Consider the following 57671-nt stretch of genomic DNA (forward strand, 5'->3'; position numbering starts at 1 on the left):
GACACCGGCGCCGCGACCGGGCCGGATGCCCCCCTCGGCTTCCGCATCGACCCGGTGCTCGCGCGCAGTTGGCTGCTCGTCAACGGCGCCCAGGCCGGCCGATTCCAGACCGCCTCGCACTCCCGCGCCGACATCATCGTCCTCGACATCGAGGATGCCGTCGCACCGAAGGACAAACTGTCCGCCCGCGACAACGTGGTCACCTGGCTCGCCGACGGCCACTCCGACTGGGTCCGGGTCAACGGTTTCGGAACACCCTGGTGGGCCGACGATCTCGCGGCCCTGGCGGAAACCTCCGTCGGCGGGGTGATGCTGGCGATGGTCGAATCGGTCGACCATGTGACCGAGACCGCCAAGCGGCTGCCCGGCGTCCCGATCGTCGCACTCGTCGAAACCGCTCGGGGACTCGAGAGGATCAGCGAGATCGCTTCGGCGAAGGGCACATTCCGGCTGGCGTTCGGTATCGGCGACTTCCGCCGCGACACCGGATTCGGCGACGATCCCGCCACCCTCGCCTACGCGAGATCGCGATTCACCATCGCCGCCAAGGCCGCTCACCTGCCGAGCGCAATCGATGGCCCCACCGTCGGATCGAGTTCGCTGAAACTGTCCGAGGCCACCGCGGTCAGCGCCGAGTTCGGCATGACCGGCAAGATCTGCCTGACGCCCGACCAGTGCCACCCGGTCAACGAGGGACTGTCGCCCTCGCAGGACGAGATCAGCTGGGCCAAGGAATTCTTCGCGGAGTTCGAACGCGACGGAGGCGAGATCCGCAACGGCTCGGACCTGCCGCGCATCGCCCGGGCCACGAAGATCCTCGACCTGGCCCGCGCCTACGGTATCGAGGCCACCGCCTACGACGACGATCCGGTGCACTCACCGGCGCCGTCGGACACCCACCACTACTGAGCCGCTCTTGTAGTGGCTGCCGGACGTGGTGTGCTGCCTCTGCTGTTCGTCGTCAGCGCGAGCAGCAGTGCGGTCATCCTGGCGCCGCTGTTGCGCTCCGGGCATCTCCTGTACCGGGATGCGGTGTCGACCCCACGCTCGTTCGTCACCGACACGACGCTCGGGATCGGCGGTGTGGCCCCGCGTGCCGTGCCCCAGGACTGGGTGGTCGCCGGCCTCAGCCGTGTGGTCGACGGTGGTGTGGTCGTCACCGCGATCACCTTTGCCGCCCTGACCCTCGCCGGAGTCGGGTACGGACGTCTCGCCGGTCGAGTCGTCGGGGCGGCGGGCCGCACCGGCGCGGTGGCCGCGGCGGTGCTCGCGGTGTGGAATCCCTATGTGGCCGAACGTCTCCTGCAGGGCCACTGGAGCCTGCTGGTGTCCTACGCCGCCCTGGGCTGGATCGTGGTCGCCGCCGTCGACATCGTCCGCGGTGGTCCTGACGACGGGGGCCGGGCGCCATGGGCTCCGTGGGCACACCTGGTGGCGGCCTCGGGTCTCGCCGGCTTCACCCCCACCGGGTCGATGTTGTCGGCGATCGTGATGATCGCGGTGCTGGCCATCCCGTTGCTGATCGCCCGACGCCTGCGTGCGTTCGTGATCGCCTGCGGGATCTGGCTGCTCGGTGCACTGCCGTGGTTGACCGCGACGATCGTCGGGAACGCAACCGCCACCGGCGGCTCCGACGGGTTCGCGGTGTTCGGTATCCGTGCCGAGCCGGGCCTGGGCACGCTCGGCACCATCGTCGGTCTCGGCGGTATCTGGAACGCCGACGCGGTGCCGGCGAGCCGGACGATCTGGTGGGCGGCGGTGGCGACCGCGGCGCTTCTGATCGTCGTCGCGCTGGGATCTGTGTGGCTGTGGACACGCCGCGACGAGCAGAGTGGGACGGTCGTGGCACTCGCCGTCCTCGCCGCGGTCACCACGGCGGCCCTGGCGGTCGCCGCCATCGGCCCGGTCGCCGACGGCCTGTCGCAGCTCGCCGCGACGGTCCCCGGATTGGGCCTGTTCCGCGACACCCAGAAGTACTCTGCACTGCTCGTACCGTTCCTCGCCGTGGCGGTTGCCGCCGCTGTCGCAGAGGCCCGCCGCTGGGTGCCCGCCGGATTCGCGCTCGCCGCAGCGATCCTGCTGATCGCGGCGCCTCTTCCGGATCTCGCCTGGGGTGTCGGGGGCAAGATCTCGACCGTCACCTATCCGTCCGATTGGGCTGCGGTCGCGCAACTGGTCCCGGCCGACGCCGGCGCCGTCGCCGTGTGGCCCACCGGCGCGGTGCGGCAGTACTCCTTCACCACTGGACCGTCACTGAACCCGTTGCCGCGCATGGTCCGTGCACCCGTCACCGACTCCGGTGAGCTCACGGTCGATTCGGTGGTCGTCGACCCCGCATCAGGACGTGGCGCGGACGTGGACGCGGCGCTGTCGCACGGCGGATCGACGGCGAGGTTGGCAGCACTCGGGATCGGCTGGGTGGTGGTGGAGAACGACTCGCCGCCAGAGGATCTCGCGCGTGACGGGATCGTCGCGTTCCGCGGGCACGACCTCACGCTCTACCGCGTGCCGGGGCCGGTCGCCGATCTCGGCGCCTCGACGTCCGCGCGGTCGTCGGTCATCATCGCCCACGTCATCTGGTCGGCATCGATTCTCAGCGGTGTCGGCCTCGCGCTGTACGCCGCACGTCGTCGAACACCTCGACGAATCCGTCCGCGGTGACCGACCACGAGTACCCGGCCGCCTTGCGCGCGGCGTTGCCGCCGAGCCGTGCCGCCTCCTCCGGGTTGTCGATGAGTTTGCGTGCCGCACTCACCAATTCGTCGACGCCGTCGACGACGAGCCCGGTCTCGCCGTGTTCGATGGATTCCACCAGACCGACCGAGCTGCGATAGCCGATCGTCGGCACCCGGTGCTGCGCCGCCTCCATGACCGCCAGACCCCACCCCTCCTTGCGGGACGGCAGCAGATGGACATCGGCCTGCGCCAGCAGTTGATGTTTGCGGACCTCACCGACGTGCCCGTGGAAGGTGACGAATCGCTCGACGCCGAGTTGCTCTGCATGCCTGCGCAACTCATCCGACCACCAGCCGCCACCGATCACGTCGAGGCGCACATCGGGTCGCGTGTGCCGCAGCTCGGCCACCACTGCCAGCGCATCCTCGACCTGTTTGTGCGGAACCAGACGGGACAGTACGGCCAGACGCGGTCCGAGATCTTCCCCACGGGGGTCGGAGCCGAAATCGGGCAACGGGTCGACGCCGTTACGGATCACCGTGATCCGGTCGTCGCCGACTCCGAGACCGGCGAGCTCGCCCGCCGACGGACCGGACACCGTGACGTAGCGGTTGTGACGGTGCACCCACGGTGACACCCGCGACTCGAGGAACCAGCCGAGATGTCCGAGTAGCCGCCCGGCCACCGGCCACTGTTCACGATGACAGTGATGGACCAACACCACGGTCGGCGCAGGTGAGACCAGCGCAGCGAAGAACGGGATTCCGTTCTGGGTGTCGACGACGACGTCGGGCGCCGAGCGCCCGAGCCGACCGCGACCGAAGCGGGCCGCCAGGATCGTCGCGAACGCCCGTGGATACACCGACAACCGTCCGCCCGCGCGCAGGATGCGGATCCCGTCACGCATCTCCTCCGCGTGAGCGCCCTCGTAGGCCGCGGTGAGCAATGTGACCCGCAGGCCCCGTTCGACCAGTTCCGCGCCGACCCGCTCGAGGTAACGCTCGCTACCGCCGCCTTGCGGGTGCGCGGTATCACGCCAGCACAGAAGGAGCACGTGGGTGGTCTCGGTCATCGCAGAACAGCGTAGGTGATGTGGGTAAGCGAAGGATGTGTGGACGGAAATCCCAGGGTCGTACGTGGCATCCCCTCCACACCACGTCCGACCTCTGGGAGTCCTTCCGCAAAACGGGCCGTGGCCATCGTTTCGGCTACACTGTAGCCGATAATCCCACGGACGTCTACAACGATAGTTGAGACGTTTCCGCCGTTCCAGTCGTGGGAGCGAACCCACAGAATTGTCGGCCGAAGGACGAGAACACCCCGATGAGCGAACCAGCCCGAGGACGCCCGCCGCTACCGGCCGAGGCGATCCTGACCGACGCGCTCGGGTTGCTGTCTACCGGAGGCGTCGCGACCCTCGGTATGCGGGCGTTGGCCCGCAGCCTCGGCTCGTCGACGTCGACCCTGTACCGACAGTTCCCCGGCGGCAAGGACGAGCTGTGCCGGCGCCTCGCCGAACACGTGCTCACCGAGGTCGTCGCCGAGATCGGCGCTGCTGACCTCGGCGACGAGTGGGGCGCGATCGTGGAGGGATCGGCGGTGATCGCCTTCGACGTCCTGTGCCGGCACCCACACTCCGCGGAACTGTTCGCCGGCCAGCTCGAGTTCGGCCCGATGGGTCTGGTGCGCTACGAGACGTCGCTGCGCCTGCTGATGGGGGCGGGATTGTCGCCCACCGACGCCGCGGCCGCCGATCACGCGCTCGCCCGGTTGATCATCGGTTACGCCCTGCAGTTCACTCAGGACGAGATCGCCGACCGAACGGCCGCCGCGGACTACTACCGTGCGCTCGACACCGACCAGTATCCGGCGATCACGACGGTGGCGCCCGCCCTGCCGAAGGATCTCGGCACTGAGTTCGGCTTCGCACTGCAGACCTTCATGGCCGGGCTGCGTGAACTCGTCGCCACGTCACGGGGCACCCTCGACAGTGATGCGTGATCGACCGATGCCCCGACCGAACACCGCCCCATTCGCGCGGCATGCCACCCTGCGCCGCGCGGCACGGCTGCTCAACGACTTCCGCTATGAACAGTCCGATCCCGCCCGGTTCTACGGCGCGATCGCCGCCGACACCGCGCGGATGACCGCGGACTGGCACGCCGGGTCGACGGACGGGGCGGTGGTCCTCGACGTCGGCGGTGGGCCCGGATACTTCGCCGACGCTTTCGGCCGGGAAGGTGCGCACTACATCTCCGTCGAGCCCGATCCGGCCGAGATGCACGCCGGCGGCATGGACCACCATGCAACGGTCCGCGGTTCCGGCCAACACCTACCGTTCGCCGACTGCTCGATGGACGTGACGTTCTCGTCGAACGTCGTCGAGCACACCTCGCGGCCATGGCAGATGGCCGACGAGATGCTACGGGTCACGCGGCCCGGGGGCACGGTCATCATCAGCTACACACTGTGGTGGGGTCCGTTCGGCGGGCACGAGATGGGGTTGACCCATTACGTCGGCGGGCACCGGGCGGCGCGCTGGTACACGCGCCGGCATGGTCACCCGCCCAAGAATCTGTTCGGCACGTCGCTGTTCCCGGTGACCGCGGGTGAGGGCCTGCGATGGGCCGCAGCCACCCGGTCGCGGGCAGAGCTGGTCGCCGCGTTTCCGCGTTATCTCCCGCACTGGATGTGGTGGGTGATGCGGGTACCGGGACTCCGCGAGGTCGTCGGGACGAATCTCGTCCTGGTGATGCGCAAGCACTGACGACCGGTTGTTCGGCACCGGTCGTCAGCGCACGGTCGTCAGCGCGGTGTCGTCAGCGCACGGTCGTCAGCGCGGTGTCGTCAGCGCACGGTCGTCAGCGCGGTGTCGTCAGCGCACGGTCGTCAGCGCAGTGTCGTCAGCGCAGGGTCGCCGCGCAGCGCAACGGCCCCCCGTTGCTGGTCGACGACGCCAACAGATCCCGTCCGCGGAGGATGTTGCAGGTCACCGGACCGCGGATGACGATCGCGGTGATCTCCGCCGACGATCCGCCGACCGTCGCAGCCTGTGACCACGGTGTGCCCGCGGCCGCGACGACGACGGAACTGCCCTCGTTGAGGTAGCGGATGGCGACGACGTCCCCGTTGCCGGTCAACTGATAGACCACCGCGCCCGGGGCGACGGTCGGTGTGGTTGTGGTCGTGGTCTCGTCGGTGGTGGTCGTGGTGGTCGTCGTCTCGTCACTCGTCGTGGTGTCGCTCGTCGTCGATGATGCCGCCCCGGCGCTGGAACTGTCGTCGCCGCCGGAGCCACGGGCGATCAGCACCGCCACCAGCGCCACCACCACCACGCCGACCAGTGCCGCCAAGATCAATCCGACGGTTCGCCCGGTGTTCTTGGGTCGCGGCGGCTCCCCGTATCCGGGCTGGTCGTAGCCCGGGCCGTACGCGGCCTGGGTGTAGGCCTGCGGCGCGTCGTACTGACCCGGATGCCCCGCTGTGGGTGGCGGGGGCTGATGGGGCGGGGGCTGATGGGGAGGCTGCGGCTGGCCGGGCAGCTCATCGGTCGGCCCATACGCTGCCGTCTCGTCGTACGCCGCGGTGTCGTCAGACGGTTCGAAGCGTCGCGTCTCCGGGGTTTCACGATTCGGATCCCAGGGGTCGTCGGGTGGTCGGGTCATGGCACCGATTGTGTCATTTCGACCCGGTCGGCCCTTCGTGACGCTCGCAAGCCAATGTGCCCTTGGCAGGACGCTCGTTCCGGCGTGAAAATTAGTGGGCGGCTGGCTGGCAACGCCGTCGATCTTTGGCACTGTTGAGGCCGTTCGCAAGCCGGGTGCGGGTCTGTGTCGTGGGCTCTTCACTGTAACGACGCTGTTCGGCGCGAGTCGGGTGGCAGAGAGTACGAGGACTAGATTAGTTCGTGCCCTAACAGACCCCGGTCAGCCGCCCTGAAGTGGGTGCGAGTCGACCGAAGGTGGTGATGGGGTGATGCAAGTAGTTGATGAGGAACAGATCATCGAGCGGGTCGCCGCGCTCGATGTGGGCAAGGCCGAGGTGGTGTGCTGTGTGCGTCTGCCGGGTACTGGCCGTAAACGCCGCGACCAACAGGTCACCAAACATAAAGCGATGGTGCCGTCGTTGATGGCGTTGGGCCATCACTTGCGTGAGTTGGGCGTGACGCGGGTGGTGATGGAAGCGACCAGCGATTATTGGCGAGCGCCGTTCTACCTGTTCGAGGCCTATGAGCTTGATCCGTGGTTGGTCAATGCTCATGACGTCAAGCACGTCCCGGGACGGCCCAAGACCGACACTCTGGATGCGGTGTGGCTGTGCAAACTTGCCGAACGTCAGATGTTGCGTCCAAGTTTTGTTCCGCCACTAGAGCTGCGGCAGTTGCGGCGACTGACTCGCTACCGCATCAGCTTGGTCTCCGAACGCACCGCGGAGAAGAGTCGCGTGGAAAAGCTCCTCGAGGATGCGTGTATCAAACTGTCGGTGGTGGCCTCGGACATCTTCGGGGTATCCGGGCGCGAGATGATGGACGCATTGATCGCTGGTCAGGCCGATCCCGAACGATTGGCCGATCTGGCCCGCACCCGGATGCGGCGCAAGATCCCGCAGTTGACCGAAGCCTTCGCGGGTGTCACGTTGGGCAGTTTCACCGACGATCACCGCTTCCTGCTCACCCGCATGCTTGCACGGATCGATTCCACCGACGAGGAGATCGCGATGCTCGATGATCAGATCACTGAGCACATGGCCCCTTTTGTCCGCGAGGCCGAGCGCCTGTGTGAGATTCCCGGAATCTCTGATGTTTCGGCCGCGGCGTTGATCGCCGAGATCGGTGTGGACATGTCCCGCTTCCCCACACCCGCTCACCTGACGTCGTGGGCCCGATTCGCCCCCGGGGTGAAATCCAGTGCCGGCAAGAACACCGGTAACGGTGCCACCGGCAAGGGCAACAAGTACCTGGCCCGCACCCTGAGCGAGGTCGTCGCCTCGATCACCAAGTCGCGGAGCTTCCTCGGCGCCCGCTACAGACGTATCGCGCGACGCCGAGGTACGAACAAGGCCAACGTCGCCGTCGGCAGATCCATCCTCGTCATCATCTGGCAGCTGCTGTCCGATCCCGACGCCCACTTCGAGGACCTCGGCCCCGACCACTACGACAAGCACCGCAACACCACCCGCGCCACGCGCCACCACATCCAAGCCCTGCAGTCACTGGGCTGGCAGGTCTCGCTCGAACCGGCCGCGTAGCCCGAACCTCACCACACAACAACAGCGCAACGAACCCAACCACTCACCACCCGAACGTGAGCGGGGCACCCTAGCATGCCCCGTCACCTCTATTTTCGGACTAGCTCGCTCCTCAGGGACCGAGGGAGGAACGGTCGCAACCTTCCAACCGGTTACTGAGGAGCCTCGCGAGAAACCAGCCCAACCTTCCAACCGGTTCCTGAGGAGCCTCGCGAGGAACGAGCGATGCGTCACGAAGGACCGCCCTTCGTGACGCTCGCAAGCTCGCTCCTCAGGGACCGGGGAGGAACGGTCGCAACCTTTCAACCGGTTCCTAAGCCTCAGGGACCGGGGAGGAACGGTCGCAACCTTCCAACCGGTTCCTGAGGAGCCTCGCGAGGAACGAGCGATGCGTCACGAAGGACCGCCCTTCGCACGTCCGCGAGCGCTCCTCTACGCCGCCGGAGTTCATGCAGGTCGGAGCGCCGTTCTCGCCCGGATGGCCGGCGCCAGCCAGTCGGTCAGATAGGTGCGCAACTCATCCGGCCGGGCTATCTCGTCGGCGGGACGCTGGATGTAGGCGCTCGTGATGATGAGACACCACTCCAGCAGCTGATCGAACTCGTCGTCATCCAGTCCGAGACCGGTCCAGTCGATGTCGAGTCGCTCGATGATGGTTCGCGCGTGGACGCGCGCCGCCGGGCCGGTCATCGACCCACCGAGCAGACCCGATGTGGCGCCCTGACCGAGCAAGAAGACCAGCACCCGGTCGGTGGTCAGTGCTTCGATACCCGACGCCAAGAGTTCCACCACGGCACCGGGCAGGTCGGTGGTCGATCGGACACGGTCGAGGATGGCCGGCACCATCGCCTCGGCGGACTCGAGTGCAACCGCCTGCACCAGGGCCTGCAGGCTCGGGAAATACCGGTACACGGTCTGTCTGGTGACCTGCAGTTCCTTCGCGACGTGCGTGACGCTCACCCCGACGCCCTCGGATTCGATCACCCGACGCGTCGCCGCGAGGATGCGCGCGACGGCGTCGGCGTCGCTGGCGGGCAGCACGCCACCCCAGCCCGTTCGCCGCACCATGGCGCCACTCTAACCTGAACATACAGAGGTAAATGAGTGTATGGTCACCGAGATGGTGACGGATCACGAGCGGATCGGGGCGCGCGGGATCTGGCTGCTGTGCGTGGCCTGCGCCGCATTGTCGCTGGTGGCGGGCGCGATGACCGCACTGAACGTCGCCCTGCCCGACATCGGACCGTCCATCGGTGCCAGTTCCACCCAGATGACGTGGCTGATCGATGCCTACACCGTCGCGCTGGCCGCACTCCTTCTTCCGTGTGGCGCGCTCGGCGACCGCTACGGCCGCCGCGGCCTCTTGATCGCCGGATTGGCATTGTTCGCCATCGCTTCGCTGCCACCCCTCTGGCTCGACGACCCCACGGCCGTCATCGCGAGCCGTGCTCTGGCCGGGGCCGCCGCCGCGATGATCATGCCGTCCACGTTGTCCCTGTTGACCTCGGAGCTACCCGAGGCGCGACGTCCCCTCGCGGTGGCCATCTGGGCCGGCGTCGCGGGCGCAGGCAGCATCGCGGGCTTCTTCGTCAGCGGATTCCTGCTCGAGCTGTTCAACTGGCGCTCGATCTTCGTGAGCTTCTCGGTCGTGGCGGCGGCGCTGGCGCTGGCGTCATGCACGATCGCGTCGTCGCGGGACGATGAACCGAAACGGTTCGACCTGCCCGGTGCCGTCCTGTCGACATCCGCTGTGTTCCTGTTCGTCCTGGGCCTGTTGGAATCGCCGAGCCGCGGCTGGGATGACCCTCTCGTCATCGCTGCGCTGATCGTCGGGCTGACACTGGCGGCACTCTTCGTCCTCATCGAATACCGCCGCGACGCACCACTTCTCGACGTCCAGCTGTTTGCCAACCGGGCGTTCTCCGCGGGCGCGTTCACGATCCTGGTCCAGTTCTTCGCCTCCCTGGGTCTGTTCTTCGTCGTTCTGCAACGCCTGCAACTCGACTTCGGGATGTCACCGCTGATGGCCGCCACCGCACTGCTGCCGCTCATCGCGGTCATCATGGTCCTGTCGCCGGTGGGCAGTTGGCTGGCCATCCGATACTCACTGCGGACCATCCTCGTGCTGGGCGTCGGACTCACCGGCATCGCACTGATCCTGATGGGCGTGCTGAACTACACCACCTACCTCGGGCTGCTGCCGTTACTGCTGCTCGGCTCGGCGGGGCAGGGTTTCGCGACCGCCCCGCCGACCACCGCGATCATGGCCAACACCCCGTCGGCGAACCAAGGGGTGGGATCTGCCGTCAACGACACCTTCCGCGAGGTCGGCGCCGCCATCGGCATCGCATTGACCGGCAGCATCGTCGCGGCCGGCTACACCGGCAACATCGCGCCGGTCGCCAACCGCGTCGCCTCGGCATCCGGCTCGACCGAACTGGGTGAGCACATCTCCCGCTCGCTCGCCGAGGCCCTGCAGACGATCGATGCGCTCATCGCCCAGAACCCCGGGCAGGCAACCGCATTGGGTCAGATCGCCGCCGAGGCCAGACAGGCCTTCGTCGGGCCGCTGAACACGTCCTGCATCGTCATGGGTGCCATCATGCTGGTCGGGGCGACCATCCTCGTGTTCCTGAGTCCGCGCGCGATGTCGGCCGCCACCGACCCTCGGACGGTGCCGGAGACGCCCGCAGAGATCAGGTCGACGACGAGGAACTGAAGCAGAGACCCGGCGCCGACCGGTCACCTCACGCCTCCGCGATCGCCTCCAGCGGTCGGGTCCGGGCGGCCCGGACAGCCGGCCACAAAGCCGCCAGCACGCCGACCACGGCCGAGGCGATGAGTGTGACGACGATGAGATTCCACGGCACCACCGGTGTGCCGAGGCCCCACTTCGCCAGCGTCCGCACCAGCGCCACCCCGATCACGCTGCCCAGGACCACCCCGATCAGCGCTCCGAAGATCGCGATGAGCACCGACTCCAGGTAGATGCTGCGCCGGACCTGGGCGCGCAACATGCCGACCGCACGCAGCATGCCGATCTCACGCTTGCGCTCCACCACCGACAATGCCAGCGTGTTCACGATCCCGAGCACCGCGATCAGCAGCGCCAGGCCGAGCATCGCGTACAGGGTCGCCAACATCTGATCGATCTGGCTCGACACCGAACTCTTGAACTCGGTGCGGTCCATGACCTGCACGGTCAGATACGAATCGGTGGCATTCTCCAGGCTCGTGCGTAGCGTGTCCGCGCTGACCCCGGCCTTCGGCGTCACGAAGATCGTCGCGCTCACCTGGGCCGTCGCGGGGACCAGTTGGTCGTAGACGTCCGGTCCGACCATCCAGGGCTGTGCGGCCTCGTTGTCCGCATACACCCCGGACACGGTGACCGGAACCTGCTCGCCGGTCGGGCCGGTGAACGTGACCACGTCGCCGCGCTTCCACCCGTTCGCATCGCTGGTCCGTTCGCTGACCATCATGCCGTCGGCCGGCAACTGGTCGGACGCACCGTCTTTCATCGACAGGGCGACGACATCGGCCGGCTGTCCGCCCACAGTGCCGTAACCGGTGACCGTCTCGTTGCCGACCTTCGCACGGATGATCCCGAAACTCACCGCCGAGCCGACCCCGTCGGCCTTCTCCACCGCATCGGACACCGCGCCCGGCACCGGCATCTGATTCGCGCCGGCGACGATGAACTCGGCTGTCATGCCGGTGTCGACGGCATCGTCGACGGTGCCCTTGAACGACGTACCCAATGTCCCGATCACCGCGACCAGCATCAAACCCAACGTCAGCGCGAAAGCCGTCGCCGCGGTACGGCGCGGGTTGCGCACGGCGTTGGTCCGGGCGAGCCTCCCGATCCGCCCGAACGGTGCACCGATCACCGATCCGAGCGCACCGACGATCGGCCGGGACAACGCGGGCCCGGCGAGCACCACCGCCGCGATACCCCCCGCCGCACCGATCCCGACCGCGATCGCCGGACCGGTCCCCACCCCCATCGCGCCGATCACGATGGCCACCAGGGACGCGAGACCGATCACGATCCCGGCGATGGTCCGGGTCGCCAGCGGGGCGGACCCCTCGGCCATCCCCGCCCGCATCGCCTCGACCGGCGGCACCCGTGAAGCACGGACCGCAGGCACCCACGCGCTGACCATCGTGACCACCACGCCGACGAACATCGCGGCCACCACCGCCCAGACTCCCACCTGCAACGGCGCATCGGGGAGTCCCGATGAGGACGTCGTGAGTGCCTTCAGCACTGCTGCCAGGCCGACCCCGATGCCCAGACCGAGGACGCCCCCGAGCAGGCCCACGACGAACGCCTCGAACAGCACCGACCGTGACACCTGGCGCCGGCTCGCGCCGACCGCACGCAGCAGCGCCAACTCCCGGTTCCGCTGCGCGACGATCATCGAGAAGGTGTTGTAGATGATGAACGTTCCGACGATGAGCCCGATTGCCGCGAACGCCAACAGAATTGCCGTGAAGATGGTGAGGAACTGGTTGACCTGGTCTTTCTGATCCTGCCGGACCTGATCACCGGTACGCACCTTGTAGGTGTCGGCAGGCAGCGCCGCCTCCACACGCTGCTGCAACTCGGTCGGGCTGACCCCGTCCACCGCCGACATGTCCACCTGGGCGGCGTGCTGACCGTCGGAGAACAGACTTCGTGCCGTGGCCTGATCGAACTGGACGTTCACGTATCCGCCGGTGGAACCCGGCAGGTCGATCAGCCCGACGACCTTCACCTCGCGTGGCTGCGCCGACCCCTGCCCCAAGACCAGCTGTGTCGTCGATCCGACCTCCAGTCCCGCCTTCTGAGCCGCCGACGCGTTCAAGGCGATCTCACCGGCGTTCGTCGGTCCACGCCCGCCCGGCAGGAGCTTGCTCGCATCCGGCGACAGGGCGGCGTCGGGCGGCAGGTAGGCGGTGCCGATACTGGGCGCACCGCCGGTCTGCAGCGCCTTGCCCTCCGAGTTCGCGATCGTGACCGTACCCGTGTAATTCGGGACGATCCGATCGATCCCCAGCTCGGAACTGCGATTCTGCAGGTCGTCGATGACCGTCTGCGGCACGCCCGGCGACTGATTGTTGTCCGGGGTGATCTCGACCGCGACCCCCGGGGCGGCCGAGTCGAAGATGTCGTTGAACGCCTTCGAGATGGTGGTGGTGAACACGATCGAGCCCGCGACGAACGACGTGCCGAGGACGATCGAGAACACCGTCAGGAACAGACGGAGCTTGTGTGCGCGCAGATTTCGCAGCGAAACCCGGCGCATCACCGATGCGGTTGCCATGGTGTCAGCGGACCTCGTACGGATTCTCTTCCGCGGCAGGCACACCCGGCCCGCTCGCTGCACTCCCGGCGCCCGACACACCCGGCCCGCTCGCTCCGCTCCCGGCGCCCGACACACCCGGCCCGCTCGCTCCGCTCCCGGCGCCGTCGAGATTCCTCATCACCTCGAACACGTCATCGGCCGACGGGCGTGCCAACTCCCGGACGATCTGACCGTCGGCCAGGAACACCACCCGGTCGGCGTAGGAGGCGGCGCGGGGATCGTGCGTGACGATCACGACCGTCTGCCCGAACTCGTCGGTCGCCGCGCGCAGGATCTCCAACACCTCGCCCGACGAACGGGAATCCAGGTTTCCGGTGGGTTCGTCACCGAAGATGATGTCCGGTTGGCCGACCAGCGCCCGGGCGCAGGCGACACGCTGCTGCTGGCCGCCGGACAGTTCGCTCGGCAGGTGACTGAGACGGTCGGTGATGCCCAACCGGTCCACCACCGTGTCGAACCAGGCGGTGTCGACGTCACGGCCGGCGATGTCGACCGGCAACGTGATGTTCTCCCGCGCGGTCAGGGTCGGGACGAGATTGAACGACTGGAACACGAAGCCGATCCGATCGCGCCGCAACATGGTCATCGCCTTGTCCGACAGGCCCGTCAGGTCGACATCACCGATGTGCACCCGGCCGCCGGTCGCGACGTCGAGTCCGGCCAGGCAGTGCATCAAGGTGGACTTACCCGATCCCGAAGGCCCCATGATGGCGGTGAACTCGCCACTGGCGAACTCGATGGTGACACCACGTAGTGCCTCGACGACGGTGTCACCCGTCCCGTAAACCTTGGTCAGATCCGTCGCGCCGGCGGCGACCGTGGGGGTGTGCAACGAAGCGTCGTCCGTTTTAGCCGATGTCATGGCATCAACCGTGCCAAATCTCGGCCCGGTTGGCCATCAGGAATATCCCTGAGTGGCCACCGGAAATCTCAGGGTCGATCACAGGGATGACCCAGACCGACAGATCAGTGCTTCGGCAGATGGACTTCGAGCGCGTGCACGCGGGTCGGTCCGGCGAACATGTCGTTGGTCACGATGTACAGAATCCGTGACCGGTAGGTGAGCCATGGGAGGTCCGGAAGCCAATTGCCCCACGCCAATCCCGACATATTGCCGGTGTCCAGCCGGGTGAGGGGGGCGGTGGAGAAGATCTGCTTCTTCGGCATCGCGGTCTCGTTCCCCGACAGCCGCTTCTTACCCGTCACCCGCTGCGCGCCGCGGGTGGTCGCGAGATAGATGCGGGCGACCCGACCCTTGCCGCGTTCGAGAACCAGGAAGTCGGTGTTGTTCACCGCCAGCACATCCGCGGCGACCTTGTCCCGATCGGTGCGGTAGACGTACTCCGAGGTACCGCGGCCGGCCCATGTGACCAGGCGGGCCGAGTTGGTCGGGTCCTGCTTCAGCCCGCCGGCGGTGATCGCGCTGATCCGGTCGCCGGGCGACACCGCGACGCCGGTCAACCCGCGCTGGCCGTTGAGACCGGATTTCGAGCTGACGCGGTACGCGGCCGGAAGGGGCAGGTCACGAAGATGATTGCCCAGGGGGCCGACGACACGGACGAACTGGTTCGCGCCGCCGCTGGCGACCACGTAGTCGCCGCCGACCCGCCGGATGCCCTCGAACTGCGCACCGCCGGGCAGGATCGGGAGGTTGCCGGGAGCCAGGACCGTGCCGCCACCGGTGATCTGACCGGTACCGGCGAATCCGGTCACCGAGTTGAACGGGATGGATGCGGAGTACGTGCGAGCCGGACCGAATCGACCGACGTCGGTGGAGATCAGGACGTACGTGCCGTTACCGGTGCGGTCCAGACCCGAGATGGCGCCAAAGGTCGGAACACCGCTGATCACCGTGGAATCGCGGTACAGGGCCACCGCGCCCTGCGACGGACTCGGCGGCGCGGCGACGGCCCCACCCGCCGTCGTCGCGGAAAGACCTACAGCACAAGCGGACACAATCGCCGCCCCCCACAAGCGAAGTCTCATAGGGGTGCACCCTACCCGATGCCGCTGGTCTCCCCGTGGTGACGCAAGGGCCACACTGGCCCGATGGGGGCCGAGGGAACCCAAGAATTGGCCGAGAGAACCGAGATTTGCGTCGAGAGAACCCAGCCGCGATGTGGGCTGGGTTCTCTCGACCAATTCTTGGGTTCCCTCGGCTACCGTCGGGCGAGTTCGCGACGTCGGCTCCGCCGAGCCAGGTGCGGCGTCAGGCCAGGCGCTGCTTGAGGTGATCCAGTTCGTCCTGCAGCGAGGTGGGCAGCTTGTCGCCGACGAACTCGAACAGTTCCTCGATCAGCGGGATCTCCTGACGCCACTCGTCGGGGTTGACCGCCAGAGCCGCCGCGATGTCCTCGGAGGCGACATCGTCGAGCCCGTCGACGTCGATCTCCTCCGGCTTCGCGACGATGCCGATCGGGGTCGAGACACCTTCGTGCTGTCCCTCGATCCGGCCGACGATCCATTCGAGGACACGGCTGTTCTCGCCGAATCCGGGCCACAGGAAGCGGCCGTCGTCGCCACGACGGAACCAGTTGACGTAGAAGACCTTCGGCAGCTTGTTCGCGTCGGCGTTCTTGCCCAGGTCGAGCCAGTGGGCGAAGTAATCGCCGATGTGGTAGCCGAGGAACGGCAGCATCGCCATCGGGTCGCGACGCACGGTGCCGACCTTGCCCTCGGCGGCCGCGGTCTGCTCGGAGCCCACCGTGGCGCCCATGAAGACCCCGTGCTGCCAGTCGCGAGCCTCGGTGACCAGAGGAACGGTGGTCTTGCGGCGTCCACCGAACAGGATCGCCGAGATCGGCACGCCCTTGGGGTTGTCCCACTCCGGAGCCAGCGACGGGCACTGGTCCAGCGGAGTGCAGTACCGCGAATTCGGGTGTGCGGCCTTGTGGTCGGAATCGGGCGTCCAGTCGTTGCCGAGCCAGTCGGTGAGGTGCGCCGGCGTCTCGCCGCCGATGCCGTCCCACCAGATGTCGCCGTCGTCGGTGAGTGCGACGTTGGTGTAGAGCGTGTTGCCCGCCTCGATGGTCCGCATCGCGTTCGGGTTGGAGTCGTCGCTGGTCCCCGGCGCCACACCGAAGAACCCGAACTCGGGGTTGATCGCGTACAGGCGGCCGTCGTCGCCGAAGCGCATCCAGGCGATGTCGTCACCGACGGTCTCGGCACTCCAGCCCGGGATCGTCGGCTGGATCATCGCGAGGTTGGTCTTGCCACAGGCACTCGGGAAGGCGGCGGCCACGTAGTAGACCTTCTTCTCCGGGCTGGTGAGCTTGAGGATGAGCATGTGCTCGGCCAGCCAGCCCTCGTCGTGGGCCAGCACCGAGGCGATCCGGAGGGCGTAGCACTTCTTGCCGAGCAGGGCATTGCCGCCGTAACCCGAACCGAACGACCAGATCTCACGGTCCTCGGGGAAGTGCGAGATGTACTTCTCGGAGTTGCAGGGCCACGGCACGTCGGCCTGACCGGGCTCCAGCGGCGCGCCGACCGAATGCAGCGCCTTGACGAAGAAGCCGTCCTCACCGAGAAGTTCGAGAACCTGCGGACCGACCCGGGTCATGATCCGCATCGACAGCACGACGTATTCGGAGTCGGTGATCTCGACGCCGAGCTTGGGGTCGTCGGACCCGAGAGGTCCCATGCAGAAGGGGATGACGAACATCGTGCGACCGCGCATGCACCCGCGGTAGAGCCCGGTCATCGTGGCGCGCATCTCGTCCGGATCGACCCAGTTGTTCGTGGGGCCGGCATCCTCTCGGGTCTTCGAGCAGATGTAGGTCCGGGACTCCACACGGGCGACATCGGCGGGGTCGGACTGGGCGAGGAACGAGTTCGGTTTCTTGTCCTCGTTGAGCTTGATGAGGGTGCCCGACTCGACCAGCTGCTCGGTGAAGCGGTTCCACTCCTCGTCGCTGCCGTCGGACCACACGACCCGCTCCGGCTGCGTCAACTCGGCGACCTCCGCGACCCAGGCCAGGAGGCCGGCGTGTTTCGTCGGGGCGGTGTTCGGGTCCAGGCCGGGAATGGTGGCTGAGGTCATGATGGGGTCTCCTCCGGGGTGACGGCACGGTGCATTGAGCCGTCGCGATGTCGTCGTCACCACAGAATACGTTCACCGAGCGCCCGCTAGGTACCGGGGTGATCCAGATGCGGCAAATCCCACACTATTGAAACGGTCCAACCCCACTGGCCGTCAGATGCGGTCAGCCCAGCCGACCCGTGTCGGTGGCGACCCAAGTTCCGCTGTTCGGGTCCAACACGCGTGAGGAGAAGATGCCGTCGGCGTCGACCTCGGTGATCTTGTCGACCTGGCCGTCGTGGTCGGAGTCGGTGTAGACGGTGACACCACCATCACCGCTGCGGGTCAACGAGTCGGCGATGCCGTCGTTGTCGGTGTCCACGTCGGCCGGTCCGAGGTCCCAGATCCGGCCGTCGGAGTGCATCCAGAGGTGATCTTCCGGGGAGGTGACATCGGCCGTGGGTTCGCCGGCCTGATCGTTCCCGTGTGGATGGTCCCCGCCGAGAAATGACATGTCCATCAACGCTCTCCCTCTTCGAGTGCCCTGCACGTGATCCACCTGCGGCGATGGCCTGCCACATTCCACTTGCCGCATCCCACCGTGATGATAGGACGCATCAGGTCGCGAAACGGTTCCCCGCGAACTCGGCCAGGGCACGACGCGCGTCGCGGACCTGACCGATCCGCTCCCGCTCGGCCTGCTCCGCCGCTCCCGAACGGACGAGGCGTTGGCGGTCCTCCAGCTCGGCGACCTCGGCGGCGACCTGCCGCGCACGCCGCTCGTAGTGTCGGACGATCTGGCTGGTCAGGTGGGGTTCAGCAGCCGCGATGCGCAGTCCGACTCGATGCTCGAGCCGACCCCGCGTCTCCACCAGCGCGTCGGTGCTCCACGCACGCATGTCCGCCCGCAGCGCCGAGGTGCGTCGGACCCGGATGACCAGCGCAGCGACGACGACCCCCAGTACCAGCGTCAGCGGCATGCTCACCCACTGCAACGTCTGCACCGAAGCCATCGGCGCCACCACCAGGCGTCCGACGCCCAGCCCGGTCGATGCCCCGATCAGCACCAGCAACAAATCCTCCCCACCGCGGCGGGAAGCCGGGACCTCACGCCCGAATGGCGGCTCCGCCCCACGGTCCCCGACCTCGGCCGCGTTCTCCGGCGGCGCACCGTCGATGCCCAGCAGTGTCGCGGACCGCACCTCGTCGATGCGGTCATCGGTGTCGGCATCCACACACTCGCGCAGCGCCGTCGCCGACCGCGTGAGCCACCGCACGTGGTCGTCCTTCGAACGTCCGGTCAGCGCCGCCGTGCGTGCCGTCGCCTCTGCAGAGAGGGCGCGGATCTCGGCCGCCACCTCGGCGAACGATTCGCCACGCACCCTGGCCAGGCCCGATCGGGCGGCGGCGAGCCGATCGGCCCGACCACGGTCGCGTGATTCGAGCAGCACCCGCCGACGTCGCGCCAGATCCTCGGTGTCCGCACGGAGATCGCGGTCGGCACTTCGCACGAGTTCGGCCTCGGCCCGTGCCACCGCGCCCAGCGCCGCGGCGACCCGTGCGCGCTCCCGACGGACATCCGTCGGCGCGCCGAGCTGATCGGCCACCCAGGACGTCAGGTCCGGCACACCCGACTCGCCGGTGGCGCCGGACTGCGCGACGACCGAGGACACCGCGAACACCGGCAGATCCTCGTGCGGGTCGAGCAGCTCGCGGTGTGCGCGCAGAACCCGCGGCCATTCCCAGTACGCGTCGATCTTCGAGCAGACGAGTCCCACGACACCGAATCGGGACCTGAGTTCGTCCACCGCGTCACGTTCTTCGTCGCCCACCGAGGACGACGGGTCGACGACCATCAGCGCGACCCCGATGGTGGCGTCGCCGGGTCGGCGATCCCAGCGGCCCTCTCTCACCACGATGCCCGGGTCGGTCGCACGCATGGCCTGGGCCAGGCTCGTCACCCCGGTCCCGCCGATCCCGAACACCGCGACGTCGCTGCCGGCGCCCGACACCGTCATCGGATCGAATCCGGTCAGACGGTGCACCCGGGTGAGGAGGTCGGCAGCCGGCGGGGCGTTTGTCATCGGGAGACCTCCGTGTCCTGCAGAAGATGCTCGATCGCATCGCGCTCGTATCCGCGGGCCGCGATCACCTCCAGCCGGGTCCGCAGTTCCACCAGCCGCCACCGGCGGACGAGTTCGACGCGCTCCCGGATCGGCGGCACCAGATCCCCGATGCGACTCTGCGCCCGCAGCGCGCGGGTGAGCGACTGGGCATCCGCGCCCGCCGGCTCCCCCGCCCGGATCGCGGCGAGCGCGAACCTGATCCCGTACCCGTCGACGTGGCGCAGCAGATCAGCGCGCACGGAACGCTCGTCGTCGGCGCCGGCCAGGAACTGACCCACCATCGCCGGCATGGACTTCCCGTCGTCGGCCAGCCGACACAAGAATCCGAACTCGACGTCGGAGACGTCTGCACAGGCCAGCAACGCCGAGACAGGGTGGACGGGACGATCGAGCTGCGTCGCGCAGTCGGCCGCGACAGCGTCGGCGCGGTCGCGGTTCATGTCCGCCTTGCCGAGCACCACGATCGTCCGGTCCGTCGGCAGCCGATCCAGGATCGCGTGGTCGGCCCGCCGGGGCGGCCCGGTCAGCACCTGAATCCACAGATCCGCGTCCCCGGAGGCCCCGGGGTCCTCAGAACCGGCAGCGGTCACCGACAAACGTTCGCGCAGTGCCCGCGCCAGCGTGACGCGGCCCGTCCCCGGTCGGCCACAGACGCTCACCTGCAGAGGACGCGAGTATCGCCGGGCGGCCGCGTCGAGCTCGGCTCGAGCGGGTGAGGACGGCCCCACGACCTCGACCAACCGACCCGCCTCGGCCGCGGCGGCCAGTGCACTCGGGGGCGCGCTCGTCGAAGCGTTCGGCATGACTGGAGAATCTAGGGCATCACTGGGAATGTCGGCCATGACTGCTGCCCTCGCGCCGCTGACCGGCGCAAAAGCGGTGTCGACTGTCCTCGACGGCACCCGATGCGCAACGATGGTCCGGTGAGCGAGAGTGTCGATCAGTCCCGCCGGTATCCCCGGGTGACCAGTTTCCGGTTCCGCCGCGGCACCCTGACGACGGGTCAGCAGCGGAACTGGGCCGAACTCTGGCCACGTCTGGGCCATGATCTGACGATCGGGGTGGACCGCGTTCCGGAGGAGCCGCTCGACCTGACCGCGTTCTTCGGTCGCGAGGCCCCGACTGTTCTCGAGATCGGCAGTGGGACCGGCGTCTCGACCGCGGCCATGGCGACTGTCGAGCCGGATGTCGACGTTCTCGCGGTGGAGGTCTACAAGCCTGGCCTGGCGCAGTTGCTCGGTCTGGTCGACCGGGGCGGCCTCACCAACGTCCGGATGGTGCGTGGAGACGCGGTGGTGGTGCTGACCGAACTGCTCAGGCCCGAGTCGTTGACCGGAATCCGGGTGTTCTTCCCGGATCCGTGGCCGAAATCACGTCACCACAAACGTCGCCTGATCCAGAGCGGCACGATCGAACTGATGGCCGAGCGACTCAAGCCCGGTGGCGTCCTGCACATCGCCACCGACCATGCGGGCTACGCGGAGTGGATCGCCGAACATCTGGCCACCCAAGACCGCGACCGTCCTCACGTCGTGCAACTGACGACGGACGCCCCGATCCTGTTGGACCGCCCCACCACCAAATTCGAGGGGCGCGCCGAACGGGAGGGGCGCGACGTCAACGAGTTCGTATATGTTCGGCCCCAACCCCCGACTCCTCGACCCACCGAAAGCGGCGGAGCATGAGCGACGATGTGATCGCGTCCCAGTCCTCGGTGGAGGAAAACTCCACGTCAGCGCCGATTTCGGAGACGGACAAGAAATTCTCCGAGACCATCTCCGGACAGGTCGGCTCACCGCGTGTCCTGCTCGTCTGGGACGCCCCGAACATGGACATGGGTCTCGGCGCGATTCTCGGCGGTCGGCCGACGGCCGCTCATCGGCCGCGTTTCGACGCCCTCGGGCGGTGGCTGCTGCGCAGGACCGCGGACCTGTCCGCCCAGCGCACCGACGGCGCGATCGTCGAGCCCGAGGCCACCGTTTTCACCAACATCGTCCCCGGCAGCGCGGACGTGGTGCGCCCCTGGGTGGACGCCTTGCGCAATGTCGGCTATGCGGTGTTCGCGAAGCCGAAACTGTCCGACGACAGTGATGTGGACCCCGACATGCTCGACCACATCGAACTTCGCAGGCACACTGTGGGACTAGCTGGCCTCATCATCGCCTCGGCCGACGGACAGGCGTTCCGGGAGCCGTTGCTCGACGTGGCCGCCGAGGGAATCCCGGTCACCGTGATCGGTTTCCGCGAGCATGCCAGCTGGGCAATGACCACCGAAGAGTTGGAGTTCGTCGATCTAGAAGACATCCCCGCCGTGTTCCGCGAGCCCCTGCCACGCATCGGCCTCGACTCGCTGCCCGATGATGGGGCATGGCTCACACCGTTCCGACCCCTGCAGGCACTGTTGCACTGATGCGTGGTCGTGACGGCTCCCGACTCAGGGATAACTCAGGACGGCTTGTAAGAATCCGCTAGTAAAACGGTCCGGCTCCGGTAGGTATCACCGTCGACCTGCCCGCAGGACCAGCCCGCGAACGAGAAAGGAACGAGGCGTGTTCGGAGCCATCGGCACTTTCGTCTATCGAATGCGCTTCGCCGTCATCGCCGTCCTCATCGCACTGATGGGCGGACTGGGCCTCTACGGGCTCGATCTCGGCAAACACCTCAGTCAGAGCGGCTGGTTCGACCCGACGTCGGAATCGGTGAAGGGATCGGTGGTCGCCGACACCGCACTCGGCCGCGACCATCGCTCGGACATCATCCTGCTCATCACACCCCCGCAGGGCACCACCGTCGACGACCCCGAGTTCGGGACCAAGGTGGAGAACTTCGTCGACGACCTCATCACAGCGCACCCCGATATCGTCAATCGCGAGGATCCGGGCGTTATCGACCCGTTCTACCTGCGCGATCAGACCGCCACCTCTAAGGCGGCGCAGGAGACCATCCGCGCACGGACATTCACCGACGACAAACAGCACGCCTTCATCAGCATCGGCGTCAAGGGTGACGACGACACGACGGTCCTGAACAACTACAAGACGATCGAGCCGTTCTTCGACGACATCGCGTCCAGATACAACCTCGAGGGCACGTCCTTCGAACTCGCCGGGCTGCAACCGGTCGCGGGCAGCATGGCCGACGGGATGGACCAGGACATCCGCCGGGCCGAGGTGATCGCATTGCCGTTGGTGGCGATCATGCTGTTCTTCATCTTCGGTGGCGTCGTCGCCGCCTGCCTGCCGGTCCTGATCGGTGGCCTGACCATCGCCGGGTCGCTCGGCATCATGAAGATCCTCGCGCAGCTGACCGAGCTCAACATCTTCGCGCAGTCGGTCGTGACGCTGATCGGTCTCGGCATCGCCATCGACTACGGGCTGTTCATCGTCAGCCGCTTCCGCGAAGAACTCGCCGAGGGCTACTCGACGAAGGCCGCGGTCCGACGAACGGTGATGACGTCGGGGCAGACCGTGGTGTTCTCGGCGACCATCATCGTGGCCGCCCTCGCGTGCCTGCTGATCATGCCGCAGGGCTTCCTGAAATCGGTGGCCTACGGCGCGATCGCCTCGGTCTCGCTGGCGGCGTTGCTGTCGATCACGGTGTTGCCGGCCATCCTGTCGATCCTCGGGCCCCGCATCGACGCGCTGGGCCTGCCGTTCCTGCGACGCACCAAGACCAAGCAGGAGATCGAGAACGGCTTCTGGGGACGACTGGCCGGCTGGGTGATGAAGCACCCGGTCGCGACCGCGGTGCCCACCGTGCTGCTCCTGCTGGTTCTGACCATCCCGTTCGGCGGGATCAAGTTCGGCGGCATCAGCGAGGCCTACCTGCCGCCGGACAACCCGAACCGGGTCGCGCAGGAGAACTTCGACAAGTACTTCCCCACCGAGCGAACCGAAGAGATCAAGCTGGTCATCGCGTATGACCCGAACGACGCGAACAGCGGCGAGAAGATCCAGCAGGTGGCCGACGAGGCCAACAAGATCCCCGGCTTCACCAAGCAGTTCAGCCCGTCGTCGGACGGGGGTGCACTCACCGGACAGTACGGCGACAACGGTCCACAGGTCATCCAGATGTCGGCCGGACTGGTCGATCGGGACACGGCTGCGGAGGCGATCAAGGATCTCCGGGCCATCGACACCCAGGGGCTGACCATGTGGGTTGCCGGCACTCCGGCGCTGACCCAGGACTCCATCGACGCGTTGCTGTCGCGACTGCCGATCATGGCCGTCCTGCTGGTGCTGGTGACCGGTTTCCTGATGTTCCTGGCGTTCGGTTCCCTGGTGCTACCGATCAAGGCCGCGTTGATGACCGCGCTCGGCCTGGGCGCCACGCTGGGCATCCTGACGTTCGTCTTCGTCGACGGCCACGGCGCCGCGCTCGCCAATTTCACCCCCGGACCGCTGTTCGCCGCGGTCCTCGTGCTGATCATCGCCATCATCTTCGGCTTGTCGACGGACTACGAGATATTCCTGTTGTCGCGCATGGTCGAGGCGAGACAGAAGGGTGCCAGCACCACCGAGGCCGTGCGGGTCGGCACCGCGTACACCGGTCGGATCATCACTGCCGCGGCCGCGATCCTGGTGGTGGTCACCGGCGCGTTCGGTCTGTCCGAGATCGTGATGATGAAGTACATCGCGTACGGCATGATCGCGGCGCTGATCCTCGACGCCACCATCATCCGGATGCTGCTGGTGCCGTCGGTGATGAAGATGCTCGGCGACGACTGCTGGTGGGCACCGCGCTGGATGCGCGTGATGCAGCAGAAGATCGGGCTCGGCGAGACGGTCCTCGACGACGAGCCCGATCAGATGCGAGATGCCGCGGCGGCGGCCCGGGTGCGTTCGGCCGGGACGATCGTCGCCGAGGCCCCCACCTCCGCCATGCGGGCGGCTCCGCGATCCGCACGAGTAGAGGCCTCCGGGCATGGTGAAGCCCGAGGAGCTCAGCCCCGGGGTCCCGCGCGGACCGCCGAGCGACCCCAAGCCCCCCGACCACAACCTCCGCAGACGGGCCGACCGATGGCCGCGCCGCCGCAGCGCGCTCCGCAACCGCGTGCGCCGCAACCGAATCCGGCTCCCCGGGAATCGATCCCGGCACGCGTCGGACCCGCCAACCCGCCGTCGGACGCCCCGTCCCGGACCACTGCGCGGCCGGCACCGGCCTTCAGCCGGCGCGGCCGGTCCCAGTCGAACGGCCCCGACACCGGTGGCTGGCGGTTGGGGGCCGGCGGAATCCGCCTCGGTGACGACGAGGGTCCGGGTCCCTCTACCCCCGCCGCACCCCCGACCCCGAGTGCGCGGCCGGCCACCGCTCCGACCGCGGGCCCGGCGCCGTCGCCGGCGGGACCGCCTCCCGTCCCGCCGCGGCGACCCGAGGACTCGGCCCTCGGCCGCCGCCCAGCGCTGGACACGACGGGCAAACGGCCCCTCGCGGCCTCGCTGGCCCCGGAAGCACACCGGGCCGCCCCGGCGACCTCGAACCGCCCGGCGAGCACCCGGACCGGCGATTCTCCGATGGACCGCGGACTCGGCGACGGCACGCCGCTCACCGAGGACCGCGCGGCTTCGGCACCGGAGGGCCGGCGACGGAGCACGGACCGGCACGCACGCTCGGACGACGAGGGCGACGGCACGCAGATCAGCGTGCAGGAACTGCTCCGGCGCAGCCGGTCGGACAGCTGAGGCTTCTCCGGTTATCAATCGGACGTGTCCGGTTATCAATCGGACCCTTGGTCAAGACTGGGTAAAGACCCGGTGTGATCGACCACACAACCCCGCAGGATTGTCTCCCAGCACACCCACCACGGAGGCAGCCCATGAACGCACCATCGACCTGGACCGGACCGGAGCACCGCAGGAGTGTGCTCTGGATCGTGTCCCTCGCGGCCATCGCGATCGTCTTCGACGGCTATGACCTCGTCGTCTACGGCACGGTCCTACCGACACTGCTCGGCGATCCCACCCAGCTGGGTGAGCTGACACCTGCCACCGCCGGGGCACTGGGTTCCTATGCGCTGGTCGGCATGATGGTCGGCGCCTTCATCGCCGGCACCTTCGGCGACCGCGTCGGCCGTCGGAAGATGATGCTGTTCAACATCGTCTGGTTCTCGATCGGCATGGCCGCAACCGCACTGGCACAGAATCTGGTCGCCTTCGGCATCCTGCGCTGCCTCACGGGTATCGGCATCGGCGGCCTGGTCGCGACGGTCGGCGCCCTGATCGCCGAGTTCGCGCCGACGTCCAAGCGCAACCTCTTCAACGCGATCGTGTACAGCGGTGTGCCGGCCGGCGGCGTCATCGCCGCGGTGCTCGCGATGGCCTTCGCCGACCACATCGGCTGGCGCGGACTGTTCTGGGTCGGCGCGCTGCCGCTCGTCACGCTGCTGCCGCTGGCCGTGCTCAAGATGCCGGAATCGCCGCAGTGGCTGGTCTCGCGTGGCCGGATCGACGAAGCCGTCGCCATCGGGGACCGCACCCGCATCCCGGTCGACACGGCCCCGGCCCGCGCTGCAGATCTGGCACCGGCCGAGGTCGAGAAGATCGGGTTCCGCGCCCTCGCGTCACGGCGGTTCGCAGTTCCGACACTGCTCCTGGGCACAATGAGCTTCGCCGGGCTACTGCTCACCTACGGCCTGAACACCTGGTTGCCCAAGATCATGGAGTCGGCGGGCTTCAACGCCAAGGGCTCGCTGTCGTTCCTGCTGGTCCTCAACGGCGGCGCCATCGTCGGCGGACTGATCGCAGCCCGGCTGGCCGATCGGCGGGGACCTCAGCGGATCGTCGCGACTTCGTTCTGCCTGGCCACCGTGGCCCTGGTGTGCCTGACGCTCGGGTTCGGACTGCCGATCCTGCTGACCGCCGTCGCGGTGGCCGGCACCGGCACCATCGGCACCCAGGTGCTCATCTACGGCTACGTCTCCAACTACTATCCGACGTCGGCGCGGGCTGCCGGTGTCGCCTGGTGCGCCGGCTTCGGCCGTCTCGGCGGAATCGTCGGACCGGTGATCGCCGGACTGCTCATCGGCGCCGGGATCTCGTCGAGCGCGGCCTTCTACCTGTTCGGCGCGATCGCGCTGGCCGGCGCTGCAGCAACCATGCTGGTGCCGCAGAAGAAGATTCAGCCCGCCACCCTGGGCGCACCCGCACCGGCCGCGAATCTGGCCACCGCGGAGTAGTCCACCGCGGCCGGCGGCACCACGACGAACTCCCACATACGCGCGAAACATCGTGTGTATGTGGGAGTTTCGCGTGTTTCAGTCGTCGGTCGACGGCTTCTCGGGTGCACCCGCGGTCCCTGCGTCGGAGCCTGCGTCGGGCTTGGAGCCTTCGTCGGGTTCAGGGCCTGTGTCTGGGGCCTTGTCGACCTCGTCGAGCCGATCCCATCGCGGCTCGTCCGGCTCGGCTGCGTACATGCGTTCGTCGGCCCGGGCGGCCCGCCGTCGCGCGCTGTCGGCGCTCCCGGCCAGATGCCGCACCGCGGTGTTGGCGAAGGCGATCAACGGGACCGCGAGCAGTCCGCCGATGATGCCGGCCGCGACGATGCCCGCACCGATCCCCAGCACCACCGCCACCGGATGCAACCGGACCGAACGGCCCAACAGGAACGGTTGCAACACATGACTCTCCAACTGCATGACGCCGACGACGATGCCGAGCGCGATGACCGCGGCGATCCACCCCTGGGTGACCAGCGCGACCATCACCGCGAGCGTCCCGGTCACCAGGGCACCGACAATCGGGATGAAGGCGCCGAGGAAGACCAGTGACGCCAACGGCAACGCCAGCGGGACCCCGAGGATCGCCAGCCCCACCCCGATGCCCAGCGCGTCGACGAATGCCACCGCGACCGTCGCCCGGACGTATCCGACAAGGGTGCCGAAGCCCGCGGTCCCGGCCGCTCGGACCCGTCCGCGGGTGCCCGTGGGGATGACCTTGGTCACGAACGTCCAGATGTGGCCGCCGCCGTAGAGGAAGAAGATGAGCAGGAAAACCGACAGCAGCGCACCGGTGATGATCTCCGTGGCGGTGGTCGCGGTGGCCAGCGCGCCGCTGGTGACCTTGTCCTGGTTGTGCTGCAAGAAGTCGGTGACATCATTGCCGATGTTCTGGACCTGGTCGCGATTCACCCCGAACGGCCCGTTCACCAGCCAGTCACGGGACCGGTCGACGGTCACCGTGATCTGCCTCGTCAGCTCCGGGAACCCGTTGATGAACTCCTGCACGACGAAGGTCAGCACCGTGGCCAGCAGGCCCAGGGCCACAACCATCGTGATCACGACCGCCAAGGATCGCGGAGAACCGATGCGGTCGAGCCAGTCGACCACCGGCACCAGCATCGCGGCGCCGAGGATCGCGAGCGCCACCGGCACGAGCACTTCCTCGAACCTGTTGAAGATCATCAGCAGCACGTAGACGCCGGCGGCGATGACCAACAGCCGCCACGACCATTCGGCCGTGGCGCGGACCAACGGATGGACTTTTTCGCGGTCCGACGTCGCGATGCCGACGGGACGATTCTCTGACCGCGTTCGTCCCGCGGAGTCGGCATCACTCACGGTTATCAGCGTAGCTGTGGATATGGTGTGCACTATGTCGTCGGAGGGGTCCCGAACCGGGAGCGTCGCCACTCGGCCACGCTTCTGGTGGCTGCGGTGGCTCCTTCTCGCGATCGTGCTCGTCGTGCTGACCGTCGAGATCGTGTTCATCGCGCCGAGCCTCGAGGAGGCGTGGGAGCGGATCGGCGACCTCGACTGGGTCTGGCTGCTCGCGAGCCTGGGCGCCGCGTTGCTCTCGATGGACAGCTTTGCGCAGGTCCAGCGCGCGCTGCTGCGATCCGCGGGCGTGCGGGTGAAGCAGTGGCAGTCGCTCTCGGTGGTCCTGGCGTCGAACTCGGTCAGCCAGACCATGCCCGGCGGCCCCGTGCTCTCCCCCGCCTTCGTCTACCGCGAGACCCGCAAGTGGGGCGCGACACCGGTGGTCGCGTCCTGGCAGGTCGTGATGTCGGGCCTGCTGGCCGGTGTCGGGCTGGCCGTTCTCGGATTCGGCGGAGCACTGCTGGCAGGCGCCAAGACCAGCCCCTTCTCGGTCATCTTCTCGATCGTCGGATTCATCGCGGTCGCAGTCGTCTTCCAGTACTTCGCGAGCCATCCGGAGTCGTTGCAGAGCACGGTGCTGCGCGTCATGGATTGGGTCAACCAGATCCGCAACAAGCCCGCCCGGCATGGACACGACCGGGTGATGGACACCCTCGAGCAGTTGCGGGCGGTGCAGCTGACCCAACGTGACCTGGCGGTGTCCTTCGCGTGGAGCCTGTTCAACTGGATCGCCGACGTCGCCTGCCTCGCGTTCGCCTGCTGGGCGGTCGGCGCGCACCCCAGCATCTCGGGGCTGATGGTCGCCTATGCGGCCGGGAAGGCCGTCGGCACGGCCGTGCCGCTGCTGCCCGGGGGCATCGGGGTCGTCGACGCCGTGTTGGTCCCGGCTCTCACCAGCGCCGGCATGCCGGCCGCCGACGCGATCACCGCCGTGCTGGTCTACCGTCTGATCAGCTACGTGCTGGTTGCGGCGATCGGCTGGGTCGTCGTGGTGGTCATGTTCCGCAACAGCTTCCGCAAGGGCGACACCCTCGAGGAACAACTGGAAACCGACCTCGAATCGGACGAGACGACCGCGCCGGAGCAGGCCGGCGAGCACGACGCGGGCGCCGGAGATAGTCCACGCCCCGACGACCCGCTACCGTAAAGGACCATGTCGAGGTCTCCAACTGTCGCCACGGCCGACCCCCCGACGTCGTCGGGGGTGGCGGTGCCCGTACCGGTGAGCGCGCTGATCGATCTCGTCGCGATCACGGTGTTCGTCCTCATCGGCCGATCGAGTCACACCGAAGGCCTGGCGATCATCGGCGTGCTGCAGACGCTGTGGCCGTTCGCGGTGGGTGCGGCGGCCGGATGGTCGATCGCCTACGTCTTCTCCCATGTCCGTTCGAGTGACTGGTTCGGTCACGATTTCCACCCGGAGCGCATCGTGCCCGCCGGGCTGATGATCTGGTTCTGCGCGGTCGCGGTCGGGATGGTCCTGCGATATCTGCTGCATCAGGGCGTCGCGGTCAGCTTCGTCATCGTGGCGACGATCGTGCTCGGCCTGTTCCTGATCGGTTGGCGTGCTCTGGTCGGCGTCGTCGCGCGACGACGTGCGACCACCCGAAACCGATCGGCTATTTGATCCGGAAGTACTTCTGCGCCACCTGCAACGCGGCCGTACCCGACTTCTCGCCCTCGCAGTAGATCACGATCACCTTGCCGCCCTGCAGGCCGACGAACCAGCCCGGTCCCTGCGGGCCGTTCGTCCCGACCAGCGCCTTCAACCCGGGGGCCTGTGTGAGATCGCTGGCATCGCCGGTCTTGGCGGTGGTGGTCATGGCCTGCAGGATCGGGCCCGTCGTCGCCGGGTCCAGCTCACCGAGTGTGCCCGCCGCGACATTGGTCGGCACCCCCTTGATGACATAGGGCGCCACCGATGTCATCTGTCCCATCGAACTGCGCGCCATCGCCACACCGAGGGCAGCCATGTTCATCATCGACATGCGCATCGCATCCGGCCGGAAGTCCACCGTGGCGACGCCCGGCTGATCCGCCGTCGGCGTGCTCGCCCCCGGCACGGTGAACTGCACGCCCAGCCCCAGCCGATCCATGATGGCGTCGCCGGATTCCTGATTGGCGTTGGCCGTCCGCTCCACCTCGGTGAGCACCGGGTTGAGCGTGCTGCCCACCGGGTATGTGGTGTCGACGTTGACGCCGCGGTCGATCGCATAACTGTTGCGCGCCATACCGAGGATCGCGCCGGTGGCCGCGTCGAGCGTCATGATGGTCGCGGGCTGCCCCACCTCGACGGCCGCGTCTCCCAGGGTGAGCTGCATGTTCTGGTCGACGGTGGTGTTCACGTCCGGCCCCGGAGGCCCCTGGTCACCCGCCAGCTTGCGCGGCTTGATGCCCGGCGCGACCATCTGCACCTGCCAGCCCGCGGTGGCGTCACGGATCGCCTGCCAGTAGTTCGTCAGCCCCGACTCCAGCGGCGACGCGAGTCGCCGGTCGGCCATCACGAGCATGCCGGCCTTCCGGACGATCACGCCCGGCACCGCATTCGGATCGGACTGCAGCACAGCCATGTCGGGGTCGCGCAGCGTGACCGCGGTGATCGGCTTCCCCGACGCCTGGGCCAGCTTCTCCGAGATCACCTGCGTGGTGATCAGCGGTGCGATCGGTTCCAGGGTGCGCGCCAGCGCCCGCGCCGACCGTCCGACGTCCTTCGTCTTCGTGGGATCGAGGATGATGTCGTTGACCGGCTGCAGGTACATGAAGGTCTTGCCGGACCGGCTGCGGACCCGCGGCGCCGGCGTGGCGTCGGTGCGGATCTCCCGCAGCTGCCCGCCGTTCGGCAGCCCGGGGTAGATGATCTTCGGCTCCCAGGTGATCTTCCAGCCCGTCGAGAGGTGGCGTGCGGTACCCGACGTCGTCGTCGCGAAGATCCGGCCCTTCTGCCAGCGCCAGGTGGTCTTCAACGAGAAGGATGCAGTTCCGTCGCTGTATTCGACCGGCTTCTCGACCATCATGTCGACGTGCTCGGCATTCATCGCCTGCAAGGTCTGGGTCAGCGCCTCGCCTGCCTGGCCGGGCGCGGTGGTGTACTTCGCGGCGCCACCGGCATCCTGCCGTTCCATGGCATCGGCGAAATGACGGATCGCCCCGGCAGCGTCGTCGCTGCCGCCGCCGATCCCGCACGCACCGAGCGCGAGCACGAGGCTGCCCACCGCCGCGACGCAAGCCACCTTCGGCGAACGCCTGACCCAGATCTTCATAGTCTCAATTTTCACTCGTGTCACACTGGTTTTCGATGCCGTCAGCTTCCATTCGGGGATCCGACCGGTCACGATCGGGTCTCGCGTCGAAGCCGCGGCATCGGGAAGTGTGAGCAGCATCTCACGCCCCTCCTCAGCCCATAATGGGGCATGGACTTTCGAGTGATGGCGGCCGCCGACCGCGCGGTCACGACAACCGAGTGGCTCACGTCCCGCCATAGCTTCTCCTTCGGCGATCACTACGATCCATCCAACACGCATTACGGATCTCTGTTGGTGAATAACGATGATGTGGTCGCTCCGTTACAGGGCTTTGACCAACATCCGCACCGCGAGTCTGAAATCGTCACCTGGGTCACGTCCGGCTCACTGGTTCATCAGGATTCCGAGGGGCACTCAGGTGTCGTCTATCCCGGTCTCGCACAACGGATGAGCGCCGGCACCGGCGTTTTGCACTCCGAACGAAACGACACCTGGCCGGACCGTCCGGAGGCCGGCTCAACGCCCGTGAATTTCGTGCAGATGTGGGTGATGCCCGATGAGCTGGGACTGCCTCCCTCCTACGCACAGTCCGACGTCGCCGACGAACTGGCCGGTGGAGGTCTGGTCCCCATCGCGTCCGGCGATCCGAAGGTGGATTCGGCGATACGGATCGCCAACAGATCGGCCACGCTGTATGCCGCACGAGTCGGCCCCGGCGGAGCGATCGCCCTCCCGGCCGGGCGTCATGTCCACGTCTACGTGGTCGACGGAACGCTCGATCTGGCGGGCAACACGCTGGACGTCGGCGACGCCGTGCGCGGTGCAGATCTGGGCGGTGAGGAGCTGACCGCCACCGCCGACGCCGAGATGCTGATCTGGGCGATGGACCGCGACCTGGCCGAGCTCATGACGTGAGCCCCAGATCACCCGGTAGGGCTCATCGCAGCGACTCCAGCAGCCGCAGCCACACCTCGCTGACGGTCGGATACGACGGCACAGCGTGCCAGAGGCGCTCGGTGGTGACCTCGCCGACGACCGCGACCGTCGCCGAATGGACGAGTTCGGCCGTGTCCGCACCCACGAACGTCGCGCCGACCAGCACATCACGCCCCCGATCGATGACGAGCTTTGCGTGGCCCGCATAGTCCGGGTCGACGAGGTACGAGCCGGCCACGGAGATGTCGGTCTCGGCGATCACGACGTCGACACCATCGGCGCGGGCCTGCGCCTCGGTCACCCCGACGGCCGCCATCTCCGGCCGGGTGAACACGACCTGTGGGACCGCGTTGCGGTCCGCCGACGCCGTGAACCGGGATCCGTCGATCGGGCGGCCGTCGGAGCGGGCGGCGATCACGTCCCCGGCCACTCGGCCCTGGTATTTGCCCATGTGGGTCAGGGCCACCCGGCCGTTGACGTCGCCGACCGCGTAGAGCCACGGATGACCGGGAACGGTCATGTGGTCATCGACCCGCAGCGGGCCCGACACCTCGATGCCGATCGAGTCCAGCCCGATGTCCGTAGTGGCCGGGGCTCGGCCCGCCGCGACGAGGATCTCGTCGACCTCGAGTTCGCCGGGGCGATCGTCCCCGGTCAGCGTCACCCGTGCCGGACCTCCGTGCACACGGCCGTATCCGGTGTCGGCGACGTCGGGCCGTTCGACACGGTCGATCTGCGTACCGAACCGGATGTCGGCGCCGCGCTCGGTCAACGCGGCGGCGACCCGCTCGGAGACGAACGGTTCGGTCTTGGGTAGCAACCGGCTGCCCCGCACCACCATGGTGAGGTCCCGCACCCCGAGGTCGAGCAACCAGGTGGCGGCCTCACACGCCACGACCCCACCGCCGAGCACCACCATGCGATCCGGCACCTCGACGAGGTTGGTCGCGTCGCGCGATGTCCACGGCAGCGCCGCGCGCAGCCCGGTGATGGGCGGGATCGAGGCGGTGCTGCCGGTGGCGACCACCACTGCCTGCCGCGCGACCACACGGCGTCCGCCGACCTGCACCTCACGCGCGCCGGCGATCCGCCCGTGCCCGCGGATGACGTCGATGCCCGATCGGCGTGCCCACTCGACCTGAGAGGTGTCATCGCGCGACCCGGTGATGGTCTCGCGCCGTTCGAGCGTGGGCTCCCGATCGGGCACCGTGGTGCTCAATCGTTCACGCGCGCCGGGTAACGCGGCGGCGGCGGCCAGCGCCGCCCCCGGTCCCAGCAGACCCTTGCTCGGCATGCATGCCCAATAAGAGCACTCCCCACCGACCAGTTCGTGTTCGATGATCACAGCGGTGCGATCGCTGCCGCGGATGGCGTAGTCCGCCGCGTTCTCCCCGACCGGTCCGCCGCCGATCACGATCACGTCATAGGTGTTGTTCCCGGCCGAGTCATCCATGCCGACCACCGTAGAAGAGATTCAGCCCTCGGCAGAGCCGGCTGACGAATCCCGGATGCGATGACAGGATGAACGGGTGACCGCTTCGCAGACTGACACCCCGCAGGCATCCGGAATCGATCTCAGCTGGGTCGACGACGGTGTCCGCGCCCAGGACGACCTGTTCACCCATGTGAACGGCAAATGGCTCTCCAGTCACGTGATCCCCGACGACCGGCCGCTCGACGGTGCCTTTCATGTGCTGCGTGACCGCGCCGAGGAGAACGTGCGCGACATCATCACCGAGTGCGCCGACGCCGACTCCTCCAGCGGCAGCGATGCCCAGAAGATCGGCGACCTCTACGCGTCCTTCATGGACACCGACCACATCGACGCGCTCGGCATCGGACCGATCCGTGGTGAGCTGGACAAGATCGCCGCGATCGACTCGACCGAGACACTCAGCCTCCGCCTCGGCCGGCTGCAACGACACGGAGTCAGCGGGCTGTTCGGCTTCTACGTCGACACCGATGCCAAACAGTCCGACCGCTACCTGGTGCACGTTGTGCAATCCGGCCTGGGCCTGCCCGACGAGTCCTACTACCGCGAGGACAAGCACGCCGAGACCCGCGACGCCTACGTCGCGCACGTCGGACGAATGTTCACACTCGCCGGACTCGAGGACGCCGAGGCCCGCGCCCGGACTGTGCTGGAACTCGAGACCGCGCTCGCCGGCCACCACTGGGATGTGGTTGCCCGGCGCGACGCCGAGAAGACCTACAACCTGATGACGTTCGCCGATTTCGCCGACACGGCAGGCACTTTCGACGTGACGACGTGGCTCGGCGGGCTGGGGACCACGAGTGACTCGACCTTCGCCGAGGTCGTGGTCGGGCAGCCGTCGTTCGTCGCCGGCGCAGGCGAACTCATCGCTTCCCGGTCTCTCGAGGACTGGAAGACCTGGCTGGCCTGGCGACTGCTGCATTCGGCCGCGCCGTACCTGTCCTCGGAGTTTGTCGACGAGAACTTCGCCTTCTACGGCCGCACCCTCACCGGCACGGAGACCATCCGCGACCGCTGGAAGCGCGGGGTCGGTTTCGTCGAGGGCGCGATGGGATTCGCCGTCGGAAAGCTTTACGTGGACAAGCATTTTCCACCGGAGGCCAAGGCCCGGATGGACGAGCTGATCGACAACCTCGTCGAGGCATACCGTCGCAACATCTCCGATCTGGATTGGATGACGCCGACGACACGCGAGAAGGCGCTGACCAAGCTGGCAAAGTTCACCCCCAAGATCGGCTATCCGGTCCGGTGGCGCGACTACGGCACGCTGACTGTCGACCGCGGCGATCTCATCGGGAACGTCGCCCGCGCTTCGTCTTTCGAGCAGGACCGAGAGTTCGCCAAGATCGGTCAGCCGGTGGACCACGACGAGTGGTTCATGACGCCGCAGACGGTCAATGCCTACTACAACCCGGGCATGAACGAGATCGTGTTCCCGGCCGCCATCCTGCAGCCGCCGTTCTTCGACCCGGACGCCGATGACGCCGCCAACTACGGCGGGATCGGCGCCGTGATCGGCCACGAGATCGGCCACGGCTTCGACGATCAGGGCGCGAAGTACGACGGCGACGGCAATCTGGTGGACTGGTGGACCGACGACGACCGTACCGAGTTCTCCACCCGGACACGCAAACTCATCGACCAGTACAGCGAGTTCACCCCACTCGGGCTGGACGAGAAGTACAAGGTCAACGGCGAGTTCACCATCGGTGAGAACATCGGCGACCTCGGAGGTCTGTCGATCGCGCTCGTCGCCTACCAACTCGCGACCGATTCTCAGACGCCGCCGACGATCGACGGACTGTCCGGCACGCAGCGGGTCTTCTTCAGCTGGGCACAGATCTGGCGCACCAAAACGCGTGACGCCGAGGCGATCCGCCGCCTGTCGATCGACCCGCACTCGCCGCCGGAGTTCCGGTGCAACGGGGTGGTCCGCAACGTCGACGCGTTCTACGACGCGTTCGATGTCGGACCCGGCGATGCGCTCTACCTCGACGAATCCGAACGCGTCCGGATCTGGTAGGCGTCCGGTGGCGCACGAGATCGGGGGACTCGGCGACGCGCGCGCCAACGTCGGCCGCCGACAGGTGGTGAAGGCGATCGTCAGGCCGATCCTGGCGGCGGTGATCCTGCTGGCCTGCTATTTCCTGCTGCCGATCCAGAAGGACAGTTCGGTCAACATCGTCGGACTGTCCCTGGGGGCCATCGTGTTGACCGCCTTCTGCGCCTGGGAGATCCGGCATTTCATCCGGTCGCCGTATCCGGTGGCCACCGCGGTGGAGATGCTGGTCGCGATCGCCGCGTTCTACATCGTGGCGTTCGCGACCGTGTACTACCTGTTCTCGGAGTACTCCGCCGGCAGCATGAACACACACCTCACCAGGATCGATGCGCTCTACTTCTGCCTCACGGTGTTCACCACGACGGGATTCGGGGACATCTCCGCGGTGTCGCAGGGCGCGCGGGTGGCCGTATCGATCCAGATGGTCAGCACCCTGGTCTTGTTGGGCCTGGGCCTGCGGTTCCTCAACCTGCTGGTGAACGCCCGCGTCAAACGCTGACGCCGAATCACGAGCGACAGCCCCCCGCTCCCCGATGAGCGACCTCACCAACCCCGCTCCCCGGGGAGCGAGCGTCACCACCCGCCCCCTGAGGAGCGAGCGTGCGAGCGTCACCACCCGCTCCCTGAGGAGCGAGCGTGCGAGCATCACCACCCGCCCCCTGAGGAGCGAGCTTGCGAGCGTCACGAAGGGCGGGACCGTCCTCATCAGCGACCGCCCCCACCCCGGTCCCTGAGGAGCCTCCGAGCTTGCGAGGATGCGTCACGAAGGGCCGCCCACGACTGGACGGCCCTTCGTGATGATGCGTTAAGCGCTGACGGGCGGTCGTTCCCTCAGTAGTCGTCGTCGCCGTAGACCACCATGCCGCGGATGTTGTTGCCCGCCAGCATGTCGTCATAGGCCTCGTTGATCTGTTCGAGCTTGTAGGTCTGCGTGACCAGATCACTCAGATTGAGCTTGCCGGCACGGAACTCGTTGAGCAGCGTCGGCACCTGGGTGCGCGGGCTCGCGCCACCGAAGATCGCGCCCTGCACCCGCTTCTGCAGCAGCGTCAGCTCGAACAGGTTCATCTGCGCGTCCATCGAGGCGAAATTGCCCATACCGGTCACGATCACCTGCCCACCCTTACCGGTCAGGCTCAGAGCCGGCTGGATCATCGATCCGTCGATCTCGCCGACGGTCAGGATGGTGGTGTTGGCCATCTTGCCCCAGCTGATCTCACCGAGAACCGGCAGCGCCTCCTCCATCGACTCGAAGGTGTGCGTGGCACCCAACTTCTCGGCCATCTGACGCTTGAACGGCACCGGGTCGACGGCGGCGACGATGCGCGCACCCGCCGCCGCGGCGCCCTGCACCGAGTTGATGCCCACACCGCCGACCCCGACCACCACGACGATGTCACCGGCATGCGTTCCGCCGATCTCGACGGCCGAGCCCCATCCGGTCGCCACGCCGCAGCCCAGCAACGCGGCCTGCTGAAGGGGGATGTCGTCTTCGATCTTGACCAGCGACGCCTGGTTGACCGTGATGTACGGCGCGAACGTGCCGAGCAGGCACATCTGGGTCAGCCCCTCGCCGTCGCTGGTGTGCGCACGGTGGGTGTCGTCGGAGATCGACAGGCCGGTGAGCAGACGGGCACCTTCGTCGCAGAAGTTCTGGTCGCCCCGGGAACAGGGGTCGCAGACACCGCACGCCGGGATGAAGGCGGTGACGACGTGGTCACCCTCCTTCAGGTTGGTGACGCCGGGCCCCACCTTGGTGACCACGCCTGCGCCCTCATGGCCGCCGAGGACGGGCATGGGTGCCGGGCTGTCACCGGTGCGCAGGTGATGGTCGGAGTGACACAGACCCGAGCTGACCAGCTTGACCTGGACCTCACCCGCGACCGGGTCGCCGAGTTCGAACTCCTCGATCTGCCACTTCTCGCCCGGATTGCGGAGAATTGCACCCTTGGTCTTCATATAGCGCACCTTTCTATGAGCAACGATGTGCGATCTGACTCACATCGTTGCCGCATATGCACCAGTGCGCATACGAAACCGCTGGACACGTTGGGGCGGTGAGGGTTTGGCAGCCGTCAACGGCGACTCCCTGCTCAGTGCACAGACGCCGCCGATCCGGCACCGCGGAAGTCGCCCGCGGGCGCGAACCGTTCCAGCAGGTCAGGGACGGTCCTGCCGCTCACGGTCTCCAGGAAGGCGACCACATCTGCTCGGCTGGTGATGTCGAGCAGCGGGGTGGGGTCCGACAGCAGTCCGAACAGCGACCGCCCCACCTCTGGACTCTGCGATGCGGCCGGGAAGGCGAGTTCGAGGTGGTCCGCATAATCGGGGTCGCCGAGGTACAGCCGGGTGACCTCCACGGCGGCGCGCCCCCGACGACTCCAGTGCTTCTCCCACTCGTGCTGCAGGAATGCCTCGTCGAACGGCCCCTGGTGGGCGGCGGCAGCCTCCACCAACTCGGCAACCTGGATCAGACCGTTCTGCGCGCCCTGTCCGGCGACCGGATCGACGGCGATCGCGGTGTCCCCGATCGCCAATATCGGCCGGCCGCCGACGGTGCGACCCACCGCGTGTCGCACCGTGGGTGTGACCGCACCGGTCAACCAGCTCTGGGGATCGTCGATGACGTGCAACTTCTCGATCTCCGCGGCATCCTCGGGAAAGAAGTCCCGGAACAGGCCGACGACCGTGTCCCGCGCGGACCGTGCGTCGTTCACCCGGGCGAACCGCTCGGCCCACTGTCCGTCGGGCTTGGCGAAGCCGAGAAACGACCAGGTCGCGCCGGCATCCTTGTGCTGGAACGGCCCGAAGAAGACCTCGCCGTTCGCAGCGTCGAGGTTGAAGAGATTCTCGGCGGCGCCTGGACGCGTCCGATAACCGAGGTCGAGCTCGGGGTCGGCCGCGAGTGTCACCTGTAGCAGGTGACGTTGTGGACGGTCGTAGTGCGTCCGTTCCCTGTCGATCTCGAACGCACCCGAGAGCCCACCCTTGCCGGTGGCGACCAACACCAGATCATGATCTGCCGCAATCTGATCGAGCCGATCGGGATCGACCGATTCCACCTGCAGACGGCCTCCGAGATCGAGGAACTCGCCGATGCGGTCATCGGCGCGCAGTCGGACGTCCACGGCCTGCGCCTGGTATCCGAACTCGGGGTTGAACTCGAGAACCCGTTGCCGCGCACCGTCGTCGTCGGCGTACAGGCGCACGCTGATCCCGGTCGTGTTGCCGATGTCATAGCGGTCCTCGACGATCCGTGCGTCCCACTCCCGCGACGCGCCGAACAGGATCGCCACGCCGGTCGGCGGCACGTCATCGCGCAGCGACCTCCGATCGCGATCGCTGAACAGCGTGACGTCGAAATCCGCCTTGGCCAGGCCCAGAGCCGCAGACGCCCCGGCGATGCCGGCGCCGATCACGGCGGCTGATCTTCTGTCAGACATACAATCTCCTCAATTGTGAATGTGATGTGGCCCGTGGATGTTTCATTCGGGCTCAGACGCCGGGACGCACTCCCGCGCTCCACGCATAGGGCAGGTCGGCGCCGTTGAGCAGGTGGTCGCCGATCGCCCGCAGTTTCTGGTTGATCGGGTTGTGCACTGCGAGGGTGCGTGCGTTGCGCCAATGCCGGTCGAGTGCCAGATCCTCCGCGACGATCGACGCGCCGCCGACCTCGAACAGTTCGGTGGTCGCGGTGAGCACCTGAGCCGCAACACCCGCCTGCGCCTGCCCGGCCGCGAGTTCTACCGCAGCGATCCCATCCGGGTCGTTCGGGTCGCCCGCGAGCAGGTCGTCGAGAAGGTCGGCGACGGACAACACCGCGGCCCGGGTACAGAAGGCCGCCGACGACAGGCGGCCGATCACCTCCTGCACCAACGGGTCGTCGCGCTGCCGATCCGCAACCGAGTGGGTGAAGGTCCGGGTGCGGGCGGCAACCCAGGCGATCGCATCGTCTTGCGCACGACGTGCGATCCCGGCGAGCGCGGCGAGCTGGAACAACTGCAGGTACGACGTGGCATAGGTCGGTCCCGCGGTCCCGTAGCCGGCACCGACGATCTCGGCGTCATCGATGACGGCGTCGGTGAAGATCGTTGTCCCGCTGGCGGTGAGGCGCTGCCCGAACCCGCGCCAATCGTCCACCCGGTCCACACCCTCACGGTCCACCGGCACCAGGACGCTGACCCGCTCGCCGGCCCGGTCCGCGGCGACGAGGATGTGCGTGGCGTACAACGAACCCGTGCTGTAGAACTTCTCCCCGTTGAGCAGCCAGCGGTCGCCCGACCGCGTCAGTCGAGTGCGGTATCCGTCGATGGCGCCGTCGCCCGCCTCGGTGATCGCATTGCCCACGAGGATGCCGTCCGCGATCGCCGCGAGCAGTCGTTCGTCACCGGAGATGATCTGATCCTCCACAAAGGCGAAGTGCACCCGCAACGCCTGGGGAATATTGGAATCGGCGGCCGCGAGATCCACCAGCTCGGCGAACAGCTCGCGCACGGAGACACCCGATCCGCCGACGCCCCCGTTCAGGCGAAGGGAACCGAACCCGTTGTCCCACAGCCGCCTGATCTCGGCGTGCGGCAACGCACGGTCGCGTTCCCGCTGCACCGACCCGTTCGCGATCTCGGCATAGATGTCGGTGAAACGGGCGGGAAGTCGTGACCGTCGTGCAGAGCGCACACGGTGATCGGTGTCAATCGTCATGTGCGGCACCATGCCAAACCCTCGAGACCGACGCACCCATTGGAATCTGGGCGCGCGAAACCGCGTCGGCTCGACATCGGAGCGGCCACGACGCTTCGGCCCAGCGTGAATCCAACCCTTCCCGCGCGGTGCGGAATCCGCGAGGGTTTGGCGTCGAATGTCCATCAAACGTTTTGGAGAAGCCGATGTCCACGGAAAGAATCGCCGACGAGGTCGGGTTCGCCTATTGGGTACCCAATGTGAGCGGCGGACTCGTCACGAGTGATATCGAGCAGCGAACGGACTGGAACTACGACTACAACGTCCGACTCGCCCGAATCGCAGAGAACAACGGGTTCTCCTACGCCCTGTCCCAGGTGCGGTACGAGGCCAGCTACGGTGCCGAATACCAGCACGAGTCCACCAGTTTCAGCCTCGCCCTGCTGCTGGCCACCGAGCGGCTGAAGGTGATCGCGGCGGTTCACCCAGGACTGTGGCACCCGGCCGTCCTGGCCAAGTTCGGCGCAACCGCCGACCACCTGTCCAACGGACGCTTCGCCATCAACGTCGTCAGTGGATGGTTCAAGGACGAGTTCACGCACCTCGGCGAACCGTGGCTCGAGCACGACGAACGGTATCGCCGCAGCGCGGAGTTCCTCCAGGTCATCCGCGAGATCTGGACGCAGGACAACGTCGACTTCCGGGGTGATTTCTACCGCATCCATGATTTCACTCTCAAGCCCAAGCCCCTCAACACCGCTGCGCGGCCGAATCCCGAACTCTTCCAAGGTGGTAACTCCACGGCGGCCCGCAACAACGGCGGTCGCTACGCGGACTGGTACTTCTCCAACGGCAAGGACTTCGACGGGGTCACCGAGCAGATCGACGATCTCCGTGCCGTTGCCCGGGCCCATGACCGCGACGTCAGGTTCGGTCTCAACGCCTTCATCATCGCTCGCGACACCGAGGCCGAGGCGCAGGACACCCTTCGCGAGATCATCGAGAAGGCCAATCGACCTGCGGTCGAAGGCTTCCGGGACGCCGTCCGCCACGCCGGCAGCTCCACATCGGACCACAAGGGCATGTGGGCGGACTCGTCCTTCGAGGACCTGGTGCAATACAACGACGGGTTCCGCAGCCGGCTGATCGGCACGCCGGAGCAGATCGCCGAGCGCATCGTCGCCTACAAACGCCTCGGCGTCGACCTGATCCTCGGCGGATTCCTCCATTTCCAGGAAGAGATCGAGTATTTCGGTAGCCGGGTGTTGCCCCTCGTGCGTGAGCTGGAGGCATCGGAGAGGTCCAGCCGGATCTGATGAGGTCTGTACCCGTACTCGACAGCAACGAGGCGATCGCGGTCGCGGCCGACCTGGGCGAGGTGTTCGCGAAAGGGGCCGCCGACCGGGATCGAGACAAGATCCTGCCCGTCGACGAGATCCGACGCCTCGCAGCTTCCGGGCTCCTGGCGATCACGGTGCCGGCCGAACTCGGTGGTGCCGACCTCCCGGCGAGCAGCGTCGCGGAGGTCTTCCGTCTCATCTCCGAGGGCGACCCCAACATCGGGCAGATCCCGCACAGCCACTTCGTGTTCGTCAATCAGCTGCGGCTGCAGGGGACACCCGAGCAGCAGGCGCGCATCCTCCCCGCGGTGCTGGCCGGCGCGACGCTCGGCAACGCGCAATCCGAACGCGGCACCAGGCACATCCGTCAGTACACGACCACATTGCGGCGCGACGGCGACGCCTGGCGGCTCGACGGCACCAAGTTCTATTGCACTGGAGCGCTCTTCGCCGACTGGATCCCGACCCTGGCCCACCTCGGTGAGGACGGTCCGCTCCATGTCGCGTGGGTGCGACGCGACGCCGACGGCGTCGAGGTGGTCGATGACTGGGATGCGCTGGGCCAGCGGACGACCGCCAGCGGCACCGTGCGGTTGCGCAATGTGCGCGTCGCCGACGACCTGATCACCGACTTCGCGGCAACCTTCACCGGCCCCACCACCTACGGGGCATTCGCGCAGTTGCTCCACTGCGCCATCGACGCGGGGATCGCCCGGGCGGCCCTGCACGACGCCGCGGAGTTCGTGACGACCAAGAGTCGGCCACACCCGGACGCCGGGGTCGATCGCGCCGCCGACGACCCGCTGGTCGTGCACGCGTTCGGCGAGATGGAACTCGCTGTCCGTGGCGCCGAAGCCCTGCTCGTCGAGGCGGGCCGGGCGGTCGATCACGCCGATGCGGATCTCGATGTGGCGACCGCAGCGGCGGCCACACTTGCCGTGGCCGCCGCACGTGCGGCGACCGCAAAGGCCGCGGTCGATGTCGCCAGTCGCCTGTTCGAGGTCGCCGGCACGCGTTCGGCCGTGGCCGGCGAGTCACTCGACCGACATTGGCGCAACGCCCGTACCCACACCCTGCACGACCCCGCATCGTGGAAGGTCCAGCACCTCGGCCGCTGGGCGGTCGACGGCACCCTACCCCCACGCACCGGACAGCTCTGACCACGTTGAAGGAAGTGAACAAGTTCATGAGTGCCTTGAAGTTTCACTGGTTCCTACCGACGAACGGCGGTGACGGCCGTCATGTCGTCGGAGGTGGACACGGTCTCTCCGCCGGAACCGGTGGGCGCCCCGCGTCTGTTCCGTACCTCGGTCAGATCGCCTGCAGCGCAGAGCAACTCGGATTCGAGGCTGCACTCACCCCCACCGGCGCCTGGTGTGAGGACGCGTGGATCTCCACCGCGATGATCAGCAGCCTCTCGGAAAGGCTGAAGTTCCTGGTGGCGTTCCGTCCGGGCGCGATCGCGCCGTATCTCGCCGCCCAGATGTCGGGCACCTTCCAGAATCTCTCCGGTGGAAGGCTTCTCCTGAACGTCGTCACCGGCGGCGAGGATCACGAGCAGCAGATGTTCGGCGACTTCCTCGACAAACGGGAGCGGTACGCGCGCGCCGGCGAATTCCTCGAGATCGTCCGGCGATTGTGGACCGGCGAGACCGTCACGTTCGCGGGCCGCCACCTCTCGGTGAACGATGCCACCCTGCAGCACATCCCGGATCCACTGCCCGAGATCTACTTCGGCGGGTCGTCGGCGGCGGGGATCGCGGTGGCGGCCGAGCACGCAGATGTCTACCTCACCTGGGGCGAGCCGCCGGAGGCGGTGGCCGAGAAGCTGGAGCGGGTGCGCAAGGCGGCCGCCGACGTGGGCCGGGAACTGAAATTCGGTATCCGTCTGCACACCATCGCGCGCGACACCTCCGAGGCGGCGTGGGCCGAGGCGAACCGGCTGCTCGAACACATCACCGACGACGAGATCGACCGCATCCAAGCAGGTCTCAAGCGAAGCGCCTCCGAAGGACAGCAGCGCATGCTCGAACTCAACAAGGGTTCCAAGGACGGCCTGGAGATCTACCCCAACCTCTGGGCCGGGATCGGCCTGGTGCGCGGCGGCGCGGGGACGGCCATGGTCGGTTCCTTCACGGAGATCGCCGATCTCATCGAGGCCTACCACGCGGTGGGAATCGACGAGTTCGTGCTGTCGGGCTATCCGCACCTGGAGGAGTCGTATTGGTTCGGCGAGGGTGTGCTCCCCGAGCTGACCCGACGAGGATTGTGGCAGCATCCGGCGCCGGTAGTCGGTCGGGCCACGGTACCGTTCGGATCCGCTCCGACCGCCCGGGTGGCGGCATCGTGAGCGACTCAACTGCGCCGGGAGCGGCTCGATGACGCTGCGGACCAACCAGGACCTCGATCCGGCCGAGCTGCGTGCCGCGTTCGGAGTGTTCCCCACCGGGGTGGTCGCAGTGGCGGCCGAGGTCGACGGACATCTCCGGGGCCTGGCGGCCAGTTCGTTCACCAGCGTGAGCCTCGATCCGCCTCTGGTGTCGTTCTCGGTCGCGAGCGCATCGAAGACGTGGCCGGACCTGCGCCGTGCCGACCACCTGGGTGTCACCATCCTGGCCGAGCAACACGGCGCCGTCTGCCGGCAGCTCGCGGGCCCGGTCGAGGCGCGCTTCGACGGCATCCCGATCTCGGTGTCCACCGATGGCGCAGTCCTTCTCGACGAGGGGATCGCACGATTCGACACCACGATCTACCGCGAGGTTCAGGCCGGCGACCACATCATCGTCCTACTCCACCTGCAGGCGGTCGAGCACCCGGACTCGGGTAATCCCTTGATCTTTCACCGGAGCAGCTTCAGTCGACTGGTCGGCATCGGGCACATCCCCAGCGCCGGCCGCATCTTGTGACGGTCGAAAAACAATCGCGCTGAACACAACTGGTCTCCAAGTCGGTTCCATCAGGGAGTATCGCAACCGTGACCCGCGTAATCCGTTTCAACGCCTTCGACATGAACTGTGTCGCCCACCAGTCCCCCGGCCTGTGGCGGCACCCCGACGACCAGTCCTGGCGGTACAAGGACCTGAGCTATTGGACCGAGCTGGCCGCGCTGCTGGAGCGGGGGCGGTTCGACGGCCTGTTCATCGCCGACGTGCTGGGCACCTACGACGTGTACGGCGCCAGTGACCAAGCCGCGATCCGCCACGCTGCACAGGTCCCGGTGAACGACCCACTGCTAGTGGTGAGCGCCATGGCCGCGGTCACCGACCACCTGGGGTTCGGGATCACCACCGGAACCGGATTCGAGCATCCGTACCCCTTCGCCCGCCGCATGTCGACGCTGGACCATCTGACCAACGGCCGCGTCGGCTGGAACGTCGTCACCGGCTACCTGCCGTCGGCGGCACGCAACATGGGGCAGGACGATCAACCGGCACACGACGCCCGCTACGACCACGCCGACGAATATCTCGAAGTGCTTTACAAATTGTGGGAGGGATCGTGGGAAGACGATGCGGTGGTGCGTGACCGTGCGCGAGGAGTTTTCACCGAGCCGTCGAAGGTCCACCACATCGGGCACGAGGGAAAGCACTTTCGGGTGCCTGGTATCCACCTGGCCGAGCCGTCTCCCCAACGGACACCGGTGATCTATCAGGCGGGGTCGTCGCCGCGCGGGGTCCGTTTCGCCGCCGAGAACGCCGAGGCGATCTTCACCGCGGCACCCACGAAAGCAATCCTGCGCGAGACAGTTTCGACGATACGCCGGGAGCTCGAGTTGACGGGTCGCGATCCGTACTCCGCCAAGATCTTCAATCTCGCCACCGTGATCACCGCAGCGACCGACGACGAGGCGAGCGCGAAGCACGCCGAGTACGCCGCCTACGGCGACCCCGAGGGTGCGCTGGTGTTCATGTCGGGATGGATGGGCGTCGACCTCGCGCGCCACCAACTCGGCGACCCGGTCGGCAATGTCGACTCCAACGCGATCCTGTCGGCGGTCGCCGCCTTCCAGTCCGCCGACCCGGACGGCCGCGAATGGACCGTGCGCGACATCGCGAAGTGGGGTGAGATCGGCGGACTCGGTCCGCGGATCGTCGGTTCGGGCTCACGGGTCGCCGACACACTCCAGGAATGGGTCGACGAGACCGACGTCGACGGCTTCAACCTCGCCTACGCCATCACCCCCGGGTCGTTCGCGGACTTCGTCGACCATGTGGTTCCGGTGTTGACCGCGCGCGGTGCGTACCAATCGGCATATGCGCCGGGCACGCTGCGCAACAAGTTGCTGGGTGCGGGTGACCGGCTGGCCGCCGACCACCGCGGAGCGCAGTACCGGGTGGGTGGTCCACGATCGACCATCGTCGACCGGCCACTGACGGCGCCCTCCTCGTCCTCATCGGTCGCGTCGCAACCCGCTCGCGGATGACACCGCATGCGAGTGGATCGAGTGTGCCGCGGATGCGTGCCCTCGCGCGGATGGCCAGGTCGCGATCCGTCCAGCAGATCGAGGCCGCCCTCGGCCTGACCCCGGATCAGCCTCGGGATGTGTACTCGATGCTGGTGGGTCCGGTCTCCCGACGCCGTCCGGACACCGCGATCGCGCCGCCGCGGCCGGGATCGTGGACGACGACGTCGGACGAATCCGGGGACGCGTTCCCCATGCTCGTCCGCCCCACCGCCGGCGAGGTCGATGCGCCCGGAGGTGCCGCGTCAACCGACGCCGATCCAGAAGGAGATCGAGATGACAGCTGTTCGCGGTGAGTTCTATGTCGGCATCAGCGGCGGTGGCACCCACCCGGCCATCGATCGGAGGTCGGCCCATGTCGTGTCGCCGACGGTGTCGACGCCCGATCACCCCGGTGCGATCCGATCGGGACTGGTCATCGACGCCGATCACCTCCAGGAGGCACAGACGATCACGCGTCGACGTCGGGTGCCGGATCCCGATGGCGGTCCGGCGGCGACCCGAACAGTGCTTCGGGTGGAGGTCCTGCTCGGCGAGACCGCACATCGCGCCCGGTCGACCCTGCACCGCCTCGACGCTCGGCTGGCGCACCCGCATCCGGCTCGGAGCGTGCGGTTTCTAGGGACGCTCGACGGCCTGAAGCGGTTGATCTCGGACATCCGGGTGACCGATGTCGCGGACGGGGTCATCCTCGATCTGCTGGACCCTCGACAACGCCACATCGTTCGCGACGCCGTCCCGACGTATCGGACCGAGGCCGACAAGTCGGAGGCGACGCTCGCCACCGGATGAGCTCGCCGCGCCGCCGCCACGGGCGTCGTCCGGCGATGCGTCGGAAGGATGCGGCATGTCCGACTCGTGTAGAAATTGGGACATGGCGACGACGAGGCCGCGGCTCCGCTGGCTGCTCCCCGCACTGTTACTGCTGGCCTGGCTCGTCATCGGCGGTATCACGGGCCCCTACGCCGGCAAGCTCGCGTCGGTGTCGACGAACGACAACACCGCCTTCCTGCCGGCATCCGCCGAGTCGACCGAGGTCAACGACCTGCTCGGCGGCTTTTCCGACACCGACACCGTCCCCGCGGTGGTCATCGCCGAGCGCACCGGCGGGCTGACCCCGGCGGACCAATCGTTTCTCACCTCCGCCACCGCCCCGCTCGCCGGCACCGAAGGATTCGGTGCCGAGTTCTCGCCGCCGATCCCGTCGAAGGACGGCGAGGCGGCCCAGATGTTCATCCCGATCGCGACCTCCGGGGAACCCGGCGACACCGTTGAGAAGCTGCGCGACGCGCTGAGCTCTCCCCCGGACGGGCTGACCGTCCTGGTCACCGGTCCCGCCGGTCAGATCGCCGACCTCGGCGAGGCGTTCGCCGGCATCGACGGTCTGTTGTTGCTGGTCGCCGGCACCGTGGTGATCCTCATCCTGTTCGTGGTCTACCGCAGCCCGATCCTGCCGTTCGTGGTGATCATCTCCGCCGTGTTCGCGCTCGGACTGGCCTCCGGCGCCATCTACCTGCTGGCGAACAACGACATCCTCGAGCTGAACGGGCAGAGCCAGGGCATCCTGTTCATCCTGGTGTTCGGCGCCGCCACCGACTACGCGCTGCTGTTGGTGTCCCGGTTCCGTGAAGAACTGACCCACGACGACGACAAGTACCGCGCCGTGCGCGCCGCCTGGCGCGCGACGATCGAACCGGTCAGTGCGTCGGCCGGGACCGTCATCCTCGGCGTTCTGTGTCTGCTGTTCTCCGATCTCAACTCCAACAAGAGTCTCGGGCCGGTCGCCGCGATCGGCATCGCCGCGTCGTTCATCGCATCGATGACATTTCTGCCCGCCGCGCTCGCCCTGCTCGGTCGCACAGCTTTCTGGCCGCTGGCCCCCAAACACACCGACAGCTCGGAGCCGGGAAGCACCCACCGCTTCTGGGCAGGCATCGCCGACCGGGTCGCCGCACGCCCGCGCGCCATCTGGATCGGCACGCTCGTGGTGCTGCTCATCGGCGCCGCCTTTGCGCCGACGTTCAAGTCCGACGGCATCGCCCAGACCGACTACTTCCTGGGGTCGGTCGACTCGGTCCAGGGCGCCGAGATCCAGGCGAAGCACTTCGATGCCGGCAGCGGGTCGCCCACCTGGATCATCGCTGATCAGGCGCAGGGCGAGACCGTGCTCGACGCCGTCCGCGGCGTCGACGGTGTCGCATCCGCCGACCTCGTGGAGCAGGGCGGCAGCCCCGTCGTCGTGGACGGCAAGGTGGCCGTGCAGGCGACGCTCACCGACACCGCCGACTCCCTGGCCGCGCAGGACACCGTGGTGGCGATCCGCGACGCGGTGCATCCCATCGACGACGCCGGCGCGATGGTCGGCGGCACCACCGCCATCGACCTCGACACCCGCACCACAGCGATCCACGACCGCAACCTGATCATCCCGATCGTGCTGGTGGTGGTCCTCGTGGTGTTGATGCTGCTGCTGCGCAGCATCGCGGCGCCGGTGATGCTGCTGGCGACCACCGTGCTGTCCTTTGCCGCCACCCTCGGGGTGGGCGCCCTGCTGTTCAACGGGCCATTCGGCTTCGCCGGAGCCGACCCCGTCGTACCGCTGTTCGCGTTCGTGTTCCTCGTCGCCCTGGGCATCGACTACAACATCTTCTTGATGACGCGCGTCCGCGAGGAGACCAAGACGCACGGCACCCGGGACGGGATGCTGCGGGGGCTGACCGCCACGGGCGGTGTCATCACGTCCGCCGGCGTGGTTCTCGCGGCCACGTTCGCGGCCCTCGCGGTGATCCCGCTGCTGTTCCTGGCGCAGATCGCCTTCCTCGTCGCCTTCGGCGTCCTCGTCGACACGCTGATCGTTCGCACTCTTCTGGTGCCCGCACTGACGCTCGATATCGGCAAACGTGTCTGGTGGCCTAGTTCGTTGTCCCGCTGAGGATCTCGCTTTCCCGGGGTGATCACACACCCGCTGATCCGGACATCTGCCCAGCTCCGATACCAAAAAGCGATCCTGAGAGATCGGTGAAATCAACGCGTTTCATTCGCGCGCAGACTAGCGTCGTCTTATCGCTTCCGAATGATCGTTAGTTGGTGATCCCATGACACTCGCCGAACACAAAGCACATGGCCGTGAAGACTTCGCGTCCCTGCGCAGCGGGGGCCTCAATTGGGAGTCGTTTCCGTTGCGCCTCTTCATCAAAGGCAATGCCCGATTCTGGGATCCGGCAGCCATCGACTTCCGTCGCGACGCCGCGGACTGGACCGAGATCACCGAGGAGCAGCGTCGCAGCACCACCTTCCTCGTCAGTCAGTTCATCGCCGGCGAGGAAGCCGTGACCCAGGACATCCAACCGTTCATGAAGGCGATGGCGGCCGAGGGCCGCTTCGGCGACGAGATGTACCTCACGCAGTTCTGCTTCGAGGAGGCCAAGCACACGCAGGTGTTCCGGATGTGGATGGACGCCGTCGGCCTGACCGGCGACCTGCAGCCGTTCGTCGCCGACAACCCGTACTATCGGCAACTCTTCTACGACGAACTACCCGCGTCGCTGCACAAGCTCGACGAGGACCCGTCACCGGCGAACCAGATCCGCGCCAGCGTCACCTACAACCACGTGATCGAGGGCAGCCTGGCGCTCACCGGCTACCACGCATGGCAGACCGTGTGCTCGCGGCATGGCATCTTCCCCGGGATGCAAAAGCTCATCAAGTTCATCGGCAACGACGAGCGGCGCCACATGGCCTGGGGAACCTTCACCTGCCGACGGCTCGTCGCCGCCGACGACAGCCTCTGGGACGTGGTCACCGCCCGGATGGGCGAACTGATGCCCCTGGCGCTCGGGATGATCAACTGGGTGAACGAGCAGTTCGACGAGCAGCCGTTCGGCCTGGACAACAACGAGTTCATCGCCTACGCCGCCGATCGTGGCCAGCGCCGGATGAGTGCCATCGAGTCTGCCCGCGGCCGCCCCGTCGCCGAGATCGACCTCGACTACTCACCCGAGGTGCTCGAGGACCAGTTCGGCGAGGAGGACATCGCTGCGATCGCCGAGTGAGACCTCCCGACGGCTGGTTGAGTAGCAGCGCGCGAGCCTGCGAGCCCGCCGCCCCTCCGCTGGATGAGTAGCAGCGCGCGAGCCTGCGAGCCCGCTGCCCCAACCGCTGGTTGAGTAGCAGCACGCGAGCCTGCGAGCCCGCCGCGTATCGAAACCCCGCGACCACCCTTCCCAACAAACTAGAACACGTTCTACCCTGGCAAGGTGGATGTCACCTACGACGCGACCAAGCGCGAACTACCGACTGACCAGGGCACGCTTCGCTACCACGAGGCCGGCGACACCGCCGCACCCCCGCTGATCCTGCTGCACGGATCCGGCCCCGGCGTCACCGGCTGGCGTAACTACCGCGGCAACCTGGGCTTCTTCGCTCAAACCCATCACTGTTACGTGTTGGAGTTCCCGGGCTTCGGTGTGAGCGACCCGGTCGAGGGACACCCCGTACTCACCGCCGGGTCGTCGGTGATCCGGTTCATGGACGCCCTCGGCATCGAGACGGCGCCGATGATCGGCAACTCGATGGGCGGCGTCGTCGGCGTGAACCTCGCCATCAAGAAGCCCGACCGCGTCGAGAAGCTGGTGACGATCGGCGGCGTCGGACCCAACGTGTTCAGTCCGAGCCCCAGCGAGGGCCTGCGCCTGCTGCAGGAGTTCACCGACGACCCGAGCCGCGACAAACTCGTGCGCTGGCTGTCGGCGATGGTCTACGACCGCAAGCTCGTCACCGAGGAACTCATCGAGGAACGCTGGGAAGCCGCGATCCATCCGGACGCGCAGAAGACGGCGCAGATGATGTACGGATCGGCCGCCTTCGAGATGCAGCAGCAGTTCATGGCTGCCTCCGACACCCCGCCTTACTGGTCGATGATGCACAAGGTCGCCTGCCCGACGCTGCTCACGTGGGGCCGCGACGACCGCGTGAGCCCGCCCGACATGGCGATGGTGCCCATGCGGCTCATCCCCGACGCCGAGCTGCATGTGTTTCCCAAGTGCGGGCACTGGGTGATGATCGAGGCCAAGGAGGCGTTCGAGGCGACGGTGACGGCCTTCCTCTCCCGCTGAAGCCCGCCCCGATCGTCACCGCCGTAGATCCGAGTCACTATCTGACTCGGATCTACGGCGCAGAGATTTCAGTCGCGCCGATGCACTGTGGGCACGGGGCCACCGAGCCCGGCCAACCGTGGCGATTCAATACCTTTCCGATCTTCACCGCTGTCGAGCACGCTCGCGCATATGCCTGCCCCCAACCAATCCGGAGTGTCTCTCGGTCGGCACCCGCTGCCGCGTCGAGGTCACGCTCCAGATCTCTGTCGCGCGCAACACCGTCGTCGTGTCCCAGCCGCCCGTCCAATTCCACCACCACGTTCCACTCGGGATAGTCGACATCTCGAAACCCCCTCCGCCCCACGCCCGTGGGCGCCTGTCGACGTGGTGTCGGCAGACCATGCGCGCGTTCGACTTTGGCCAGGTATTCGTGCTCGAGTACCGAGCATGTCCCGTCGCGGGCATCACAGAGAACCTGCTCGACAAATACGCGCCAACGCATCCGTGGGCGCGACTGCAACGTAGCGAGGAGTCGCTCGGCAGTGGTCTTTCGAGCTTGTATGACATCAGTGAGAGATGCCACGACGCGCGTCTGGGAGTTCGCCAGCGAGACCAGGTCAAGGACCGCCTCCTCGAGCCGAAGCCGCGGTGGGTGGGCGTCCACGAGTACCTGCTCGTCGAATCCAGCTGCATAGTGCACGACGACACCTGTGCGTCGAGTCACCCGACGGTGGCGGGCGACCGCGATGTGGATCGGGCCGGCGCCCTGATCGTCTGCGTCACCGACCGCCGATGCGTGGCTCAACGCGGCCGGCCACGCATCGAGGACCGCCGCCCACGCCCGCTGCCGCCACGTCAGCGGGCCGGTGTGATCGACGTATGTCCCGGGATAGATGGTGGTCCACTCTCGACGGCGGATCCGACATCGGATATAGGACACGGTGAATCCGCAATCCAGGACCTGCCGGCGTGCGACCACACCGTCTTGGGCGTCGAGCAACTCGTGCAGTCGGGCGGCATCGGCCATGGCATCAGTCTCGCCCCGCACCCGGCCCACCGACCGTTCTCGTCAGCAGCCTGTGGATAACCACTCGCGCCGTACATATGAGTCACTATCCGACTCAGAAATACGGCGCACGTGAAAGCCCCGACCGGAACGCGTCCGGTCGGGGCTTCGACGAATTCAGTTCAGCCTAGAACTTCTCGCCCTTGGCAGCCTTGTCCACCAGGCTCTGCGGCGGCTCGAAGTGCTTGCCGTACTTGCTCGCGAGGTCGCGGGCACGATCGACGAAGCCCTGCAGGCCACCCTCGTACTGGTTGATGTACTGGATGACACCGCCGGTCCACGCCGGGAAGCCGATGCCGAAAATGGAACCGATGTTGGCATCCGGCACCGAGGTGAGCACACCTTCGTCGAAGCACTTCACGGTCTCGAGCGCCTCGGCGAAGAGCATCCGCTCCTGCATGTCCTCGAACGAGATCTGCTTGCTGCCCGACTTGAAGTGCTCGCGCAGTCCGGGCCACAGGCCGGCGCGCTTGCCGTTCTCGTCGTAGTCGTAGAAGCCCTTGCCGTCCTTCTTGGCGGTGCGGCCGTTCTCGACCATCCAGTCGACGACGGCGTTGCTGCCGTGCTGCGGGACGTCCTTGCCCTCGGCCGCCAGAGCCGCTTCGGTCTCCTTGCGGATCTTCTGCGGCAGCGTCAGGGTCAGCTCGTCCATGAGCTGCAGCGGCGCGGCCGGGTAACCGGCCTGGGTGCCCGCATGCTCGATGAATGCCGGCTCCACGCCCTCGCCGACGGCCGCGATGGCCTCGTTGACAAAGGTGCCGATGACACGGCTGGTGAAGAAGCCACGGCTGTCGTTGACGACGATCGGCGTCTTGCGGATCTGCAGCGTGTAGTCGATGACCTTGGCCAGCACCTCGTCGGAGGTCTTCTCACCACGGATGATCTCCACCAGCGGCATCTTGTCGACCGGCGAGAAGAAGTGGATACCGATGAAGTCCTCTTGGCGCTTGACGCCCTGCGCGAGGCTGGTGATCGGCAGCGTCGAGGTGTTCGAACCCAGGATCGCGTCCGGCTCGACGATGTCCTCGATCTCCTGGAACACCTTGTGCTTGACCTCGACCGACTCGAAGGCGGCCTCGATGACGAGGTCGACACCCTTGAAGTCGGCGGCGTCGACGGTCGGCGTGATCCGCGCGAGCAGAGCATCGCTGCGCTCCTGCGTGGTCTTGCCCTTGGCGAGTGCCTTCTCCTCGAGCTTCTCGGAGTACGCCTTGCCCTTCTTCGCGGCGTCGAGGTCGATGTCCTTGAGGACGACCTCCATGCCGGCCTTGGCCGACACGTACGCGATCGCGGCGCCCATCATCCCGGCACCGATCACACCGACCTTCTTGGCGGTGTACTTCTCGATGCCCTCGGGACGCGAGCCGCCACCGTTGATGTGTTGCAGATCGAAGAAGAACGCCTTGATCATGTTCTGCGCGACCTGCCCGGTCACCAGCGAGACGAAGTAGCGGGTCTCGATGATGTCGGCGGTGTCGACGTCGACGTAGGCACCTTCGACTGCGGCGGCCAGGATGGCGCGCGGAGCCGGCATGTTGGCACCCTTGATCTGCTTACGCAGCAGCGCAGGCAGTGCCGGGAGGTTGGCGGCGAAGGCCGGGTTGGTGGGAGCACCACCCGGGATCTTGTAGCCCTTCTTGTCCCACGGCTGCGCGGCTTCCGGGTTCGCGGAGATCCACGCCTTGGCGGCCGGGACCAGTTCCTCGATCGAGCCGACGACCTCGTCGACCAGGCCGGTCTCCTTGGCCTTGGTGGGGTTGAAGCGGGTGCCCTGCAGGAGCACACCCATCAGGGCGTTCTGGATGCCGAGCAGGCGGACGGTGCGGACCACGCCACCGCCGCCGGGGAGCAGACCGAGGGTCGCCTCGGGCAGACCGATCTGTACGCCCTTCACGTCGGCGACGACGCGGTAGTGGGTGTGTAGCGCGATCTCCAGGCCACCACCGAGGGCGGCGCCGTTGATGGCGGAGACGACGGGCTTGCCCAGGGTCTCGAGGCGTCGCAGCACCCGCTTCATCTCGTTGGCGCTGTGCGTGATCTCGGTGGCGACCTCTTCCTTCGACTTGCCACCGTTGCCGCTGGTCATGTCCTTGAGGTCGCCGCCGGCGAAGAAGGTCTTCTTCGCCGAGGTGAGCACGACACCGGTGATGTCGTCCTTCTCGGCCTCCAGTCGCTCGACGGTCGCCGCCATTGACGACCGGTAGAGGTCGTTCATGGTGTTGGCGCCCTGGTTGGGGTCATCCATGGTCAGGACGACGACCCCGTCGGCGTCCTTCTCCCACGCAATCATGTTGTCACTCATGTTGTTTGAAATGTTCTTTCTGTGAAGTTTCGACCTGAGAAGCCAGCCCCCACCCGCGGGGGAGCGAGCACGTCCCCCCGCTCCCTGAGGAGCCTCGCGAAGAACGAGCGCGTCCCTCCGCTCCCTGAGGAGCCTCGCGAGGAACGAGCGCGTCCCTCCGCTCCCTGAGGAGCCTCGCGAAGAACGAGCGCGTCCCTCCGCTCCCTGAGGAGCCTCGCGAGGAACGAGCGAGGCGTCACGAAGGGCCGATGACGACGGTCGGGAAGGTCAGAGACGCTCGATGATGGTCGCGACGCCCATGCCGCCGCCGATGCACAGGGTGACCAGGCCGTAGCGGCCGCCGGTGCGCTCGAGCTCGTCGAGGCAGGTGCCGAAGATCATCGCGCCGGTTGCGCCGAGCGGGTGACCCATGGCGATCGCGCCACCGTTGACGTTGACCTTCTCGTGCGGGATCTTCAGATCCTTCATCCACTTCATGACGACCGACGCGAACGCCTCGTTGAGCTCGAAGACGTCGATGTCGTCGACGGTCAGGCCGGCCTTCTTCAGCGCCAGCTCGGTGGCCGGGGTGGGGCCGGTGAGCATGATGGTCGGCTCGGAACCGATCTCGGCGAAGGTGACGACGCGGCCGCGCGGGGTGAGCCCGTTGCGCTTGCCGGCCTCTTCGCTGCCGAGGAGGACCAGTCCGGAACCGTCGACGATGCCGGAGCTGTTGCCACCGGTGTGGACGTGGTTGATCTTCTCGACCGAGTGGTACTTCTGCAGCGCGACATCATCGAATCCGGCCATGTCGGCCAGCGCCTGGAAGGCGGGCTTGAGCTTGCCGAGCGATTCGACGGTCGAGCCGGGACGACGATGCTCGTCCTGGTCGAGCACGATGACGCCGTTGATGTCCCGGACGGGGACCACGGACTTGGTGAAGTAGCCACTGGTCCAGGCCTTCTCGGCACGTGCCTGTGACTCGGCGGCAAATGCGTCGACGTCCTCGCGGGAAAAGCCCTCGATGGTCGCGATCAGGTCGGCGCCGATGCCCTGCGGAACGATGTAGTTGTCGTAGGCGGTGGCGGGGTCGGTGAACAGTGCGCCGCCGTCGCTGCCCATCGGGACGCGCGACATCGACTCCACACCACCGGCGAGGACCAGGTCGTCGAAGCCCGACGCGACCTTTGCCGCGGCCAGGTTGGTGGCCTCGAGGCCGGATGCGCAGAACCGGTTGATCTGGGTGCCGGGGACGCTCTCGGGCAAGCCGCTGTTCAGCGCGGCGGTACGGGAGATGACCGCACCCTGCTCGCCCACCGGCGAGACGACGCCGAGGACCACGTCGTTGACGTCGGCCGGATCGAGCGATCCGTGCCGGGCGAGAACCTCGTCGATCAGCCCGGAGACCAGATCGACCGGCTTGATGCTGTGCAGCGAACCGCCGCGCTGCTTGCCACGGGGCGTACGGATCGCCTCGTAGATGAATGCTTGCTCAGCCACGTTGAGTGTTCCTTTCGCATGAACCATGTGTGGTTACCCTCCCAGGCTAACGCGGAATAACTTGTTTGGCCATACCGGGTGGTCAGGGACTCACTTGCACCGCTAATTATGCGCTATGGTCGATTCACCATGGCTACTCCGAAACCGACCCGGCGCGCGCGACCGACCGACCGCAAAGGTCAGCTGGTCCAGCACGCTGCGGCACTGTTCGCCGAGCGGGGCTACACGCAGGTGTCGTTGGCCGACATAGCACGCGCGGCCGGGGTCACCGCACCGTCGGTGTACCGGCATTTCGACGACAAGCAGGCCTTGCTCGCGGCCGCCGTGCTGGCGGGTGTCGACGATCTGCAGATCTGCACCGACCGCGCCCTGAGCGGTCAATCGCCGACCGCCGATCTCATCGAGGCCGCCTGCACCCTCGGCGTGCGACGCCCCGAATCGACGTCGCTGTGGCGGTGGGCCAGCCAACACCTCACCGACGAACAGAACCGCGAGGTGGTGCTGCGCACCCGAGCGATCCTGCACCGGTGGGGAGCGGCGCTGGCCGATGGAACCGACCTGGGTGAGCGGGAGGCCGTCACCCTGGCGTGGGCGACGCTCAGCGTCGCGGGCAGCCTGTCGGTGCACAACACCCGGATGTCGACCACACGCGCACTCGAGGAGATCGACCTCCTGGTGCGTCGGGTGGTCGCTCTCCGGCCGAGCACCGCGCCCCCGCTGCCGCCGATGCCACCGACGGGGGTCGGCGAACCCACCCGTCGCGACCAGATCCTCGATGCGGCAGCAACCCTGTTCGCCGATCGGGGATACGCCGGCGTCGGCGTCGACGACATCGGCGCTGCCGTGGGCATCACCGGCCCGAGTGTCTACAAACACTTCAGCTCCAAGCTGGCGATCCTGCTCGGCATCGGCCAACGCAGTGCGACGCGCCTGGAAGCCGGAGTGATGGCCGCCTATGGCTCGACCTCCGACCCGGCGAAACTTCTCGCATTGCTGGTGGATTCGTACGTCAATGTCATCACCACGACGCCCGACCTCTCGGTGGCCTTCAACAACTCCTACGCCCTGTCCGGCCAGCCCAACGCATCCGACCTCATCGACATCCAACGGCGTTACGTCGCCCGATGGGTGGACCTGCTGATGGACGCCGACCCTGCGCTGACCCGCGAACGAGCGACCGTCGCCGTGCATGCGGCCCTGTCCGTGGTGAACGACGCCATCCGGATGCGTCGCGGCACCACTCGACCTGAATTCGGTGCACAGATGGCGTATCTGATGAAGGGCGTGCTGGGGGTGTGAGACGAGGTCGATGCCCCGCTCGACGTGACTCGATCAGCGGTTGAGACTCGGTCGGAGGTTTGTATCACTATGCTCAGACCGTGACCGGATCCAGCGGCGGAAACGAACCCCGCTACACCCGTGACGAGTTGATCGCCGAACTCGGCCTGAGTCCCGAGTATGCGGAGAAGATCTGGAACGCTTTCGGTTTCGCTCGGACATCGA

General features: G+C 67.3%; 46 protein-coding genes (2 of these 46 running past the window's edge). 27 read left to right on the top strand and 19 right to left on the bottom strand.

Translation table 11 applies throughout. From position 1 onward, the window contains the following. Positions 1-909, top strand: partial view of an HpcH/HpaI aldolase/citrate lyase family protein gene (locus tag AC4AMJ_RS21445; RefSeq protein WP_489918482.1) — the 3' portion only. The gene continues 18 nt to the left of window position 1, outside the view; only the last 909 of its 927 coding nucleotides appear in the window; its start codon lies beyond the left edge, outside the window; the stop codon is at positions 907-909. 12 nt (positions 910-921) lie between these two features. After that, complete coding sequence (locus AC4AMJ_RS21450; RefSeq protein WP_489899109.1) at positions 922-2661, top strand: MmpA family trehalose lipid delivery protein; 1740 nt, start codon at positions 922-924, stop codon at positions 2659-2661. Here AC4AMJ_RS21450 and AC4AMJ_RS21455 read toward each other — a convergent pair. Further along, positions 2594-3748, bottom strand: coding sequence for a glycosyltransferase family 4 protein (locus tag AC4AMJ_RS21455; protein ID WP_489914560.1), 1155 nt, complete (start codon positions 3746-3748; stop codon positions 2594-2596). The genes AC4AMJ_RS21450 and AC4AMJ_RS21455 overlap by 68 nt on opposite strands. Before the next feature lie 251 nt (positions 3749-3999). On the opposite strand from AC4AMJ_RS21455, the gene AC4AMJ_RS21460 reads away from it, so the two are divergent. Both AC4AMJ_RS21460 and AC4AMJ_RS21465 read left to right on the top strand, forming a co-directional pair. Continuing rightward, on the top strand, positions 4000-4677 hold the full coding sequence (locus tag AC4AMJ_RS21460; protein WP_489899107.1) for a TetR/AcrR family transcriptional regulator: 678 nt from the start codon (positions 4000-4002) through the stop codon (positions 4675-4677). Next, positions 4670-5443, top strand: a complete 774-nt coding sequence (locus AC4AMJ_RS21465) for a class I SAM-dependent methyltransferase (protein WP_489914562.1) — start codon at positions 4670-4672, stop codon at positions 5441-5443. The genes AC4AMJ_RS21460 and AC4AMJ_RS21465 overlap by 8 nt, the downstream gene beginning before the upstream one ends. 136 nt (positions 5444-5579) lie before the next feature. Here the strand turns inward: AC4AMJ_RS21465 and AC4AMJ_RS21470 are convergent, their stop codons facing one another. After that, positions 5580-6341: a hypothetical protein gene (locus tag AC4AMJ_RS21470; RefSeq protein ID WP_489914564.1), complete on the bottom strand. Its 762-nt coding sequence runs from the start codon at positions 6339-6341 to the stop codon at positions 5580-5582. Positions 6342-6651: 310 nt separating this feature from the next. Here AC4AMJ_RS21470 and AC4AMJ_RS21475 point away from each other — a divergent pair, with 310 nt between their 5' ends. After that, positions 6652-7923 (top strand): IS110 family RNA-guided transposase, encoded by a 1272-nt coding sequence (locus tag AC4AMJ_RS21475; RefSeq protein ID WP_489896097.1) that lies wholly within the window; start codon positions 6652-6654, stop codon positions 7921-7923. A gap of 447 nt (positions 7924-8370) precedes the next feature. On the opposite strand, the gene AC4AMJ_RS21480 is transcribed toward AC4AMJ_RS21475, so the two are convergent. Continuing rightward, the gene (locus AC4AMJ_RS21480; RefSeq protein ID WP_489899104.1) at positions 8371-8991 is read right to left on the bottom strand and encodes a TetR/AcrR family transcriptional regulator; all 621 of its coding nucleotides are present in this window, start codon (positions 8989-8991) and stop codon (positions 8371-8373) included. 52 nt (positions 8992-9043) lie between these two features. Between AC4AMJ_RS21480 and AC4AMJ_RS21485 the strand changes: the two genes are divergently transcribed. Further along, positions 9044-10642: an MFS transporter gene (locus AC4AMJ_RS21485; RefSeq protein WP_489899103.1), complete on the top strand. Its 1599-nt coding sequence runs from the start codon at positions 9044-9046 to the stop codon at positions 10640-10642. A 28-nt stretch (positions 10643-10670) separates the two neighbouring features. Here AC4AMJ_RS21485 and AC4AMJ_RS21490 read toward each other — a convergent pair whose 3' ends face one another. The 7 genes from AC4AMJ_RS21490 to AC4AMJ_RS21520 form a co-directional block, all read right to left on the bottom strand. After that, positions 10671-13229, bottom strand: coding sequence for an ABC transporter permease (locus tag AC4AMJ_RS21490; RefSeq protein WP_489899102.1), 2559 nt, complete (start codon positions 13227-13229; stop codon positions 10671-10673). 4 nt (positions 13230-13233) lie between these two features. Continuing rightward, a complete protein-coding gene (locus tag AC4AMJ_RS21495) occupies positions 13234-14133 on the bottom strand; it encodes an ABC transporter ATP-binding protein (RefSeq protein ID WP_489914566.1) in 900 nt (299 codons plus the stop codon). Positions 14134-14237: 104 nt separating this feature from the next. Further along, positions 14238-15257, bottom strand: coding sequence for an esterase-like activity of phytase family protein (locus tag AC4AMJ_RS21500; RefSeq protein WP_489914568.1), 1020 nt, complete (start codon positions 15255-15257; stop codon positions 14238-14240). A 223-nt stretch (positions 15258-15480) separates the two neighbouring features. After that, positions 15481-17310, bottom strand: a complete 1830-nt coding sequence (locus tag AC4AMJ_RS21505) for a phosphoenolpyruvate carboxykinase (GTP) (protein WP_489914570.1) — start codon at positions 17308-17310, stop codon at positions 15481-15483. 163 nt (positions 17311-17473) lie between these two features. After that, positions 17474-17803: a DUF6802 family protein gene (locus tag AC4AMJ_RS21510; protein WP_489900736.1), complete on the bottom strand. Its 330-nt coding sequence runs from the start codon at positions 17801-17803 to the stop codon at positions 17474-17476. Between the two features lie 103 nt (positions 17804-17906). Then, on the bottom strand, positions 17907-19373 hold the full coding sequence (locus AC4AMJ_RS21515) for a GTPase domain-containing protein (protein WP_489914572.1): 1467 nt from the start codon (positions 19371-19373) through the stop codon (positions 17907-17909). Further along, positions 19370-20218, bottom strand: a complete 849-nt coding sequence (locus AC4AMJ_RS21520; RefSeq protein ID WP_489914574.1) for a hypothetical protein — start codon at positions 20216-20218, stop codon at positions 19370-19372. The genes AC4AMJ_RS21515 and AC4AMJ_RS21520 overlap by 4 nt, the downstream gene beginning before the upstream one ends. Before the next feature lie 102 nt (positions 20219-20320). On the opposite strand from AC4AMJ_RS21520, the gene trmB reads away from it, so the two are divergent. The 4 genes from trmB to AC4AMJ_RS21540 all read left to right on the top strand — a co-directional run bounded on the left by trmB (position 20321) and on the right by AC4AMJ_RS21540 (position 26589). Then, positions 20321-21100, top strand: a complete 780-nt coding sequence (gene trmB, locus AC4AMJ_RS21525; protein ID WP_489914576.1) for a tRNA (guanosine(46)-N7)-methyltransferase TrmB — start codon at positions 20321-20323, stop codon at positions 21098-21100. Further along, positions 21097-21825, top strand: coding sequence for an NYN domain-containing protein (locus tag AC4AMJ_RS21530; RefSeq protein WP_489899094.1), 729 nt, complete (start codon positions 21097-21099; stop codon positions 21823-21825). The genes trmB and AC4AMJ_RS21530 overlap by 4 nt, the downstream gene beginning before the upstream one ends. A 139-nt stretch (positions 21826-21964) precedes the next feature. Further along, positions 21965-25096 (top strand): MMPL family transporter, encoded by a 3132-nt coding sequence (locus AC4AMJ_RS21535; RefSeq protein WP_489914578.1) that lies wholly within the window; start codon positions 21965-21967, stop codon positions 25094-25096. A gap of 134 nt (positions 25097-25230) precedes the next feature. Then, positions 25231-26589 carry an MFS transporter gene (locus AC4AMJ_RS21540; RefSeq protein ID WP_489914580.1) on the top strand — a complete coding sequence of 453 codons (1359 nt, stop codon included), beginning with the start codon at positions 25231-25233 and terminating at the stop codon, positions 26587-26589. Positions 26590-26667: 78 nt separating this feature from the next. On the opposite strand, the gene AC4AMJ_RS21545 is transcribed toward AC4AMJ_RS21540, so the two are convergent. Continuing rightward, complete coding sequence (locus AC4AMJ_RS21545) at positions 26668-27969, bottom strand: AI-2E family transporter (RefSeq protein ID WP_489914582.1); 1302 nt, start codon at positions 27967-27969, stop codon at positions 26668-26670. A gap of 34 nt (positions 27970-28003) precedes the next feature. Here AC4AMJ_RS21545 and AC4AMJ_RS21550 point away from each other — a divergent pair, with 34 nt between their 5' ends. After that, positions 28004-29155: a lysylphosphatidylglycerol synthase transmembrane domain-containing protein gene (locus AC4AMJ_RS21550; RefSeq protein WP_489899089.1), complete on the top strand. Its 1152-nt coding sequence runs from the start codon at positions 28004-28006 to the stop codon at positions 29153-29155. A 6-nt stretch (positions 29156-29161) separates the two neighbouring features. Next, the gene (locus AC4AMJ_RS21555; RefSeq protein WP_489899088.1) at positions 29162-29635 is read left to right on the top strand and encodes a DUF3054 domain-containing protein; all 474 of its coding nucleotides are present in this window, start codon (positions 29162-29164) and stop codon (positions 29633-29635) included. Here AC4AMJ_RS21555 and AC4AMJ_RS21560 read toward each other — a convergent pair. Further along, positions 29628-31268: an NTF2-like N-terminal transpeptidase domain-containing protein gene (locus tag AC4AMJ_RS21560; protein WP_489899087.1), complete on the bottom strand. Its 1641-nt coding sequence runs from the start codon at positions 31266-31268 to the stop codon at positions 29628-29630. The two genes, AC4AMJ_RS21555 and AC4AMJ_RS21560, sit on opposite strands and share 8 nt — an antisense overlap. Before the next feature lie 150 nt (positions 31269-31418). Here AC4AMJ_RS21560 and AC4AMJ_RS21565 point away from each other — a divergent pair, with 150 nt between their 5' ends. Beyond that, positions 31419-32165 (top strand): pirin family protein, encoded by a 747-nt coding sequence (locus AC4AMJ_RS21565; RefSeq protein ID WP_489914584.1) that lies wholly within the window; start codon positions 31419-31421, stop codon positions 32163-32165. 22 nt (positions 32166-32187) lie between these two features. Here the strand turns inward: AC4AMJ_RS21565 and AC4AMJ_RS21570 are convergent, their stop codons facing one another. After that, complete coding sequence (locus AC4AMJ_RS21570) at positions 32188-33639, bottom strand: dihydrolipoyl dehydrogenase family protein (RefSeq protein ID WP_489914586.1); 1452 nt, start codon at positions 33637-33639, stop codon at positions 32188-32190. A 76-nt stretch (positions 33640-33715) separates the two neighbouring features. On the opposite strand from AC4AMJ_RS21570, the gene AC4AMJ_RS21575 reads away from it, so the two are divergent. Continuing rightward, positions 33716-35704, top strand: a complete 1989-nt coding sequence (locus AC4AMJ_RS21575) for a M13 family metallopeptidase (RefSeq protein WP_489914588.1) — start codon at positions 33716-33718, stop codon at positions 35702-35704. Continuing rightward, positions 35661-36242 carry a potassium channel family protein gene (locus AC4AMJ_RS21580; protein WP_489899083.1) on the top strand — a complete coding sequence of 194 codons (582 nt, stop codon included), beginning with the start codon at positions 35661-35663 and terminating at the stop codon, positions 36240-36242. Before AC4AMJ_RS21575 ends, AC4AMJ_RS21580 begins: the two co-directional genes overlap by 44 nt. A 332-nt stretch (positions 36243-36574) precedes the next feature. Here AC4AMJ_RS21580 and AC4AMJ_RS21585 read toward each other — a convergent pair whose 3' ends face one another. From AC4AMJ_RS21585 to AC4AMJ_RS21595, 3 genes are all read right to left on the bottom strand, one after another. Then, positions 36575-37702 carry an NDMA-dependent alcohol dehydrogenase gene (locus tag AC4AMJ_RS21585; RefSeq protein ID WP_489899082.1) on the bottom strand — a complete coding sequence of 376 codons (1128 nt, stop codon included), beginning with the start codon at positions 37700-37702 and terminating at the stop codon, positions 36575-36577. Positions 37703-37836: 134 nt separating this feature from the next. Next, entirely contained in the window at positions 37837-39186 is a 1350-nt protein-coding gene (locus AC4AMJ_RS21590; RefSeq protein WP_489914590.1) for a styrene monooxygenase/indole monooxygenase family protein, read from the bottom strand. A 52-nt stretch (positions 39187-39238) separates the two neighbouring features. Continuing rightward, positions 39239-40444 carry an acyl-CoA dehydrogenase family protein gene (locus tag AC4AMJ_RS21595; protein ID WP_489899080.1) on the bottom strand — a complete coding sequence of 402 codons (1206 nt, stop codon included), beginning with the start codon at positions 40442-40444 and terminating at the stop codon, positions 39239-39241. A 185-nt stretch (positions 40445-40629) separates the two neighbouring features. Between AC4AMJ_RS21595 and sfnG the strand changes: the two genes are divergently transcribed. From sfnG to AC4AMJ_RS21645, 10 genes are all read left to right on the top strand, one after another. Continuing rightward, complete coding sequence (gene sfnG, locus AC4AMJ_RS21600) at positions 40630-41739, top strand: dimethylsulfone monooxygenase SfnG (RefSeq protein ID WP_489899079.1); 1110 nt, start codon at positions 40630-40632, stop codon at positions 41737-41739. Further along, complete coding sequence (locus AC4AMJ_RS21605) at positions 41739-42923, top strand: SfnB family sulfur acquisition oxidoreductase (RefSeq protein ID WP_489914592.1); 1185 nt, start codon at positions 41739-41741, stop codon at positions 42921-42923. Before sfnG ends, AC4AMJ_RS21605 begins: the two co-directional genes overlap by 1 nt. Before the next feature lie 26 nt (positions 42924-42949). Beyond that, positions 42950-44113 (top strand): LLM class flavin-dependent oxidoreductase, encoded by a 1164-nt coding sequence (locus tag AC4AMJ_RS21610; RefSeq protein ID WP_489914594.1) that lies wholly within the window; start codon positions 42950-42952, stop codon positions 44111-44113. 28 nt (positions 44114-44141) lie between these two features. Then, on the top strand, positions 44142-44669 hold the full coding sequence (locus tag AC4AMJ_RS21615; protein WP_489899075.1) for a flavin reductase family protein: 528 nt from the start codon (positions 44142-44144) through the stop codon (positions 44667-44669). Between the two features lie 68 nt (positions 44670-44737). After that, positions 44738-46186, top strand: coding sequence for an LLM class flavin-dependent oxidoreductase (locus tag AC4AMJ_RS21620; protein WP_489899074.1), 1449 nt, complete (start codon positions 44738-44740; stop codon positions 46184-46186). A 32-nt stretch (positions 46187-46218) separates the two neighbouring features. Further along, positions 46219-46521, top strand: a complete 303-nt coding sequence (locus tag AC4AMJ_RS21625; protein ID WP_489899073.1) for a hypothetical protein — start codon at positions 46219-46221, stop codon at positions 46519-46521. Further along, entirely contained in the window at positions 46502-47017 is a 516-nt protein-coding gene (locus tag AC4AMJ_RS21630; RefSeq protein ID WP_489914596.1) for a hypothetical protein, read from the top strand. Before AC4AMJ_RS21625 ends, AC4AMJ_RS21630 begins: the two co-directional genes overlap by 20 nt. Before the next feature lie 82 nt (positions 47018-47099). Further along, positions 47100-49157, top strand: coding sequence for an MMPL family transporter (locus tag AC4AMJ_RS21635; protein WP_489914598.1), 2058 nt, complete (start codon positions 47100-47102; stop codon positions 49155-49157). Positions 49158-49320: 163 nt separating this feature from the next. Beyond that, positions 49321-50277: a R2-like ligand-binding oxidase gene (locus AC4AMJ_RS21640; protein ID WP_489899070.1), complete on the top strand. Its 957-nt coding sequence runs from the start codon at positions 49321-49323 to the stop codon at positions 50275-50277. Between the two features lie 204 nt (positions 50278-50481). Beyond that, positions 50482-51339 carry an alpha/beta fold hydrolase gene (locus AC4AMJ_RS21645; protein ID WP_489914600.1) on the top strand — a complete coding sequence of 286 codons (858 nt, stop codon included), beginning with the start codon at positions 50482-50484 and terminating at the stop codon, positions 51337-51339. Between the two features lie 52 nt (positions 51340-51391). Here the strand turns inward: AC4AMJ_RS21645 and AC4AMJ_RS21650 are convergent, their stop codons facing one another. From AC4AMJ_RS21650 to AC4AMJ_RS21660, 3 genes are all read right to left on the bottom strand, one after another. After that, positions 51392-52348, bottom strand: coding sequence for a hypothetical protein (locus AC4AMJ_RS21650; protein ID WP_489899068.1), 957 nt, complete (start codon positions 52346-52348; stop codon positions 51392-51394). Between the two features lie 166 nt (positions 52349-52514). Then, entirely contained in the window at positions 52515-54689 is a 2175-nt protein-coding gene (locus AC4AMJ_RS21655; RefSeq protein WP_489914602.1) for a 3-hydroxyacyl-CoA dehydrogenase NAD-binding domain-containing protein, read from the bottom strand. A gap of 267 nt (positions 54690-54956) precedes the next feature. Next, entirely contained in the window at positions 54957-56168 is a 1212-nt protein-coding gene (locus tag AC4AMJ_RS21660) for an acetyl-CoA C-acetyltransferase (protein ID WP_489899066.1), read from the bottom strand. A gap of 129 nt (positions 56169-56297) precedes the next feature. On the opposite strand from AC4AMJ_RS21660, the gene AC4AMJ_RS21665 reads away from it, so the two are divergent. Then, complete coding sequence (locus tag AC4AMJ_RS21665) at positions 56298-57467, top strand: TetR/AcrR family transcriptional regulator (RefSeq protein WP_489914604.1); 1170 nt, start codon at positions 56298-56300, stop codon at positions 57465-57467. Positions 57468-57547: 80 nt separating this feature from the next. Continuing rightward, a protein-coding gene (locus AC4AMJ_RS21670) for an adenylate/guanylate cyclase domain-containing protein (protein ID WP_489914606.1) crosses the window boundary here: on the top strand, positions 57548-57671 show its beginning. The gene runs 839 nt beyond the window's last position; only the first 124 of its 963 coding nucleotides appear in the window; it begins with the start codon at positions 57548-57550; its stop codon lies off the right edge, out of view.

Source organism: Gordonia sp. LMA484, from assembly GCF_058129505.1.

Coding starts and splice junctions, on each gene's coding strand:
- trmB (WP_489914576.1), top strand. CDS start 20,321: ATGCGCAACGATGGTCCGGTGAGCGAGAGTGTCGATCAGTCCCGCCGG.
- AC4AMJ_RS21580 (WP_489899083.1), top strand. CDS start 35,661: ATGCGCTCTACCTCGACGAATCCGAACGCGTCCGGATCTGGTAGGCGT.
- AC4AMJ_RS21500 (WP_489914568.1), bottom strand. CDS start 15,257: ATGAGACTTCGCTTGTGGGGGGCGGCGATTGTGTCCGCTTGTGCTGTA.
- AC4AMJ_RS21560 (WP_489899087.1), bottom strand. CDS start 31,268: ATGAAGATCTGGGTCAGGCGTTCGCCGAAGGTGGCTTGCGTCGCGGCG.
- AC4AMJ_RS21480 (WP_489899104.1), bottom strand. CDS start 8,991: ATGGTGCGGCGAACGGGCTGGGGTGGCGTGCTGCCCGCCAGCGACGCC.
- AC4AMJ_RS21655 (WP_489914602.1), bottom strand. CDS start 54,689: ATGAGTGACAACATGATTGCGTGGGAGAAGGACGCCGACGGGGTCGTC.
- AC4AMJ_RS21605 (WP_489914592.1), top strand. CDS start 41,739: ATGAGGTCTGTACCCGTACTCGACAGCAACGAGGCGATCGCGGTCGCG.
- AC4AMJ_RS21570 (WP_489914586.1), bottom strand. CDS start 33,639: ATGGATGACTCGGCCGGGAACAACACCTATGACGTGATCGTGATCGGC.
- AC4AMJ_RS21470 (WP_489914564.1), bottom strand. CDS start 6,341: ATGACCCGACCACCCGACGACCCCTGGGATCCGAATCGTGAAACCCCG.
- AC4AMJ_RS21595 (WP_489899080.1), bottom strand. CDS start 40,444: ATGACGATTGACACCGATCACCGTGTGCGCTCTGCACGACGGTCACGA.
- AC4AMJ_RS21640 (WP_489899070.1), top strand. CDS start 49,321: ATGACACTCGCCGAACACAAAGCACATGGCCGTGAAGACTTCGCGTCC.
- AC4AMJ_RS21590 (WP_489914590.1), bottom strand. CDS start 39,186: ATGTCTGACAGAAGATCAGCCGCCGTGATCGGCGCCGGCATCGCCGGG.
- AC4AMJ_RS21460 (WP_489899107.1), top strand. CDS start 4,000: ATGAGCGAACCAGCCCGAGGACGCCCGCCGCTACCGGCCGAGGCGATC.
- AC4AMJ_RS21475 (WP_489896097.1), top strand. CDS start 6,652: ATGCAAGTAGTTGATGAGGAACAGATCATCGAGCGGGTCGCCGCGCTC.
- AC4AMJ_RS21465 (WP_489914562.1), top strand. CDS start 4,670: ATGCGTGATCGACCGATGCCCCGACCGAACACCGCCCCATTCGCGCGG.
- AC4AMJ_RS21550 (WP_489899089.1), top strand. CDS start 28,004: ATGTCGTCGGAGGGGTCCCGAACCGGGAGCGTCGCCACTCGGCCACGC.
- AC4AMJ_RS21585 (WP_489899082.1), bottom strand. CDS start 37,702: ATGAAGACCAAGGGTGCAATTCTCCGCAATCCGGGCGAGAAGTGGCAG.
- AC4AMJ_RS21505 (WP_489914570.1), bottom strand. CDS start 17,310: ATGACCTCAGCCACCATTCCCGGCCTGGACCCGAACACCGCCCCGACG.
- AC4AMJ_RS21565 (WP_489914584.1), top strand. CDS start 31,419: ATGGACTTTCGAGTGATGGCGGCCGCCGACCGCGCGGTCACGACAACC.
- sfnG (WP_489899079.1), top strand. CDS start 40,630: ATGTCCACGGAAAGAATCGCCGACGAGGTCGGGTTCGCCTATTGGGTA.
- AC4AMJ_RS21530 (WP_489899094.1), top strand. CDS start 21,097: ATGAGCGACGATGTGATCGCGTCCCAGTCCTCGGTGGAGGAAAACTCC.
- AC4AMJ_RS21495 (WP_489914566.1), bottom strand. CDS start 14,133: ATGACATCGGCTAAAACGGACGACGCTTCGTTGCACACCCCCACGGTC.
- AC4AMJ_RS21485 (WP_489899103.1), top strand. CDS start 9,044: ATGGTGACGGATCACGAGCGGATCGGGGCGCGCGGGATCTGGCTGCTG.
- AC4AMJ_RS21630 (WP_489914596.1), top strand. CDS start 46,502: ATGACAGCTGTTCGCGGTGAGTTCTATGTCGGCATCAGCGGCGGTGGC.
- AC4AMJ_RS21455 (WP_489914560.1), bottom strand. CDS start 3,748: ATGACCGAGACCACCCACGTGCTCCTTCTGTGCTGGCGTGATACCGCG.
- AC4AMJ_RS21665 (WP_489914604.1), top strand. CDS start 56,298: ATGGCTACTCCGAAACCGACCCGGCGCGCGCGACCGACCGACCGCAAA.
- AC4AMJ_RS21490 (WP_489899102.1), bottom strand. CDS start 13,229: ATGGCAACCGCATCGGTGATGCGCCGGGTTTCGCTGCGAAATCTGCGC.
- AC4AMJ_RS21520 (WP_489914574.1), bottom strand. CDS start 20,218: ATGCCGAACGCTTCGACGAGCGCGCCCCCGAGTGCACTGGCCGCCGCG.
- AC4AMJ_RS21540 (WP_489914580.1), top strand. CDS start 25,231: ATGAACGCACCATCGACCTGGACCGGACCGGAGCACCGCAGGAGTGTG.
- AC4AMJ_RS21555 (WP_489899088.1), top strand. CDS start 29,162: ATGTCGAGGTCTCCAACTGTCGCCACGGCCGACCCCCCGACGTCGTCG.
- AC4AMJ_RS21625 (WP_489899073.1), top strand. CDS start 46,219: ATGCGTGCCCTCGCGCGGATGGCCAGGTCGCGATCCGTCCAGCAGATC.
- AC4AMJ_RS21610 (WP_489914594.1), top strand. CDS start 42,950: ATGAGTGCCTTGAAGTTTCACTGGTTCCTACCGACGAACGGCGGTGAC.
- AC4AMJ_RS21650 (WP_489899068.1), bottom strand. CDS start 52,348: ATGGCCGATGCCGCCCGACTGCACGAGTTGCTCGACGCCCAAGACGGT.
- AC4AMJ_RS21515 (WP_489914572.1), bottom strand. CDS start 19,373: ATGACAAACGCCCCGCCGGCTGCCGACCTCCTCACCCGGGTGCACCGT.
- AC4AMJ_RS21615 (WP_489899075.1), top strand. CDS start 44,142: ATGACGCTGCGGACCAACCAGGACCTCGATCCGGCCGAGCTGCGTGCC.
- AC4AMJ_RS21510 (WP_489900736.1), bottom strand. CDS start 17,803: ATGTCATTTCTCGGCGGGGACCATCCACACGGGAACGATCAGGCCGGC.
- AC4AMJ_RS21635 (WP_489914598.1), top strand. CDS start 47,100: ATGGCGACGACGAGGCCGCGGCTCCGCTGGCTGCTCCCCGCACTGTTA.